The 57,671-nt window shown below is 52.7% G+C and carries 44 protein-coding genes and 1 tRNA gene (2 of these 45 cut by a window edge); 22 read left to right on the top strand and 23 right to left on the bottom strand.

Annotated features, from left to right (window positions below; translation table 11 throughout):
* Positions 1 to 886, bottom strand: partial view of a M3 family metallopeptidase gene (locus HQ37_RS02380; protein ID WP_152566769.1) — the 5' end (the start) only. It extends 1,235 nt beyond the left edge of the window; only the first 886 of its 2,121 coding nucleotides appear in the window; its start codon is at positions 884 to 886; its stop codon lies beyond the left edge, outside the window.
* Positions 887 to 1,458: 572 nt separating this feature from the next.
* On the opposite strand from HQ37_RS02380, the gene clpP reads away from it, so the two are divergent.
* From clpP to HQ37_RS02300, 16 genes are all read left to right on the top strand, one after another.
* The gene (gene clpP / locus HQ37_RS02375; RefSeq protein ID WP_036879841.1) at positions 1,459 to 2,130 is read left to right on the top strand and encodes an ATP-dependent Clp endopeptidase proteolytic subunit ClpP; all 672 of its coding nucleotides are present in this window, start codon (positions 1,459 to 1,461) and stop codon (positions 2,128 to 2,130) included.
* A gap of 2 nt (positions 2,131 to 2,132) precedes the next feature.
* On the top strand, positions 2,133 to 3,371 hold the full coding sequence (clpX, locus tag HQ37_RS02370) for an ATP-dependent Clp protease ATP-binding subunit ClpX (protein WP_036879837.1): 1,239 nt from the start codon (positions 2,133 to 2,135) through the stop codon (positions 3,369 to 3,371).
* A gap of 75 nt (positions 3,372 to 3,446) precedes the next feature.
* Positions 3,447 to 5,639, top strand: a complete 2,193-nt coding sequence (gene recQ / locus HQ37_RS02365) for a DNA helicase RecQ (RefSeq protein WP_036879834.1) — start codon at positions 3,447 to 3,449, stop codon at positions 5,637 to 5,639.
* A gap of 43 nt (positions 5,640 to 5,682) precedes the next feature.
* A complete protein-coding gene (locus tag HQ37_RS02360) occupies positions 5,683 to 7,065 on the top strand; it encodes a peptidylprolyl isomerase (protein ID WP_036880228.1) in 1,383 nt (460 codons plus the stop codon).
* Positions 7,065 to 9,194 (top strand): OstA-like protein, encoded by a 2,130-nt coding sequence (locus HQ37_RS02355; RefSeq protein ID WP_036879830.1) that lies wholly within the window; start codon positions 7,065 to 7,067, stop codon positions 9,192 to 9,194. The genes HQ37_RS02360 and HQ37_RS02355 overlap by 1 nt, the downstream gene beginning before the upstream one ends.
* Positions 9,107 to 9,478, top strand: coding sequence for a hypothetical protein (locus HQ37_RS02350; protein ID WP_152566768.1), 372 nt, complete (start codon positions 9,107 to 9,109; stop codon positions 9,476 to 9,478). The genes HQ37_RS02355 and HQ37_RS02350 overlap by 88 nt, the downstream gene beginning before the upstream one ends.
* Positions 9,475 to 11,349 (top strand): DNA mismatch repair endonuclease MutL, encoded by a 1,875-nt coding sequence (mutL, locus tag HQ37_RS02345; protein ID WP_036879824.1) that lies wholly within the window; start codon positions 9,475 to 9,477, stop codon positions 11,347 to 11,349. Before HQ37_RS02350 ends, mutL begins: the two co-directional genes overlap by 4 nt.
* Positions 11,350 to 11,629: 280 nt before the next feature.
* Entirely contained in the window at positions 11,630 to 14,296 is a 2,667-nt protein-coding gene (locus HQ37_RS02340) for a TonB-dependent receptor (protein ID WP_036879820.1), read from the top strand.
* 640 nt (positions 14,297 to 14,936) lie between these two features.
* Complete coding sequence (locus HQ37_RS02335) at positions 14,937 to 15,845, top strand: nucleotidyltransferase (protein ID WP_036879817.1); 909 nt, start codon at positions 14,937 to 14,939, stop codon at positions 15,843 to 15,845.
* An 89-nt stretch (positions 15,846 to 15,934) separates the two neighbouring features.
* A complete protein-coding gene (locus HQ37_RS02330) occupies positions 15,935 to 17,989 on the top strand; it encodes a M13 family metallopeptidase (protein WP_036880225.1) in 2,055 nt (684 codons plus the stop codon).
* 164 nt (positions 17,990 to 18,153) lie between these two features.
* On the top strand, positions 18,154 to 19,575 hold the full coding sequence (hydG, locus tag HQ37_RS02325) for a [FeFe] hydrogenase H-cluster radical SAM maturase HydG (protein WP_036879815.1): 1,422 nt from the start codon (positions 18,154 to 18,156) through the stop codon (positions 19,573 to 19,575).
* 33 nt (positions 19,576 to 19,608) lie between these two features.
* Positions 19,609 to 20,004, top strand: coding sequence for a C-GCAxxG-C-C family (seleno)protein (locus tag HQ37_RS02320; protein WP_036879812.1), 396 nt, complete (start codon positions 19,609 to 19,611; stop codon positions 20,002 to 20,004).
* 160 nt (positions 20,005 to 20,164) lie between these two features.
* Positions 20,165 to 21,247 carry a 3-phosphoserine/phosphohydroxythreonine transaminase gene (gene serC / locus HQ37_RS02315; RefSeq protein ID WP_036879809.1) on the top strand — a complete coding sequence of 361 codons (1,083 nt, stop codon included), beginning with the start codon at positions 20,165 to 20,167 and terminating at the stop codon, positions 21,245 to 21,247.
* 112 nt (positions 21,248 to 21,359) lie between these two features.
* Positions 21,360 to 22,283, top strand: a complete 924-nt coding sequence (locus HQ37_RS02310) for an NAD(P)-dependent oxidoreductase (protein WP_036880218.1) — start codon at positions 21,360 to 21,362, stop codon at positions 22,281 to 22,283.
* Between the two features lie 38 nt (positions 22,284 to 22,321).
* Positions 22,322 to 23,569, top strand: coding sequence for a DUF1015 domain-containing protein (locus HQ37_RS02305; RefSeq protein ID WP_036879806.1), 1,248 nt, complete (start codon positions 22,322 to 22,324; stop codon positions 23,567 to 23,569).
* Between the two features lie 225 nt (positions 23,570 to 23,794).
* Positions 23,795 to 25,222: an Mfa1 fimbrilin C-terminal domain-containing protein gene (locus tag HQ37_RS02300; protein WP_081951728.1), complete on the top strand. Its 1,428-nt coding sequence runs from the start codon at positions 23,795 to 23,797 to the stop codon at positions 25,220 to 25,222.
* 110 nt (positions 25,223 to 25,332) lie between these two features.
* On the opposite strand, the gene dnaJ is transcribed toward HQ37_RS02300, so the two are convergent.
* The 8 genes from dnaJ to HQ37_RS02260 form a co-directional block, all read right to left on the bottom strand.
* Complete coding sequence (gene dnaJ / locus HQ37_RS02295) at positions 25,333 to 26,463, bottom strand: molecular chaperone DnaJ (protein WP_036879800.1); 1,131 nt, start codon at positions 26,461 to 26,463, stop codon at positions 25,333 to 25,335.
* A gap of 19 nt (positions 26,464 to 26,482) precedes the next feature.
* Positions 26,483 to 27,049 (bottom strand): nucleotide exchange factor GrpE, encoded by a 567-nt coding sequence (locus tag HQ37_RS02290; protein WP_369794060.1) that lies wholly within the window; start codon positions 27,047 to 27,049, stop codon positions 26,483 to 26,485.
* 181 nt (positions 27,050 to 27,230) lie between these two features.
* Positions 27,231 to 28,145, bottom strand: a complete 915-nt coding sequence (locus HQ37_RS02285) for a dihydrodipicolinate synthase family protein (protein WP_036879794.1) — start codon at positions 28,143 to 28,145, stop codon at positions 27,231 to 27,233.
* Positions 28,146 to 28,193: 48 nt separating this feature from the next.
* The gene (locus HQ37_RS02280; RefSeq protein WP_036879791.1) at positions 28,194 to 29,432 is read right to left on the bottom strand and encodes an MFS transporter; all 1,239 of its coding nucleotides are present in this window, start codon (positions 29,430 to 29,432) and stop codon (positions 28,194 to 28,196) included.
* A 42-nt stretch (positions 29,433 to 29,474) separates the two neighbouring features.
* On the bottom strand, positions 29,475 to 30,263 hold the full coding sequence (locus HQ37_RS02275) for a UDP-2,3-diacylglucosamine diphosphatase (RefSeq protein ID WP_036879788.1): 789 nt from the start codon (positions 30,261 to 30,263) through the stop codon (positions 29,475 to 29,477).
* Between the two features lie 24 nt (positions 30,264 to 30,287).
* Positions 30,288 to 30,605, bottom strand: coding sequence for a metal-sulfur cluster assembly factor (locus HQ37_RS02270; RefSeq protein WP_036879784.1), 318 nt, complete (start codon positions 30,603 to 30,605; stop codon positions 30,288 to 30,290).
* Positions 30,606 to 30,750: 145 nt separating this feature from the next.
* Entirely contained in the window at positions 30,751 to 31,731 is a 981-nt protein-coding gene (locus tag HQ37_RS02265; RefSeq protein WP_036879780.1) for an SPFH domain-containing protein, read from the bottom strand.
* A 60-nt stretch (positions 31,732 to 31,791) separates the two neighbouring features.
* Complete coding sequence (locus tag HQ37_RS02260; RefSeq protein WP_036879777.1) at positions 31,792 to 32,250, bottom strand: NfeD family protein; 459 nt, start codon at positions 32,248 to 32,250, stop codon at positions 31,792 to 31,794.
* A 578-nt stretch (positions 32,251 to 32,828) separates the two neighbouring features.
* Between HQ37_RS02260 and HQ37_RS02255 the strand changes: the two genes are divergently transcribed.
* Together HQ37_RS02255 and HQ37_RS02250 are read left to right on the top strand one after the other, a co-directional pair.
* The gene (locus HQ37_RS02255) at positions 32,829 to 33,017 is read left to right on the top strand and encodes a hypothetical protein (protein ID WP_036879775.1); all 189 of its coding nucleotides are present in this window, start codon (positions 32,829 to 32,831) and stop codon (positions 33,015 to 33,017) included.
* Between the two features lie 41 nt (positions 33,018 to 33,058).
* Entirely contained in the window at positions 33,059 to 35,335 is a 2,277-nt protein-coding gene (locus HQ37_RS02250) for a hypothetical protein (RefSeq protein WP_036879772.1), read from the top strand.
* A 368-nt stretch (positions 35,336 to 35,703) separates the two neighbouring features.
* Here the strand turns inward: HQ37_RS02250 and HQ37_RS02245 are convergent, their stop codons facing one another.
* The 6 genes from HQ37_RS02245 to gltX are packed head-to-tail and all read right to left on the bottom strand — an operon-like array spanning position 35,704 to position 42,390.
* Entirely contained in the window at positions 35,704 to 36,567 is an 864-nt protein-coding gene (locus HQ37_RS02245) for a S1 RNA-binding domain-containing protein (RefSeq protein ID WP_036879769.1), read from the bottom strand.
* A 1-nt stretch (position 36,568) separates the two neighbouring features.
* A complete protein-coding gene (locus tag HQ37_RS02240) occupies positions 36,569 to 38,002 on the bottom strand; it encodes a PDZ domain-containing protein (protein ID WP_036879766.1) in 1,434 nt (477 codons plus the stop codon).
* Positions 38,003 to 38,036: 34 nt separating this feature from the next.
* Positions 38,037 to 38,516, bottom strand: coding sequence for a CinA family protein (locus HQ37_RS02235; RefSeq protein WP_036879764.1), 480 nt, complete (start codon positions 38,514 to 38,516; stop codon positions 38,037 to 38,039).
* A gap of 10 nt (positions 38,517 to 38,526) precedes the next feature.
* Positions 38,527 to 39,561, bottom strand: coding sequence for a tRNA (adenosine(37)-N6)-threonylcarbamoyltransferase complex transferase subunit TsaD (tsaD, locus tag HQ37_RS02230; protein WP_036879761.1), 1,035 nt, complete (start codon positions 39,559 to 39,561; stop codon positions 38,527 to 38,529).
* A 40-nt stretch (positions 39,562 to 39,601) separates the two neighbouring features.
* Entirely contained in the window at positions 39,602 to 40,867 is a 1,266-nt protein-coding gene (locus HQ37_RS02225; RefSeq protein WP_036879756.1) for a 3-deoxy-D-manno-octulosonic acid transferase, read from the bottom strand.
* The gene (gene gltX, locus HQ37_RS02220; RefSeq protein ID WP_036880211.1) at positions 40,867 to 42,390 is read right to left on the bottom strand and encodes a glutamate--tRNA ligase; all 1,524 of its coding nucleotides are present in this window, start codon (positions 42,388 to 42,390) and stop codon (positions 40,867 to 40,869) included. Before gltX ends, HQ37_RS02225 begins: the two co-directional genes overlap by 1 nt.
* 234 nt (positions 42,391 to 42,624) lie before the next feature.
* On the opposite strand from gltX, the gene HQ37_RS02215 reads away from it, so the two are divergent.
* Positions 42,625 to 43,164: a ClbS/DfsB family four-helix bundle protein gene (locus HQ37_RS02215; protein WP_036879753.1), complete on the top strand. Its 540-nt coding sequence runs from the start codon at positions 42,625 to 42,627 to the stop codon at positions 43,162 to 43,164.
* An 866-nt stretch (positions 43,165 to 44,030) separates the two neighbouring features.
* Here the strand turns inward: HQ37_RS02215 and HQ37_RS02210 are convergent.
* The 3 genes from HQ37_RS02210 to HQ37_RS02200 all read right to left on the bottom strand — a co-directional run bounded on the left by HQ37_RS02210 (position 44,031) and on the right by HQ37_RS02200 (position 47,651).
* Positions 44,031 to 46,373, bottom strand: coding sequence for a TonB-dependent receptor (locus HQ37_RS02210; protein ID WP_036879751.1), 2,343 nt, complete (start codon positions 46,371 to 46,373; stop codon positions 44,031 to 44,033).
* 66 nt (positions 46,374 to 46,439) lie between these two features.
* Positions 46,440 to 47,036 (bottom strand): TetR/AcrR family transcriptional regulator, encoded by a 597-nt coding sequence (locus HQ37_RS08440; RefSeq protein WP_052080698.1) that lies wholly within the window; start codon positions 47,034 to 47,036, stop codon positions 46,440 to 46,442.
* A 539-nt stretch (positions 47,037 to 47,575) separates the two neighbouring features.
* Positions 47,576 to 47,651 (bottom strand) — tRNA-Lys (locus HQ37_RS02200).
* A 533-nt stretch (positions 47,652 to 48,184) separates the two neighbouring features.
* Between HQ37_RS02200 and HQ37_RS02195 the strand changes: the two genes are divergently transcribed.
* On the top strand, positions 48,185 to 48,370 hold the full coding sequence (locus HQ37_RS02195; protein WP_036879749.1) for a hypothetical protein: 186 nt from the start codon (positions 48,185 to 48,187) through the stop codon (positions 48,368 to 48,370).
* A gap of 141 nt (positions 48,371 to 48,511) precedes the next feature.
* Positions 48,512 to 51,022, top strand: coding sequence for a BspA family leucine-rich repeat surface protein (locus HQ37_RS08040; protein WP_160215059.1), 2,511 nt, complete (start codon positions 48,512 to 48,514; stop codon positions 51,020 to 51,022).
* A gap of 384 nt (positions 51,023 to 51,406) precedes the next feature.
* On the opposite strand, the gene HQ37_RS02185 is transcribed toward HQ37_RS08040, so the two are convergent.
* Together HQ37_RS02185 and HQ37_RS02180 are read right to left on the bottom strand one after the other, a co-directional pair.
* Positions 51,407 to 52,030 carry an OmpH family outer membrane protein gene (locus HQ37_RS02185; protein ID WP_052080696.1) on the bottom strand — a complete coding sequence of 208 codons (624 nt, stop codon included), beginning with the start codon at positions 52,028 to 52,030 and terminating at the stop codon, positions 51,407 to 51,409.
* A gap of 68 nt (positions 52,031 to 52,098) precedes the next feature.
* Positions 52,099 to 52,311, bottom strand: coding sequence for a hypothetical protein (locus tag HQ37_RS02180; protein WP_036879747.1), 213 nt, complete (start codon positions 52,309 to 52,311; stop codon positions 52,099 to 52,101).
* A gap of 78 nt (positions 52,312 to 52,389) precedes the next feature.
* On the opposite strand from HQ37_RS02180, the gene HQ37_RS02175 reads away from it, so the two are divergent.
* The gene (locus HQ37_RS02175) at positions 52,390 to 53,850 is read left to right on the top strand and encodes an aminoacyl-histidine dipeptidase (RefSeq protein ID WP_036879744.1); all 1,461 of its coding nucleotides are present in this window, start codon (positions 52,390 to 52,392) and stop codon (positions 53,848 to 53,850) included.
* Positions 53,851 to 53,991: 141 nt separating this feature from the next.
* On the opposite strand, the gene HQ37_RS02170 is transcribed toward HQ37_RS02175, so the two are convergent.
* The 3 genes from HQ37_RS02170 to HQ37_RS02160 form a co-directional block, all read right to left on the bottom strand.
* The gene (locus HQ37_RS02170; protein WP_036879741.1) at positions 53,992 to 54,957 is read right to left on the bottom strand and encodes a hypothetical protein; all 966 of its coding nucleotides are present in this window, start codon (positions 54,955 to 54,957) and stop codon (positions 53,992 to 53,994) included.
* 121 nt (positions 54,958 to 55,078) lie between these two features.
* Positions 55,079 to 56,365, bottom strand: coding sequence for a phosphoribosylamine--glycine ligase (gene purD / locus HQ37_RS02165; protein WP_036879739.1), 1,287 nt, complete (start codon positions 56,363 to 56,365; stop codon positions 55,079 to 55,081).
* A protein-coding gene (locus tag HQ37_RS02160; protein WP_052080695.1) for a S9 family peptidase crosses the window boundary here: on the bottom strand, positions 56,362 to 57,671 show its 3' portion. Its footprint extends 868 nt past the window's final position; 1,310 of the gene's 2,178 nt are visible here — the last part of the coding sequence; its start codon lies off the right edge, out of view — the gene reads right to left on this strand; its stop codon occupies positions 56,362 to 56,364. Before HQ37_RS02160 ends, purD begins: the two co-directional genes overlap by 4 nt.

The following is a 57,671-nucleotide window of genomic DNA, read 5'->3' as shown; positions in this document are numbered from 1 at the left end:
TGTCCGCACGTAGGCGGGTAATCTGTAGGACAATGGCTCGGGTATCGTTGTCATCCCCCTGCTCTGCTCTAGTGAGCGAAGCCTCTAGCAGGCGGCGACGTAGCTCACGATTGTCCAGCTCACTGAGGTAGGCCGAGCGGGTTGTATTGCTGTTAGTCAGGAGGTACTTGCCTGAGTGGCCAGCCTGCTCAGCGTCATGTTTAGCCTGAGCGAGGGAGGCCTCGGAGAGACCCGAGAGCTCGTTAGTATGCTCGACGAGGATCGAGGCCTTAGCACTAGCCTCACGCACTTGGTTGCTGAACTTATTCGTTAGGACAGATAGCTCTTCGTTGATTTTTTTGAGTTGCTCCTTGGCCTCTGGCTCTAGGTCTGCACCGTTCTTGACGAAGCCGTCATAGACCATCTGCAGCAGTCGAGCATCCTCGCCCTGGAGCTGGCTCATGTGTTCGGTGTAGACCTGCTTGACACGGGCGAAGAGGGCTTCGTTGAGATTGACCGCATCGTAATGAGCCGAGAGCATAGGCCCGATTCGCTCCTCGATCTCACGGATGGGTTCGGTGCCGTGTGCGCTGGCCACGGGGAAGAAGCAACCCGAGGTGCGAGAGAGCAATTGTCCTGCACGTTGTAGGGCAACGATGGTGTTGTCGAAGGTAGGAGTTTCGGGGTTCTTGACAATGGCCTCGATCTCCTCCTTGTGCTGCTGCATCCCAGCCTCGAAGGCAGGCATGTAGTGTTCAGGACGGATCTTGTCGAACTGAGGAGCACCGAACTCCAGTGGGCTCTCTGACAGAAGCGGATTGGGCTCTGTAGTGCCAGCGGATTGCTGACACGAATAGGTTGCCGATAGCATAGTTGCTAAGCTAAGTGATACGATTAGTTTCTTCATTACGATGATTGTGAATAATGCGAGGCTAAGATACTGAATTTATTTGCTTAGAGCCCCCTCTGATGCTGGGCTCTCCAGTGGGGCTTAAGAGTCTCCTTGCGACTTCTCTTCTCCCACAGCCTTTGTGGGGCCTCGCTCGAAGCCATATAGACACTCTTCTTGCGCCCCTATTGATGCCTCAATGGAGCCCTTACTTGAGTCTCACTTGCGATCCTACTTAGACCTCGATGGAGATCCTACTTGGGTCTCTGCTACGATCCTACTTAGATCTCAATGGAGATCCTATTTAGATCTCAACTGAGCTCCTATCTAGACCTCCACGATGCTGCTACTTGTGCTCGTGCAGGATTGTTGCTTCTCTCTTTGTTTGTGCTCACTAATGTCTTCGAGTGAGAGCTTTACCTCCGATCTTGGCCTCGAATGGGAGGGGGGATCTCGAATAGTGGATCGCTTCGCCGCTCGAGGTCTTTGGCCTGTATAGATTTGTAGATTGAGACAAATTGTTATTACCTTTGTTTATGACCTCTTCTCCACGGAGAGGAGGCTCGTCTTGTGTATTACTATAAAACAATATGAACGAATTTCATAAGTACGCTACCAAGCACCTGGGTATGAACAGCCTTGCCCTGGAGGGCTATATGAACCTGCAGAGCAGCTATATTTCTCCTACGATCATCGAAGAGCGTCCGATGAATGTCGCCCAAATGGACGTCTTCTCTCGTCTGATGATGGATCGTATCATCTTCCTCGGGACTTCGGTTAATGACTATACGGCCAATGTCATCCAGGCCCAGCTCCTCTTCCTCGATAGCAACGACCCCGGAAAGGATATATCTATCTATATCAATTCTCCAGGAGGCTCAGTTTATGCTGGCTATGGGATCTATGACACGATGCAGTACATTGGTTCGGATGTCTCGACCATCTGCACTGGTATGGCAGCCTCGATGGCAGCCGTCCTGTTGGTCTCTGGGACGAAAGGCAAACGCTTCGCCTTGCCTCACTCCCGTGTGATGATTCACCAGCCCCTAGGTGGTGTACAGGGACAGGCCAGCGATATTGAGATTACAGCCCGTGAGATCTCCAAGGTTAAGCAGGAACTCTATCAAATCATCTCCGACCACTCGGGCCAATCTATTGAGCAGGTGGCCAAGGATAGCGATCGAGACTACTGGATGACTGCCCCCGAGGCTCTCGACTATGGGATGATCGACCGAGTGTTGGTACGAGAAAAGAATAAGTAACGATGGCTAAGAAGACTGATAGCTGCGACTTCTGCGGTCGCTCCAAGGCGCAGGTTGGTGAACTGATGCAGATCGAGGAGTACGACTCGAAGATCTGTAGTCAGTGCTCCATGAACTATGTCCTTATCGCACAGGCCATCGAGGGTGCTCAGCGCAAGCACCAGGGCAGTACGGCCGCTCAGGCTGGGTTGGATTTGGCTACACTGCCCAAGCCTGTGCAGATCAAGCAACACCTCGACCAGTACGTCGTCGGGCAGGATGAGGCCAAGCGTTATCTCTCGGTAGCTGTCTATAACCATTATAAGAGGTTACTACAGGCCAACGAGGGCGACGAGGTCGAGATCGAGAAGAGCAACATCCTCATGCTCGGCCCTACGGGGACGGGGAAGACGCTCTTGGCCAAAACTATTGCCCGTATGCTCAACGTCCCCTTTGCCATAGTCGATGCGACGGTGCTGACTCAAGCAGGTTATGTGGGGGAGGATATAGAGAGCATTCTCACTCGCCTCCTACAGGCCGCTGACTACGATGTCAAGGCTGCCGAGCGAGGTATCGTCTTCATCGATGAGATTGACAAGATCGCTCGCAAGGGCGACAACCCATCTATTACCCGAGATGTGAGTGGTGAGGGGGTACAGCAGGGTCTGCTCAAGCTCCTCGAGGGGACGATCGTCAATGTCCCCCCTCAGGGTGGCCGTAAACATCCTGAGCAGAAGTTGATCCCTGTCGATACACAGCAGATCCTCTTCGTCTGTGCAGGAGCTTTCGATGGCATTGAGCGCAAGATCGCCCAGCGTCTCAACACCCGAGTGGTCGGCTACAACAGCCCTAGGGCACAGATGGAGCACAAAGACGAGGAGCACCTGCTTCGGTACGTGGATGCTCGAGACCTTAAGTCTTTCGGCTTGATCCCGGAGATCATCGGTAGGTTGCCGATCATCACCTTCCTCCATCCCTTGACGGCCGATACGCTTCGGATGATTTTGACTGAGCCCAAGAATGCCATTACACGGCAGTATCGCAAGATCTTTGCTATGGATGGCATCGAGCTCACCTTCACAGACGAAGCTCTCGACTACATCGTACAGAAGACGATGGAGCAGAAACTCGGAGCTAGAGGCTTGCGCTCTATTGTCGAGGCTATTATGATCGATGCGATGTTTGAAGCACCCTCGCAAGAGATCAAGCAGCTGGTCATCGACAGAGCCTATGCCCAGGAGCGTTATGAGCACAGTATCTAAACAGCTCTCGAGGTCGGCGGACCGTAAGGCTCGTAGGCCCTTCCGCTTCTAGAGCCCAATTCATTATCAATCGTTATGGAGCAGCAGAGACAAAAAGAGCTACTTGAGGCCCTCAAGAAACACTTCGGCTTTGACCGGTTTAAGGGCAATCAGCAGGCGATCATCGAGAATGTGCTGTCTGGCAAGGATACCTTCGTCCTCATGCCTACAGGCGGAGGCAAGAGTCTCTGCTATCAGCTTCCAGCCATGCTGCTAGAGGGTACAGCCGTCGTGATCTCGCCCCTTATTGCTCTGATGAAGAACCAGGTCGATGCAGTCCGGGGCTTCGCAGGTGATGATGGGGTGGCACACTTCCTCAACTCTTCGCTCTCTCGAGCTCGCCTCGAGGAGGTCAAGCGAGATGTGCGCTCAGGGCGAACCAAACTCCTCTATGTTGCCCCCGAGTCGCTCAATAAGGCTGACAATATGGACTTCTTGCGAGAAGTCCCCATCTCCTTTTACGCTGTCGATGAGGCGCATTGTATCTCTGAGTGGGGGCATGACTTCCGCCCTGAGTACAGGCGCATCCGCTCCATCGTCTCCGACATCAACCTCAGACCAATCATTGCCCTAACGGCTACGGCTACACCCAAGGTCGGGCACGATATTCTCAAAAATCTCGGGATCGAGGATGCTACAGTATTCAAGAGCTCCTTTAACCGTCCCAACCTTTACTATCAGATCAAGCCTAAGACAGAGGATATTGACCGAGATATTGTCAAGTTCATCCTCTCCCATCCGAAAAAAAGTGGGATCGTCTATTGCATGAGTCGCAATAAGGTTACTACTTTTGCACAGGTTCTTCAGGCCAATGGCATTCGGGCTCGCGCCTATCATGCCGGGTTGGATGCTAAGGAGCGATCGGACAATCAGGATGCCTTCCTCAATGAGGAGATCGAGGTCATCGTCGCTACCATCGCTTTTGGCATGGGTATTGATAAGCCCGATGTGCGCTACGTCATCCACTACGATATGCCTAAGAGCCTCGAGGGTTACTATCAGGAGACTGGACGAGCTGGCAGAGACGGCGGCGAGGGTAACTGTATCGCCTACTATTGTCGAGAGGATCTAGACAAGCTCGAGAAGCTCATGAAGGGGAAGCCCGTATCAGATCAAGAGATCGCCAAGCAGCTACTCGAGGAGACGGCCGACTATGCCGAGTCGCATCTGTGCCGACGAGTACTCCTGCTCAATTACTTTGGAGAGAAGTATCAGAACGATAACTGTCATTGTTGCGACAATTGTTTGACCCCTAAGAATAAAGTGGAAGCTCAAGAATTACTTTTGAACCTATTAGAGGTAATAGGTACACTCAAGGAGAAGTTTAACACGGACTATGTCATCCGCATCCTCAGAGGCGAGGTGAACTCGGACGTAGAGTCCTTTCACCACGAAGATCTCGACGGCTTTGGCATCGGCCAGGAGCATGACGAGAGTATGTGGAATACCGTCATCCGTCAGGCCCTAGTCAGTGGCTATATTGAGAAGGATGTAGAGACCTATGGCCTGCTCAAGATAACGGCTGCTGGGAAGAAATATATGAAGAAGCCTGTTAGCTTCAAGGTCGTTGTCGATGTCGACTCTGAGGGGGATGAGGAGGACTTCGAGGGCAAGCAGGCTGGTGGAGCCGGTGGAGCAGTAGACCCAGTACTCTTCTCCATTATGAAGGATCTTCGCAAGAAGATGGGCCAGCTCAATAAGGTCCCCCCCTATGTGATCTTTCAGGATGCCTCGCTGGAGGCTATGGCGACCTTCTACCCCATTACGATGGATGAGCTACAGAACATCCCCGGCGTCGGTGCGGGTAAGGCCCAACGATATGGTCAGCAATTCCTAGACATCATTCGCAAGCACGTTGAGGATAACGACATTGACCGCCCAGAAGATCTGAGGGTACGCACCCTGCCCAACAAGAGCAAGATGAAGGTGCAGATCATTCAGCAGATTGACCGCAAGGTCGCCCTCGATGATATCGCCATCAGCCACGGGCTCGAGTTCGATCAGCTCCTCTCCGAGATCGAGGCTATTGTCTATTCAGGTACGAGGATCAATATCTCCTACTTCATCGATGAGATCATGGATGAGGATCATATGCTCGACATCTACGACTACTTCAAGGAGTCCACTACAGACAATCTCGAGGCCGCTATGGATGAGCTGGGGGGAGACTACACGGAGGAGGAGATCCGCCTCGTGCGCATTCGCTTCATCTCCGAGATGGCCAACTAACCACAACCCAAACCCTAAGACATTTAACCACTAGACGATCATGATGTGTAAAAGAATATGGAGCATAACCCTGGCTCTCCTGGCCTCTCTACTGCTGCCTCGGGAGCTATCGGCTCAGAAGAATGTGGCCGATCAGGTTGTGTGGATGGTGGGCGATGAGCCCATTCTACTCTCTGATATTGAGTTTCAGAAGCTACGCATGCGCAGCGAAGGGATACGCCTACAGGGCAAGCCTGACTGCTTCATCCCCGAGCAACTGGCAGTACAGAAGCTCTTCCTCAACCAGGCCAAGATCGACAGTATCGAGGCTAATGATTCTCAGATCATTCGCTCTGTGGATGCCTGGCTGGAGAACGTTATCGCTCAGATTGGCTCTAGAGAGAAGCTCGAGGAGTATTTCGGCAAGAAGATCTCTCAGATCAGAGAGGATGAGCGCAAGCAAGCCCGCAATAGCGACATCGTTAGGGCTATGCAAAACAAGATCGTCCAGGGAGTCCAGGTAACCCCCTCCGAGATTCGAGCCTTCTTCGCCTCCATGCCACAGGATAGCTTGCCCTTTATCCCCAAGACTGTAGAGGTGCAGCGCATCTCAGTTCTCCCGGAAGTGAACCTCGAGGAGATCGATCGTGTCAAGGAGCGTCTCAGAGGCTTTGCCGACGAGGTCAATAGTCAGAAGAAGAGCTTCTCCTCGCTCGCCCGCCTCTACTCAGAAGATCAGCGTACGGCCCTGCAGGGTGGGGAGTATGGCTTCGTGGGGCGAGGCTCTCTAGAGACAGAGTTTGCCAATGTCGTCTTTAACCTCAGCGACCCCAAGCGTTGCTCTCAGATCATCAAGACGGAGGAGGGCTACCACATCGTCCAGCTCATTGAGAAGCGAGGCGACCTCGTAAACTTCCGCCACATCCTCCTGCGCCCAGCTGTCGATGAGAAGGGCATCAATGCTGCCCAGACACGCATGGACTCGATCGTAACCCTTATCAATGACGAGAAGCTGACCTTCGAGGCCGCAGCAGAGCTCTTCTCTGAGGATAAAGATACTCGCAATAACGGAGGGCTCATGATCAATAAGACCCAGGGCAGCGACTTCGAGTCATCTCCCAACTTCCGCTATGAGGAGCTCCCCCAAGACATCGCTCGTGTGGCCTACGAACTCAAGCCCGGCGAACAGTCTAAACCCTTCTCCATGCGTCAGCCCAACGGTCAAACGGAGATCGTTATCATCAAGCTCAAGCAGATACATCCCGAGCATATAGCCAATATGAACTCTGACTACCGGGTCATCAAGGCTATGGCCCTGCAGAAGAAGCGAGAGCAGGTCCTCGATGATTGGATCAGACGTAGACAAAAAGAGACCCCGATCAAGATCTACAGCAGCTATACGGACTGCGACTTCAAGTACCCAGGATGGGTAAGATCAGATAGCTAATGTCTGCACGTCGAGCCTTACTATCACTAGCCACTGCCGTCTGTATTGTCGGCAGTGGTTATGTTGCTTTGAGCGCAGGTGCTTGGGGGGCGGAGTCCTTGTCTCGAGGTCTCTCCGCCCTCAAGGGGGATAGTGTCTCTAGCCCACAACAGAGGGAGGGCATTACCCGTATTCAGCTCGAGCACGCCGACGAGCTCAACTTCGACCAGTCGGTGCGTAGTGATGCCCAGCGGCTTATCGGCAACGTCCGTCTGCGCCACGGCAATGCGGTCATGACCTGCGATAGTGCCTACCTCTTCGAGCAAACACAGAGCTTTGAAGCCTTCGGACAGGTACAGATGGTGCAGGACGATACGATTCGTGTCTTCGCCCGACACCTCTATTACGATGGGCGTACGAGGCTGGCCCAGCTGCGAGAGCATGTAGTCCTAGAGAATCCCTCTACGCAGCTCTACACGGATCATCTAGACTACGATCGGGCCTCTGACATCGCTTATTACTTCGACGGAGGGAGCGTCGTCGATGCGCAGAATACGCTTACCTCTGACTATGGGGAGTTTCGCCCCTCCACAAACGATGCTGAGTTCCGCTCGAATGTCAAGCTCGTCAATGACAGTACGACGATCACCACAGAGCACCTCTTCTACAATACTAGCTCTCGAATTGCCCGCTATCTAGGCCCTACTCGTATAGAGGCCGACTCGGGCTATATCGTTTCTACTCGGGGAGTCTATGACCTGAACAATGATGTAGGCATCCTGCTCGAGCGAAGCCAGCTCTACTCAGGCTCTAAAACCCTCGTTGGCGACTCGATCTACTATGATGGCATTGCCCGTAGAGGGGAGGCTTTTGGTCGTATGGAGCTCTCAGATACTGTTCAGAGGGTGAGTCTCTTCGGGGATTATGGCTTCTTCGATGACGGGCGAAGCTATGCCTTCGCCTCGAGTAGGGCCTATGCTCTAGACTATTCGCAGAAGGATACCCTCTACATCGGGGCCGATACTCTCGAGATGATTAGCATCGACCGAGAGATCGCCCTTCGTCGCTTTCCCCTCGAGAGTAGGCGGGATAGTACGACCACACAGCCCTCCTCGGATAGTCTCTCGAGCAATAATCTCAGAGCTAGTGAGGAGCAGCTGCAAGAGCCATCAGCTGTAGATAGTCTCGTGCGTCTCATCCGAGCCTACCCTCGAGTCAAGGTTTATCGCCGAGATGCTCAGGCTGTAGCTGATTCGTTGAGCTATAGCTCCCTAGACTCTATCCTTACGCTTTATCGTTCGCCTATCATGTGGAGCCAGGAGCGTCAGGTCTCGGGCGATACGATTCGTTTCCACTTCCGCTCTCGCAAGCTCGACCATGTGGATATTCTCTCTCAGGCGATTACCCTAGAGCGATTGCCTCATGGCGCAGACTACTACAACCAGCTACAGGGGGACTGTATCTATGCCTATATGCAGGATACTACGATCCGAGAGATCGTAGTCGAGGGTGAGAGTGTTGAGTCTATCTTCTACCTGCAACAAGAGAATAGTACTCAGTACACTGGATTAGACCGTCGTACCAGTGGTAGGGTAAGGGCTTGGTTCTCAGAAGGAGCTATCGAGAAGGCTCTGTGGAAGGGCCCTGTGGCTGGCAAGGCTTATCCCATGGCTATGGCCGCGTCGGCAGAGATCAATCGGCTCTCTCGGTTCAATTGGAGCGAAGAGCGCAGGCCTAGATCTCGAGAGGATGTGATCCCTCCGCTAGATAGTCTCCTAGTCCCCGAATATACGCTAGCGAATCTTAAACGCTTTCGAGGAGCTCAGGCCGCACTTAAGGCCTACGAAGCTCTCGAGGTGAAGGAGAACTCCAAAGGCGTAGATGCAGATGGCATGTCGTCGGCAGAGAGCTCTGCTGCAGCCGAGGCGGATGAGCAGGCCTCCCTCGTGAAAGCCTCGACGAGACTCGCCAAGTCGTCCTTAGGCTCGCCCTCGATCTACTACGTCCTCGAGGATGTCCCACAGTGGCAGCCTCGGCGACAACCTGATATTATTGACTTGTCATGGCTATACAAGGATTTTATAGACAAAGAAGACCTCGACAGTTCGAGCACAAACCGATCTACTGGGACGCCCGCAAAGAGGAGCTAAACAGGCGTGTCGAGCGCATTCGTCAGGAGATGATCGCCTCGGGAGAGATCGACGGAGAGCTCTCGTCCGAGCAGGTGGAGCTGAGTGAGCAGGAGCGACAAGCTCGTCTCATAGGCTACGATGCCTCGAAGCGAGTAAGGGGGGCTTTTTATCATGGTACTGAGCATCTGCTGCGCCAGAGAGAGCGGGGCATCGATGCTGCAGACCGTACGAGGCTCATTATACGCCTACTGCTGGTGCTGATGGCCTTAGGATTTGTCATTTGGTTCTTTTTTCTCAGATGAGCGACTTGATACAGCTGCTACCCGAAGCTATTGCCAATCAGATCTCTGCGGGCGAGGTAACCCCAGCCCCCTCGTACATCGTTAAGGAGCTACTGGAGAACTCTGTTGATGCTGGAGCTTCCCAGATCAAGCTAGAGGTCTCCGAAGGAGGGATGGGCTACGTTTGGGTTACGGACAACGGTCGAGGGATGAGCCCTAACGACGCTCGTAATGCCTTTAAACGCTATGCCACCTCGAAGCTACGCTCGATAGATGACCTTAGTCGCTTGCAGACGATGGGCTTCAGGGGTGAGGCTCTAGCAGCCATATCTTCAGTCTCTCAGGTCGAGCTACAGACCCGAACAGCCGATGCAGAGCTTGGCTTCGAGCTGCGCATCGAGGGGGGAGAGGAGAAGGGCTCCCAGCCCTGTGTCTGTGCCCAAGGGACGAGCATTAAGGCGAAGAATATCTTCTTCAACGTCCCTGCCCGTAGACGCTTCGTCAAGTCCCCTGCCTCGGAGTATAAGGCTATCGAGAAAGAGTTTAAGCGAGTTGCCCTGGTCAATCCTGAGGTGAGCATGAGCCTCTACAAGGATGGTACACTCGTCAAGGATCTGCCTATCAGTGGGCTTAAGGAACGCATCCTTGCTGTCGAGGGCAAGAAACTCCTGGATGACCTCATCCCGATACAATACCAAGGGCCTATCTGCTCTATACATGGCTATGTGGGTAAGCCTTCACGGGCGACGAAGTCTCCGTGCCAATACTTCTTCGTCAATGAGCGTTATATGCGCCACCCTTACTTTCACAAGGCGATCTCGCTGGCTTATGAAGGGTTGTTACGCCCCGATACCCAGCCTAATTATTTCGTTTACTTTACACTTCCGCCTGAGAATGTCGATATTAATATCCATCCTCAGAAGTTGGAGGCTCGTCTGATCGACGAGCAGCTCATTTGGCAGATCCTCTCGGCCCTCGTGCGTGAGACACTTAGTGCCCATGCCACGATTCCAGTCATTGACTTCAATCGGGAGCAGGTGGTTGAGATCCCTCCCTATCATGGTAGGACTACCCCTATCGCTCTCGATTCAGAGGCCCATATCTCTACGGGTAGACGATCGTTCGGCACTGGGGGAAGTACCCCTCGTCCAGCAGAGCAAGGGGCTGGTACTCGTAGCTTTGGCAAGGCCTCGAGCCGTCCCTCAGCCTCGTCCTACGATATTGATTGGGCCTCTCTAGGGCAGATGTGGGAGCAGCAACCCTCGGCCTCGGAGCAGACGGGCCTCTTCGGTCCTGAGGCGGAGATCACTCAGGAGCAAGCCTCCGTCGAGGTTAGCGACCTCTTCTTTTATCGCAGCAGGTATATTATTACGGCCCTAAAGAGAGGGATTGCTCTAGTGGATGTGCGTCGAGCCCAGGAGCGTATCCTCTATGATCGTTTCGTGGTGGATATTGGTTCGTCTGCCTTATCCTCACAGAAACTCATGCACCCTGAGCCTGTTGAGTTTAGCCCTGTGGAGCTACCGATCGCTCGGGAGATCATCGAGGTACTGGAGAGGTTAGGCTTTGCCCTTGCTGAGGAGGCAGAGGGACACTACGAGATCTTGAGTGCACCTACTGCTCTAGAGGGGGAGGTCAGCGAGCTGCTGCGCCTCTTGATCGATGAAGCCCTCGATAGTGGCCTGGAGCGGTCTGTAGACTATATCCATGAGCTCCTGGCTCGCTCTATGGCAGAGGCCAATGCTGCTCGGAAACCTTTCCCCACAGGTAGGGCAGAGGCCGAAGCCCTGCTGGCCAATCTATTTGCTAGCTCCGACCCTAACCTTACCCCCTCGGGGCGGCTCATTGTCTCGACGCTGACCGACCTAGAGCTGTCCAAGAGGTTCGGATAGCGGGCCGTGCTCGTTATGCCTCTGCAAGGGCTGCCGCTGGAATACCCCCAGTGGCAGCCCTTGTCTTTGGGTCATGGATGTGGCCTGAGAGAGGGGCCCACCGAATCCCTCTCGCCCCTTTGTATATACCTACTAGTAGGTATATTTCATTCTTTGAATACCTAATCTGTGCCATTCTCACGGCTAAGCCTCTCATCTCTCGTCTCTCTTTGCAGCGAAGGATCTACTTTTGCAGCCGTGAATCTAAAAATAGGAAACATAAATCCTTAATCGTGTTTATATGAATTTTCGTTACCTACGAGGCCTGATGCTCGCCTTTGTGCTGGGCTCAGGTGTCATGCAACCGCTTAGCCTCTACGCTGAGGGTGAGCGCAAGTACACTGTCCCTACCGATGCCAATGTCGTGGGGCATGTCATTGATGCCAAGACTGGCGAGCATCTCCCAGGGATGACCATCGCTATCAAGGGATCTACCTTCTCAACCTTTACAGATGCTACTGGGCATTACTTTCTCAAGAACCTCAAGGCTGGCAAGGTCGTCCTTGTGATGCGAGGGATGGGCTACGTGAGCCAGGAGCGTGAGGTTGAGATCCTCTCTAGCAAGGTGCTGGAGGTGAACTTCGATGCCGTAGAGGACAACATCCGACTGGATGAGGTGGTCGTAACGGCCAACCGACAGGCGACCCTGCGCCGCCATGCCCCTGCCTTGGTGAATGTCGTTGATGGCAAGACCTTTGAGCGTGCAGGGGCAAACAACCTAGCCCAGGGGATCATCTTCCAGCCAGGTATCCGTGTGGAGAACAATTGTCAGAACTGTGGCTTCAATCAGGTGCGTATCAACGGCCTAGACGGACGCTACTCGCAGATCCTCATCGACAGCCGTCCGATCATGAGTGCACTGGCTGGGGTCTATGGGCTGGAGATGATCCCTGCGAATATGATCGAGCGTGTGGAGGTGATCCGTGGTGGAGGCTCTGCCCTCTATGGATCGTCGGCCATCGCAGGGGTAGTGAATGTGATCACGAAGGAGCCTAAGAGCAATAGTGTGAGCTTCACCGAGTCGCTCGGTATGATCGGCTTCAAGTCCCTGGACAACAACCTGGGCTTCAATGCCTCTATCGTTAGCGATGACAATCGTGCTGGGGCTATGATCTTCGGCCAGACCCGTTACCGCAAGGAGCACGATATGAACGGCGATAACTACTCTGAGATGGGTCGCATCGATGCTCGTGCCCTGGGCTTCAGAGGCTATGTGCGTCCTACCTATCTGACGATGCTTACGGCCGAGGTGCACTCGATCTCTGAGGATCGTCGCGGGGGGGATCACCTAGACTGGCCCGAGCATGTGGCTGGTGTGGCAGAGGCTACTCGCCACTCGATCTATGGGGCGAACCTCAAGTTTGACGCCTATTCGCATGGCTACAAGCATCATCTGCAGCTCTATACCTCTGGGCAGTATGTTCGTCGTAACAGCTACTACGGAGGGATCGGCGAGGTGGAGGTCGATGGCAAGGCTGCTGGCCAGGTCGGTGTACCCATCCCCCCCGATCAGTTCGGGATCAACTATGGTCTGAGCAAGGGGCATACCTTCGTCGGTGGTGGACAGTATAGCTATGACTTCGATCATCTATGGTTCTTGCCCGCTCAGCTGCTCGTGGGGGCAGAGTACTCCTACGACCGTCTGCACGACACGATGCCTCAGCGTCGCTGGATGGTAGACCCCACGACGAAGGAGAGCCTCTTCCCCGATGTAGAGCAGACGATCCGCAACTACAGCCAGTTCGCACAGATGGAGTGGAAGAATGACCGCTGGACGGTGCTCCTGGGTGCTCGCCTCGATGAGAACTCGGCCGTGCGCAACAAGCAGGGTGGCCTCAGCCCCATCCTCAGCCCACGAGCTACGCTGCGCTATAACCCCACCCGCCAGATCAATCTGCGTGCTACCTATGCCAAGGGTTTCCGTGCCCCACAGGTATTCGACGAAGACCTGCACGTTGGGGTGGTCAATGGAGAGGCTCAGCGTGTAGAGAACGCCCCTGACCTCAGCCCCGAGGTCTCTCACTCGTTTAGTCTGAGCAGCGATATGTACTTCCGCCTCGGAAGCCGTGCCCAGCTGAATCTGCTCGTCGAGGGCTTCTACACCCGTCTCCTGGATGTCTTCACGAATAACAAGATCGACGAGCGTGCAGGTATCGTTTATTACCAGCGCAATAACTATGGTGTCGATGACAATGGCCAGCGTGTGAGCTCTGCGGCCAAGATCTACGGTCTGAACCTCGAGGCCAAGCTCTCCTACGACTGGGTACAGCTGCAGGCGGGTCTCACCCTCACGTCCAATAAGTATGATGCGAACCAGGAGTGGGGGGTACGCAACAAGATCACTGGCCTCGACGAGGGCAAGTACCTTGACTATACGCCTCGCAATGACGCCTCGGACTTTGAGAATGGCGAGGAGACAGTCTCCATGACTAGCAAGGAGATCCTGCGTACGCCCTCTATGTATGGCTACTTCACCCTATCGCTCAACCCCATCAAGCCCCTCAATATCTCTCTGACGGGGACTTATACTGGGTCGATGTGGGCCCCTCATGCCGTAGTCTTCGGCCAGGGCAGTGCTCAGAGCGATAGGGATGCGATCGCCTCTGGTCGCCTCTCGATGGATGATGCTCGCTTCCCCAAGTTCACCAACGATGCCGGTGAGCAGGAGAGCCGCTCCTATCAGTGGGATGAGCTCGTGCGTACGAAGTCGTTCTTCGACCTCGGGGCTAAGGTGTCCTATGACTTTAAGCTCTTCGCACAGACTAAGCTACAGATCTTCGCAGGGATGCACAATATCTTCGGTGCATTTCAGAAGGACTTCGACTTCGGTCCAGACCGAGACAGTGCCTATATCTATGGCCCTACGATGCCTCGCTCTGGCTACATGGGGATGAAGTTTACCTTCTAACCCCAGGGCGGGGCTTCGTCCCGCCCCCTCTGCCCCCTTCGCAGCCCCTCGGCTAGGGTGGGGTGAGATGACTTAGGTGCGCTACCTCTCGACAAGGGTCGGGGGGTAGCGCACCCTCTTTGTAGACCCTTAGATCATGGTAGCCGATGCCCCCTCGCTCGGGGTGAGGGATGGGAGGGGATAGCACGCTCGGTAGTTTCTCGGCTGCAAAGCCCTGTAGCCGCTCGACTGCGCTCTCGGTAGAGCCTCGAGTGTAGTCCTATCTAGAGCCTCGCTGGAGATCCAAATAGGAGCTCGATTGAACTCCTACTTATGCCTCGATTGAGATCCTACCTAGATCTCCACAACGATCCTATCTAGGTCTCTCTCAGGAGGCCGATCGGGGCGAAGCACTACTCTCGATAGAGGCTAAGGCGATAGGCAGCCTCGGGCCCACCCTCCGTGTCTCGCTCGTTGGCCCTGGCAGGTAGCCTCCCCCCTCGGCTCTATCTCGATGGCTTATTGCCTAGAGAGCATGACTTTGCCTGTGGAGCGTGCCTGCGATACGCCGAATGTTTGCTACCTTTGCGAGGTGGCCCATAGGGTCGTAGCAACGCAAGCTCAAGATCATTGTAATTACAAACTCTAATAAAAACTTCAGATGAAACAACCAACACTTCTCGTACTGGCGGCTGGCATGGGTAGTCGCTACGGAGGTCTCAAGCAGCTAGATGGGCTAGGCCCCTCGGGCGAGACCATTATGGACTACTCGATCTTTGACGCTATCCGTGCAGGCTTCGGCAAGGTCGTATTCGTTATTCGCCATACCTTCGAGGCAGACTTCCGTGAGAAGATCCTCTCCAAATACGAGGGTAAGATCCCTGTGGAGGTGGTGTTTCAGGAGCTTGACTACCTGCCCGAGGGATTTAGTGTGCCCGAGGGACGAGAGAAACCTTGGGGTACAAACCATGCCCTGATGATGGCCTCGAGGGCGATCCAAGAGCCTTTCGCAGTGATCAATGCCGATGACTTCTACGGACGCGCTAGCTATCAGGTACTGGCCGACAAGCTCAAGAGCCTCAGCGAGGCCACTAATACCTATTGCATGGTCGGCTATCGAGTGGGCAATACCCTCAGCGAGAGCGGTAGCGTGGCCCGTGGTGTGTGTCAGGTGGACGAGCGCAATTTCCTCACAGGAGTAGTAGAGCGCACGGCTATTATCCGCAATGCAGCAGGTCAGATCGTTTTCAACGACGAGCACGGGCAGGAGGTTACCCTCGACGAGCGTACCCCAGTATCGATGAATATGTGGGGCTTCACCCCCGACTATTTCAAGCACTCTGATGCTCAGTTCGTGGACTTCCTCAAGGCTCACGAGGGCGAGCTCAAGAGCGAGTTCTTCATCCCCTTGGTGGTCAATCAGCTCGTAGAGAGTGGCCAAGCTACGGTTGAGGTGCTCGATACCCCCGCCTCTTGGTTCGGGGTAACCTATGCAGCAGACCGAGACGGCGTTGTGGCCAAGATCAAGGCCCTCGTCGAGGCTGGCGAATACCCCAGCAAACTGTTTTAAATCTAACCCTCAATATTCACTGGATGGATAGCCTCGTAGACTACACCGATGTGGTTGAGGCTATCCATCCCTTGTTATTTCCTATTCCTATGAAAACAGTCAAGCAATTTGCCCCAGCTGTATGCCTGGGCATCCTCCTGCTGAGCAGCTGCTCCGACACGGGCTCCAAGGCTCAGCTCACCCAGATGCCAGCCATCGATTTCGAGGCTATGGACACCACTGTGAGAGCACAAGATGACTTCTACCATTATGTCAACGGCGGATGGATCAAGAGCAATCCGCTCAAGCCTGCCTACAGCCGCTATGGGACGTTCGACATCCTCCGAGATACAGCCTCGGAGCGAGTACATCAGATCATCGAGTCTTTGGCCCATGAGCCTCAGACCAAGGGGAGCAATGAGTACCGCATCGCAACCCTCTACAATCAGGCAATGGACAGTGCTACCCGCAACGGCCTGGGGGCAAAGCCTATCGAGCCTCATCTGCGCCAGGTCGAGGCTCTCAAAACCAAGGCTGATCTCTTGGCCTATGCCGCAGAGAACGACCAGGTCTATGGCGAGGGGGTATTCTTCAATACCTATGTCGCTGCTGATGACAAGAATAGTACGATGAACATCCTACACTTCCACCAGACGAGCCTCGCCCTCGGTGCGAAGGACTACTACACCGACGAGAGCCCCGAGACTAAGGCAATCCTCGAGGGTTATGTCGCTTATCTCGAGCGCATCCTGGCCCTCGCCGGCTATACTGAGGCGGATGCCAAGCGTATCGCCGCCAATACGCTGCGTGTAGAGCGCGAGATCGCCCAGATCTCCTACTCACAGACCGAGCTGCGTGATAGCGAGCGTAACTACAACATCTGCTCCATCGATGAGATCACCCGCCTGAGCCCTGGCTTCGACTGGAGGGGTTACTTCACTGCCCGAGGTCTCTCTGTCAAGCAGGCAAACTTTGGTCAGCTGGACTTCTTCAAGGCTTTTGGCCGTTGGTTCGCTGCCACTCCTGTCGAGCTTATTCGAGACTACCTCCTAGCCTCAACGGTCAGCGGAGCAGCCACAGCCCTGAGCGATGACTTTACGCAGGCTAACTTCGACTTCTTCGGTAAGCAGCTCAGTGGCCGCAAGGAGATGCACCCTCGCTGGAAGCGCAGTGTCGGCCTTGTAAGTAGCCTCATGGGTGAGGCCATCGGGCAAGTATATGTACAGCACTACTTCTCCCCAGCTGCTAAGGAGCGCATGCTGACCCTGGTCAAGAACCTGCAGATCGCCCTCGGCCAGCGTGTCGAGAGCCTCGAGTGGATGAGCCCAGAGACTAAGGCTAAGGCCTTGGAGAAGTTACAGAACTTCACCGTCAAGATTGGCTACCCTGACGAATGGAAGGACTACAGCGGCCTGGACATCGACGCCGAACGCTCCTACTACGACAACCTCCTCTCGGCCACGCGCTTCGTGCAGGCAGACAACCTCAAGGATCTTGGTCAGCCCGTAGACCGCAAGCGTTGGCTCATGAATCCCCAGGATGTGAATGCCTACTATATGCCTACGACCAACGAGATCTGCTTCCCTGCGGGTATCCTACAGCCTCCCTTCTTCAATGTCGATGCTGACGATGCTGTCAATTATGGTGCTATCGGGGTGGTTATTGGCCATGAGATGACCCATGGATTTGACGACCAGGGCTCTAACTTCGACAAGGATGGTAATATGCACAACTGGTGGTCTCCTGAGGACAAGACCAAGTTCCAGGCCTCTACCCGTCGCCTCGTGGAGCAGTTCGCCCGCAATGAGGTAGCCCCTGGCACCTTCGCCAATGGAGAGTTGACCCTTGGGGAGAACATCGCCGACCAGGGTGGCTTGACTGTAGCCCATCTGGCCCTCCAGCTCGCTCTCAAGGGTGCGAATGCCCCCGAGCAGATCGACGGCCTTACCCAGGATCAGCGTTTCTTCATTGCTTACGCTCGCCTCTGGGGGCAGAATATCAGTCAGCAGGAGATCCTGCGCTTGACCAAGATTGACCCCCACAGCCTAGGTTTGCTTCGTGTCAATCAGGCCCTCAAGAATATCTCTGCCTTCGTCAAGGCCTTTGATCTCAAGGAGGGTGATGGGATGTACATTGCCCCCGAGGAGCGTATCGAGGTTTGGTAGTGTTTCTCTGTCGAGGTACTTTTAACTCTAATTGGATATTTGCCGAGGGCAGCACCATAATCTTATGGTGCTGCCCTCGGTCTATAGACGAGGGTGAGGGTAGGGGTGAGCAAAATCTGCCCTTGAGTTGTTACATAGACAAAACGGTTTCCTCTCAATAGTCAATGAAATATCAAGTCGATTCTCCTAAGGCAGATGAATTTATCTGTCATAGCGAAATAGTGGATACCTTGGCCTATGCCTCTGAGCAGGTCAAGGATCTCTCCCTCGTCCAAGCGATTATAGACAAAGCAGCCCTCGGCAAGGGCCTCTCCCATCGAGAGGCAGCCGTCCTGCTCGAGTGTCGAGACCCAGAGATCACGGTTCGTATCTATGCTATTGCCCGGGAGATCAAGCAGCGCATCTATGGCAATCGTATTGTGATGTTTGCCCCACTTTACCTCTCGAACTATTGCATCAATGGCTGTGTCTATTGCCCCTATCATGCCAAGAACAAGACCATCCCTCGCAAGAGGCTCTCCCAAGAGGAGATCGCTCGAGAGGTCATCGCACTGCAGGATATGGGCCACAAACGTCTAGCCCTCGAGGCAGGTGAGCATCCTACTCAGAGCCCTATCGACTACATCCTCGAGTCCATTCGTACCATCTACTCGATCAAGCATAAGAATGGGGCGATCCGCCGTGTCAATGTCAATATCGCTGCCACGACGGTGGAGAACTATCGCAAGCTCCACGAGGCGGGCATCGGGACGTATATCCTCTTCCAGGAGACCTATCATAGGGCCAACTATGAGGCCCTCCATCCGACAGGCCCCAAGAGCGACTATGCTTACCACACAGAGGCGATGGATCGGGCTATGGAGGGGGGGATCGACGATGTCGGCCTAGGCGTACTCTTTGGCCTCAATACCTACAAATATGACTTCGTTGGGATGCTCATGCATGCCGAGCATCTAGAGGCGAGGTTCGGGGTAGGGCCTCATACGGTGAGTGTGCCTCGCATCTGTCCTGCCGATGGGGTAGATACCTCACAGTTCTCCAATGCTATAGACGATGATACCTTTGCCCATATCGTTGCTGTACTGCGTATTGCTCTGCCCTATGCTGGCATGATCGTCTCGACCCGAGAGAGCCAACGCTCCCGAGAGCGAGTGCTCGAGCTTGGGGTCTCTCAGATTAGTGGAGGCTCTCGTACCAGCGTTGGCGGATATACCCAGCAGGAGGATCCCGAACACAGCTCAGCCCAATTTGAGCTCAGCGATACCCGTACGCTCGACGAGATTGTCGCTTGGCTGATGAAGCTCGGTTATATCCCGAGCTTCTGCACCGCCTGCTACCGAGAGGGACGCACGGGCGACCGCTTCATGGCTCTAGCCAAGAGTGGACAGATCGCCAATATCTGTGCAGCCAATGCCCTGATGACTCTGCATGAATATCTAGAGGATTATGCTAGCGACGAGACACGTAGCTATGCCCCCGAGCTGATCAAGCAGGAGCTACGCTACATCCCTAGCGAGCGCATCCGACAGCGGACTCTGGACAATATTAAGGCAATCAAGGGCGGCAAGCGAGACTTTCGATTTTAGTCCCTATTATATACTTAAGCACAAGACAAACTTATGAGCAAGCAAGATGAAACCCTCCATTCAGGGGCAGCGCAGTACTTCCACAATGCTAGTAACAACTGGAACTGTGCCCAGTCTATCATCAAACATAAGCAGGGATTGCTAGGCCTCTCCGACGAGGCTATAGAGCTCCATTATCGAAGCAAGGGTGGCGGACGAGCTGAGGGAGGGCTCTGTGGTGCTCTCTATGCCTCACTTGAAGTTCTTGGACCTGGGCAACCCGAGAGGCGAGAGCGTCTCCTTAGAGATTTCGAGCGTGAGGTCGGCGGGACTACCTGTGCTCGGATCAAGGGACGCTGTGGTCGTGGCTGCCTGGAGTTGGTTACTCTCTCTGAGCGGCTTCTCGAGCGGGAGCTAGAGGATCTCAAGGAAAATGGTGAGGGGATCTAGGGTACAACTTTAGAGTTGCAACAAAAAAGTAAGGTTTCGTTGGCTAATCTAATTAGCTTTAATATCTTTGCCTTCGTATTACCCCGATCTGTTTGTCGGGGATGCTGCAATATTAATAAAGTATATCGGCTAACGTATCACATTTTCAAAACATATTCGTATGAAGAAGCACAATTTCAACGCTGGACCCTGCGTCCTCCCTCGCGAAGCTGTCGAGTCGGCAATCGAAGCGATTAGAGACTTCGATGGCACTGGTATCGGTATCCTAGAGATCTCTCACCGTACTCCAGGGTGGGAGCGTGTCATGAAAGAGACAGCTGATCTATGGCGTGAGCTCCTCAACATCCCCGACAACTATAAGGTACTCTTCCTTGGAGGTGGTGCAAGCACTCAGTTCTTTGCCGTGCCTGCCAACTTCTTGAGCAAGAAGGCTGCTTACCTGCAGACAGGGGTATGGGCCAAGAAGGCTGCCAAGGAGGCTAAGTTCTACGGCGAAGTAGAGATCGTAGCTTCTTCTGAGGATAAGACCTACTCTTACATCCCCAAGGGCTATACCATCCCTAAGGATGCAGACTACTTCCACATCACTACCAACAACACCATCTATGGTACCGAGATCCATGAGGATATTGACAGCCCTGTAACGTTGATCGCAGACATGTCCTCAGACATCCTCAGCCGTCCAGTAGATGTGTCCAAGTATGGTATGATCTATGGTGGTGCTCAGAAAAACGTTGGCCCTGCTGGCGTTACCTTCGTGATCGTGCGTGAAGACCTGCTCGGCAAGGTAGATCGCAAGCTCCAGACCATGGTGGATTACCGCACTCATATCGGGGAAGAGGAGCGCAACCGCTCTATGTTCAACACTCCCCCTGTATTCCCCATCTATGTGATGCACGAGACCCTCAAGTGGGTGAAGAAGCTCGGTGGCGTGGAGGCTATGTACAAAATCAACAAGGAGAAGGCAGAGCTGCTCTACAACGAGATCGACCGCAACAAGATGTTCGTCGGTACTGCTGCCAAGGAAGACCGTTCGCTCATGAACGTTTGCTTCGTAATGGCCGAGGAGTACAAGGACAAGGAAGCTGCCTTCATGGAGTTTGCCAAGGCCGCAGGTATGGTCGGCATCAAGGGACACCGCTCTGTAGGGGGCTTCCGCGCCTCTATCTACAATGCTTGCCCACGTGAATCCGTAGAGGCTCTAGTGAAGTGCATGCAGGAGTTCGAAGCTCAAAACGCTTAATACCCAAGCTCAACATACAAGGAACAATTAGGCAGAGACGATATAAGGAGATCCCACACATGGTAGACCTATGATCGTCTCTGCCTTAAATCATTATATCACATTGACCATCATGACAAAGGTACTTATCGCTACAGAGAAGCCATTTGCTGCTGTAGCAGTGAAGGGAATTACTGAGATTTGTAAGGAAGCAGGCTTCGAGGTTGTCCTGCTCGAGAAGTATGCAAGCAAGGCAGAGCTGCTCAAGGCTGTAGCTGATGTGCACGCAATTATCATCCGCAGCGATATTATTGATGCTGAGGTCTTCGATGCTGCCAAGGAGCTCAAGATCGTCGTGCGTGCTGGGGCTGGCTATGACAACGTAGACCTCGCCGCAGCTACGGCACACAATGTCGTTGTGATGAATACTCCTGGCCAAAATGCCAATGCTGTGGCAGAGCTGGTGATTGGGATGCTACTCTTCGGCATTCGCAACCGATTCAACGGTACTTCTGGCTCCGAGCTCATGGGCAAGAAGCTCGGTCTGCTCGCCTTCGGAGCAACGGGGCGCAACGTGGCTCGCATCGCCCAGGGCTTGGGTATGGAGGTGTATGCCTTTGACCCTTTCACTCCTGCAGAGGCTATGACTGCAGCCGGTGTGAAGCACGTAGCTACCCAGGCAGAGCTCTTCGCTGGCTGCGACATTGTTTCTATGCACATTCCTGCTACTCCTGAGACCAAGGGCTCTATCGGTCGTGCCCTCGTAGGCTCTATGCCCAAGAAGGCTATCCTGGTGAATACTGCCCGCAAGGAGATCATCAACGAAGCCGAGCTCCTAGCCGTCCTCAAGGAGCGTGAAGACCTTCGCTACTTCACTGACATTATGCCTGCTAACCACGAAGAGATGGTGGCTGCCCTAGGCGATCGCTACTTCTCTACTCCTAAGAAGATGGGAGCTCAGACTTCGGAGGCTAACATCAACGCCGGTCTAGCCGCTGCTCGTCAGATCGTTGGCTATATCAAGGAGGGTAACGAGCGTTTCCGCCTCAACAAGTAGATCAATATCATTTTGCTTAGCATACAAGATTATTTACTATGGCTGTTATCAAACCTTTTAAGGGCATTCGCCCCCCACAGGATCTCGTAGAGCAGGTAGCCTCTCGCCCATACGACGTACTTAACTCGGATGAAGCCCGGGCCGAGGCCGAGGGCAATGAGAAGTCCCTCTATCATATCATTCGCCCTGAGATTGACTTCCCAGTAGGTACGGACGAACACGAAGAGAAGGTCTACAACAAGGCTGCTGAGAACTTCGCCATGTTCAGAGAGAAAGGCTGGCTCGTGCAGGATCAGAAGGAGAACTACTACGTCTATGCCCAAACGATGAATGGCAAGACACAGTATGGTCTCGTGGTCTGCGCCTATGTCGAGGACTATATGAATGGGGTAATCAAGAAGCATGAGCTCACACGCCGAGACAAGGAGGAGGATCGTATGAAGCACGTTCGTGTTAATAATGCGAACATCGAGCCTGTCTTCTTTGCCTATCCTGCTAAGGACGAGATTAATAAGATTGTCAAGAAGTATACCGATACTAAGCCTATCTATAGCTTCGTGGCCGAACTAGATGGCTTCGGGCATGAGTTTTGGATCATCGACCAGGAGGCTGATATTCAGCGCATCACAGATCTCTTTGCAGAGATGCCTGCGCTCTATATCGCCGATGGCCACCACCGCTCGGCTGCTGCTGCACTCGTTGGGGCAGAGAAAGCCAGGCAGAACCCTCATCACCGTGGTGATGAGGAGTATAACTACTTCATGGCTGTCTGCTTCCCTGACGATCAGCTCACGATCATCGACTACAATCGTGTCGTGAAGGATCTGAACAACCTCTCGGATGAGGAGTTCCTTGCCAAGCTCGCCAAGCACTTCGTAGTCGAAGACAAGGGTACTGAGATCTATAAGCCTAATTGCTTGCACAACTTCTCGCTCTATCTGAGCGGTCGTTGGTATTCGCTCACGGCCAGAGAGGGGACTTATGATGACCACGATCCCATCGGAGTACTTGACGTTACGATCTCCTCGAACCTTATCCTGGACGAGATCCTCGGTATCAAGGATCTTCGCTCGGACAAGCGTATCGACTTCGTAGGAGGTATCCGTGGCCTTGGTGAGCTCAAGAAGCGTGTAGACAGCGGAGAGATGAGAGTGGCCCTCGCCCTCTATCCTGTATCCATGCAGCAGCTGATCGACATTGCGGACACGGGTAACATCATGCCTCCTAAGACCACCTGGTTCGAACCTAAGCTCCGCTCTGGTCTCGTGATCCACGAGCTGGTGTAGGGAATAAGCCTGGGACATTCGATTACAGCAGCGGGTTCGGCGAAGCAAGGGCTTTGCCGAGCCCGTTGGCTCTTTTCCCTCTCCCACAATATAGGCCTTAAGTCTCAAAACAATCTATCTCTCTGATCTGAGAATGTGCGGAATAATGGTTACATTTGCTCTATACTATCAATCAGACACATAGTTAGACAAATTGTTTGTTTCATCTAAATAAATTATGCCCCTATGAAGACCTTAACATGGATGTTTTTGGCAGCATGCTCCTCCCTCCTGCTCCTGCCTGCTTGCAATTCTGAGCAAGCCATTCGCCTCGATCCGACGCCTATGCCTCGCCAAGCTCGCCAGTTTGTCCGCCTTAAGATCGAGATGCCTAACGCCCTGGAGGTGCGTTCGCAGACAACTGACCCGATGAAAGTGGTTCAGTCGCTTCGTCTACTCTTCTATAATGCGCAGAGCTCGAAGCTGGAGCATGTCCGAGAGGTCGCCCCGACGGCTCTCTCGGATCTTGTCCTATCTCTGCCGAAGGATGACTATAAACTTGTTGTTATGGGTAATCCGACCCCGGAGCTTAAAGCACTGACGATGCCCGGTGCCTCCCTCGATCAGTTAAGCAAGCCTCAGAATATCAAGGGATCAGCCTTCTATATCGAGGATCTCTCCACTCAGACAGTCAAGAGCATTGCCTTGCTCAATGAGCAGGGAGCAGTCCATGTCCCCTCCTCGGCCTTCTCCCTTCAGGCCAAGGATGCTCAGCCTCAGCCTGCGATTAGGCTCGAAGCGGCCTTGGCTCGGGTATTGGTATATGGAACACCCAAGCTTGTCGGAGGACGAGCAGGGCAAGCCTCGGCCAAGTTCCTCATCAATAGCCTAGCTCGTAGGGTTGCTCCGCTGCGCCCTCTTGGCTTGTTATCCTCTGGAGAGCCCGAGCAGGTGGGCGATGGCAGTGCTACGAAGGATCGCTATGCCTCGGGCGAACTCTTCTCTGCTTGGTCTCCCTCGGTTAGTCTCTCGACCCTAATCGCCCATCATACCAAGAGCACAGCCTCCCATGCGGGTAATTGGGCTGAGGTGAAGCCTAGCCTCGATCAAGCTCAAGGGACAATAGCCCTTGCCAACTACGCTAAGGAGAGCGTCCTCCCCCCTGCAGCCTTTGTAGAGGGAGCAGTGCCCTGTGTAGTGCTCTCCTATCCCTTCATTCCTGAGACACTTACCCTAGAGCAGGGTGAGGGCTGGGTCAGCTATCAAGGGCATTATTATGGAGAGCGAGCACTCAAGGCGATGATCAGCAGTGGTAACTATTCTGGGGACGAGGCTCTGCGTACAGCCGTCCAGCAGGCCGGTTTATCTGAGACGAGCTTTTCTGAGGCTTTTGAGAGAGAGGGGATTAGGTTCTATAAGAATGCCTTGAGCTATTACCTCGTCTATATCCGCCACTTCTCCGACGAGCAAGCCCCTCTGATGCATTCGGCTGGTCGCTATGGGGTGGTACGCAACAATGAATATCGTCTTCGTTTGTCCTCCATCAGTGCCCCCGGTAGCCCCGTCTTCCCTGACCTATCAGAGCGTCGGACGTCGCTCGCAGACCTCCACAAGCTGAAGCCTGTGGTAGAGGTCCTAGACCCAACCATTCGGGAGCAAGAGATAGATCTTTAGTGAAGAGAAGGACTAACCCTCCCCTCGTGCGAGGGGAGGGTTAGTCCTTCCTTTGTAGGGGTTACTCTCGAGATTTTGCTTGAGAGCTATGAGGCTCTATCGAGCTCCAACTAGCGGAGCATCTCTCGGTACTTGCGGTCTACCTCTCTGCGAGCCTCTTCTGTAGGGGCGAAGGCCTTGCTCTGACGCATGTGCCCCATAAGCTCCTCCTCAGACTTGTGCTCCATCTTGGGGACAAAGACATTCACATTGACCAGCAGGTCTCCTCGGCCATAACCATTGACCTCGGGCAGCCCCTTGCCTCTGAGGCGAAGGATCTTGCCAGGCTGCGTCCCTGGTTCGATGCGCAGACGGGCCTTGCCATCGATCGTAGGGATCTCGACCGTAGTGCCCTCGATGGCATCTGGGATCGAAACCAGTAGGTTATAGATGAGGTCATTGCCGTTGCGGATGAGGTTGGGGTCTTCCTCCTCTGTGATCACGACCAGGAGGTCGCCAGGCATCCCCCCGTGTGGGGCTGCATTCCCCTTACCTGGTACAGTGAGCTGCATCCCCTCGGCCACACCTGCGGGGATGCGAAAGCTGACAATCTCCTCGCCAACCTCCGTCCCTCGACCATGACACTTGGAGCAGGGCTTGGTGATCACCTCTCCCTGGCCATGACAGCTGGGGCAGGTCGTTTGGCTCTGCATGGGCCCGAAGAAGGTGTTTTGCATTTGGGTAATGACCCCTCTGCCCTGGCACTTGGTACAGGTTGAGCGGCCATCCCGCTCCGTCGTCCCCTCTCCGTGGCAGGAAGAGCAGTTGATGTGCTTCTTGACCTTGAGCTTCTTCTCAACCCCCTTCTCGATCTCCTCGAGGTTTAGGCGTACACGAGCCCGAAGATCTGAGCCTCGTGCCATGGGGCGTCCACCACCCTCGAAGCCACCAAAGCCCCCGAAGAGATCGCCGAAGCGGCTGAAAATGTCCTCCATCGACATACCACCACCATAACCACCACTGGCAGCACTGCTCCCTACACCAGCATGGCCGAAGCGATCATAGCGGGCACGCTTGTCTGGGTCGCTGAGCACATCGTAGGCCTCAGCAATCTCCTTGAAGTGCTCCTCGGCCTCCTTATCCCCGGGGTTCTTGTCGGGGTGATACTTGATGGCTAGCTTGCGATATGCCTTCTTGAGGGCATCGTCGTTGGCATTACGATCGACGCCTAGGATCTCATAATAGTCTCTTTTGGTTGCCATATTAGTCCTCCTCTCCCTATTATTGTCCGACGACTACGTTGGCGTGTCTGATGACCTTGTCGTTGAGGGTGTACCCCTTCTTGACGCAGTCCACGACCTTACCCTTGAACTCCTCTGAGGGAGCAGGGATAACAGCAATGGCCTCATGACGCTCTTCGTCGAAGGTCGCCTCTATAGTCTCAATCTCCTTAACCCCTTGGCGTTGCAGGTAATCGACGAATTTGCTATGGATGAGCTTAATCCCCTCACGAAGGGCCACCAGATCATCCGTACGCTCGATATTTTGCAGAGCAATGTCTAGGTCGTCGATCACAGGCAAGAGCTCGAGCAGAACCTTCTCGCCACCATTGCGGATGAGCTCGCTCTTCTCTCTGAGGGTGCGCTTGCGGAAGTTGTCGTACTCTGCCATCAGACGCAGGTGCGCATCCTGTAGCTTGGTCAGCTCCTCCTCAGCAGTAGGTGTTTGGGGGGCTTCGCTGGCCTCTGCCTCATTGGCCTCTGTGCTCTGACAGTCTGTCAGCTGAGTAGGCTCTTGTTGCTGTGCTGGATCTGTCAGTTGCTCCTTGTTTTCTTTAGTCATAGTTATATTTATATCTTTTATTTTCAGTTTATTATTTCTTATTTCTCGAGTAGAGTTTCGGTCGATCTCTTTTCTATAGAGCAAATATGATACCAACCCGCTCAGCTGACAAAAAGAGATAGGGTACAGAAGAGCCACCTAGGCCCTCTGCACCCTACCTCTTGGGGGGGCGGACTAGCTGCTCAGGCTATTTGTTACAGTGGTTGAAGAAGTCAATAGCTTCGAGCTCCGCCTTGATCTGTGCCTCCTCCTCGTCGGTGATGTTCATGAAGGGCTTGCGGTTAGGCCCTAGGTCTAGCCCAATGAGCTTCATGATACGCTTGCCCGCACAGATATTGCCTCGGTACTTGGCGATGACGTCGATGACATCCTGGGCGTAGTTTTGCAGTCTGCGAGCCTTGTCAATATCCCCAGCCTTCCAAGCCTCGAGGATGCCATTGAGGCAGATCGCATTGTAGTTGGTTGTCCCACCGATACCGCCCTGAGCTCCGCCCATCACTAGAGCCGAGAGGATGGTCTCATCCTGACCGTGGAGCATATCATACTTGCCTCCCTTGTAGCGCATACAGCGGTTGTATTCGTAGAGGTGCTCGTAGGTGTACTTGATCCCTGCGAAGTTGGGGATGCGCCCATCTACGGCCTTGAGCAGGTCTAGCATCGAGAGGTAAGCTCCGTTGAAGACAGGGATGTGGTAGTAGTAGAAGGGTAGCGAGGGGGCTGCGGCGGCCATAGGCTCGATGTACTGGACGAGCTGCTCGATGCTTCCCATCTTGGGGAAGGGGGTTGCCATAGCCCCGATGCCCCAGGCCCCGATCTTCTCGGCATGGGCTGCCAGGCGCACACTAGAGGTCAGAGAGGTGCTGCCGACGTGTACGATGACCTTGAAGCCCTTGGGGGCAACCCGTACCCACTCTTCGGCCAGCTGCATACGCTCCTCTTCGCTGAGCATATAGCCCTCGCCCGATGAGCCGTTGATGAATACCCCCTTGAGGCCTGAGCGAACGAGGAGGTCGCAGTAGGCGGGGATCGGAGCTAAGTTCACATTGCCCTCGGCATCGAAGGGCGTAAAGGGGGCGTCGATGAGCCCAATAATCTTTTCCATTATCTTAATTAGTGATTAGTGTTTGTTTTTGGATGCTTGTGCAGAGGCCTAGTCGGTCATATTGTCTGTCTGAGGGCGTAGTAGCAGGAGTTGAATGATGACGACGATGGCGATGGCAACAGCCATGGTGGCGAAGTCAGAGCCGAGATTGTTTGTATCCTGGCTCTTGCCCAGTGCTTGCGTGATATAGCCCCCGGCGATAACGCCGCTCATATTCATCAGCCCATAGGCCGTAGAGCGGTAGCGAGAGGGGAAGAATTGGCAGAGGATGGGCATATTGTTTGTATCGAAGAAGCCTAGTCCAAAGCCAAAGAGGAAGCCTCCGCCCACTACGGTTACATACGAATGGCCGAAGCCCAAAAGGAGCAGGGCGGGGATCATCATCCCGAGCCCGATGGCAGAGGTATAAACACGCCCCTTGACATTGACCTGCGCCCAGCGGTCGCTGATCGATCCTCCGACGAAAACCCCAATGAAGCAGGAGAGGGCGATCGTAGCCGTCGAGATAGGGCCTGCGAGGGTCATTTCGATGCCAAGGTTCTGCTCGAAGAGGGTCGGCAGCCAGTTCTTCGTAGCCCAGCCTGGCAGGCTAGTGGCGGTGAAGAAGAGCAGCATTCCCCAAAAGGGCAGCGAGCTGAAGATGCGCCCGAAGCTAGCGAACATTCCCCCGAGAGAGCTTTGCGCTCGAGCCGAGGAGCCCTGTCGCCCTTCTCGGCCTGGCACCTCGTGCAGGAGGAAGATGAGTACGAAGGCATACAGCGTACCGAAGAGCCCGAAGTAGAAGAAGGTATTCTGCCAGCTCAGTTGTTCCGAGAGTAGAGCTCCGAAGCCGCCCAAAGCCTGACCGACGTAGAGCCCCGTCATGTGTACCCCAATGGCTAGAGAACGGCTACGCCCCGAGTGGAAGTCGGCGATCAGTGCCAGTGCTGCAGGGATATACATCGCCTCGCTGAAACCCATGACCATACGCAGGGCATAGAGGGTCGAGAAGTCGTGTGTGTAACCCATGAGCAGAGTTACCGTAGACCAAACGAAGAGGCTTGCAACGATGAGCCACTTGCGGTTAATGCGGTCTGCAATGAGGCCTGCGAAGGGGCTGGCCAAACCATAGATCCACATGAAGGCGGCCATCAGCACGCCAAACATCTCTCCAGACTCTAACTCCTTGATATCTACACTCATGGCGGACTTCATCGTCGAGAGCATTTGTCTGTCCATGTAATTGAGCAGGGCTACGACCCAGAGTAGGCCAACGACGACCCAGGGGTAATACTTATTATTTCTCATCGCTATTAAAGGGTTGATAGATAAACTGCTTTGATTAGTTCTCTACTGCTCAATCTCCCACTGCTCGAGCAGGAGCTGCTGTCCGTCCCACGAGGCATAGGAGTTATAGTGCAGCCAATCGCCTAGGATCATCACCCGACGATCGCCTCTGAGAGAGAGGTCGAGCATGAGGTGTCTGTGGCCGAAGAGGAAGTAGTCGATCTCGGGCCTCTCCTGGGCATAACGCTTGGCTTCGAGGACGAGGTGCTCCTGCTCGAGATCGAAGTACTCGTTGTGGTAGGCATGGGGAATGCGCCCGAGAGTTTGCTTGCGCAGGCCCTCTCGGCGGCTCTTGAGAGACCAAGCCATAGCCAGCCCCACAGTCCATCGAGGGTGTATTGCCGAGTAGAGGAGGCGGCAGGCAGGGCTGCGGAAGATGCGATAGATAAGCCGATCCTTCCACGCTAGCGAGCAATACTCCTCATCCCCGTGTGCTAGGCGGAAGGTTTTGCCCAGGATTTGGACAACCTCTGAGCGGTGGTGAATCACCGCTCCGATCTCCTGAGTTAGGTAGTCCGAGAACCAAACGTCGTGATTGCCCGCAAAGAAGTGGATCTCTATCCCCTCGTCGCTCATCTGGGCAATTTGTCCGAGGAAGCGAACATAGCCCCTCGGCACTACAGTCCGATACTCAAACCAGTAGTCAAACATATCCCCTAGAAAGTACACCGCTTGGGCACTGGGGCGAATATGTTCGAGCCAGCGAACGAGCCGACGCTCCACCCCTAGGGGGTAGGCATGATAGCCCGAGCCCAAGTGGGCATCGCTGGTGAAGTAGACTTTGCTGCGCATAGTGGCTCGTTGTGTCTCGGAGGGCTAGAGGAAGCCGAGCTCTAGGAGGGCCTCCTCGCTCATCATATCTTTATTCCACTCTGGTTCGAAGGTCAGGTTGATCGCCACACCCGTTACCCCGTCTACGCTCTCGACCTTCATCCTCGTGTCTTCGACGATGAAGTCGGCAGCTGGACAGTTGGGGGCTGTCAGAGTCATCGTAATAGTTACGAACTTGTTGTCGTCTATATCTACGCTGTATATGAGTCCCAGGTCATAGATATTCACTGGGATCTCGGGGTCGTACACTGTACGGATCATCGAGAGGATATCCTCCTCCATCTTGAGATATTCTTGCTCCATCTTGTTCTTGCTCTCTTGGGGCAGGCCTACGAAGCCCCCCTTCGCAGGGCGAAGATACTAAAACAAAACAAATTCCCCCTCTGTCCGTCGGCTGATAGCCTGGGGCAGAGGGGGAATTGTGCTTTGCACTCTAAATGATGAGGGCCTATTTGGAGAGAAGCTCCTTGATGCCCCCGAGGGAGCTCAGCACGCCGCTGGCTTCGTAGGGTAGGTAGATGGTCTTGTTGTCCTCGCCACTGGTCATCTCCTTAAGAGTCTCGAGGTAGCGAACGGCGATGAGGTACTGGCTGGGGTTAGAGCCCGAGCCTGCGACGGCACTGGCGATCTTGCGGATGGCCTCGGCCTCGGCCTCGGCGGTCAGGAGTTTGGCCTCAGCCTCAGCCTTGGCTGCTAGGACTTGTGCCTGACGAGCACCCTCAGCCTGGTTGATTGCCTCCTGCATGCGTCCCTCCGACTCACGGATCATAGCCTCCTTAGCCCCCTCGGCGTTGAGGATTTGGGCGCGCTTGTCTCGCTCTGCACGCATTTGCTTCTCCATAGCGTCTCTGATGTCTCGAGGGGGATTGATGTCCTGTAGCTCTACTCGGTTCACTTTGACACCCCACTTGTTCGTGGCATCGTCGAGGATGGTGCGCAGCTTGCTGTTGATCGTGTCTCGGCTGGTGAGTGTCTCGTCGAGATCCATCTCTCCGATGACGTTACGCAGCGAGGTTTGGGTGAGCTTCTCGATCGCATCGGGGAGGTTTTGGATCTCATACATGGCACGCATCGGGTCTACGATTTGGAAGTAGAGGATGGCATTGATCTCCGTAACGACGTTGTCCCTGGTGATTACACTCTGACGGGCAAAGTCGTACACTGTCTCACGCAGGTCAATGCGATCTACGTCTGAGAAGCGAACGAAGACCTCCCCCTTGGGCCCTGGATAGGTGAAACGCCAGCGCATGGGGCGAGGTTTGTCGATGAAGGGGATGATGATATTGACCCCAGAACCGAGTGTAGATGAATAGCGACCTAGACGCTCGATGATCATGGTCTGAGATTGCTGCACTATCTTGAGCGACTTGCTGATGACCACGATGGCCAGTAGGACGATGGCCAGTAGGATGATAAGAGTTGGGTTCATTGGTGTGTGAAGTTAAAATTGATGCTGAATGTTTCGGTAATCTCCTGTTCTGAGAAGGCCTCAGACCCTGCGGACGAAGAGGATAAGGCTCTCCTGGCGAACGATCTCTACCGTGCTGCCAGCCTCTATAGCCTCGCCACTCTCGGAGCGTGCCTGCCACACATCGCCATCGATGGCGACGAGGCCCGCCTGTAGCCCCCCAGCGATGCGCTCACGGACGATCACCGACCGTCCAAGGAGGGCATCGACGCCAGTCTTGGGTTTCTCTCGGCCTCTATTGAGCTTGCGCAGGAAGGGGCGCAGCAGTAGGAGCGCAGCAAGGCTCGCAAGGCAGAAGGTTAATACCTGCCACAGCAGATCCAACCCTAGCCATGCAGGGATAACGGCAACGAATGCCCCCACGCCGAAGCAGGCGAGGATGAAGCCTGGGGTGAGCACCTCTAGGGCACAGAGTACAACCCCAAGGAGTAGCCACATCTCTACGGGGGAGAGTGTGGCGATCAAACTGTCTAGTAACATAAGCCGAACATGAATGGTAATACGACAATATAGTCCCACGATGAGGAGCATAGATCTATACCCCAAAGATAAATAATTATCGTATATCCTCGCGCCCCAAGCTACCTCTTTTACTGTACCTCTCCGCCGAGAGCCATTTTACGGCTGCCCCGAGCTCCCTTGACGGGACTGCCCGACAGCATCTCGACTAGCTCTAAGTAAAAGAGTCGAGGAGCTCTCGGTTGGCTCTCTACCGATCCTTTCCCTGCTCTTCTGTTGCGATCCTATCATCCTCTCGTTAGAGGCTTAAGTAGGAGCTCACTCGAGCTCCTACTTAAGCCTCCATGTCGATCCTATCTAAGCCTCTCTTGCAATCTTACTACCCTCTCATTACAAGCTCTTATCTTTATAATATTTAATGTTTGTTGATGGGAATGTTAGCGAATATTTTTATTGTGTTTGTTTTTATGGCTTATCCTTAACGCTGCTTAATGCTTCGAATGGAATGTTGGATAAATATTCCTTTGTGAGAAATAAAATTGTATCTTTGGAGGTCAGTTCACACTGAATTTGCATAAAGTTATGAAATATCATCAGCTATGGAAACGAACAAAGAGCGTAGCAAAGTAATAGACTATACTGCTCCTAAGATTGATATCATCGAGCTCAAGGTCTTACCCCTCCTACAGGCTTACTCCACACACCAAATTTCAGACCAGTGTGTTGGGTTTGAGAATATGGTAGAGGGAGAGGAGTGGATCAGTGATCCCGAGGCAGATACGTTCTAAGCTCGCTACGCTTGCAGTAAAAAACTCAGTTACTTAAGACTATGAAAAAGTATGTGATCATGCTGGCGGCGATGCTTAGCCTCGTCGCTGCGTGTAAGAAGAAGGGCGATGAGCCCCAACCTACCCCTAACCCAACCCGCAAGATCTCGGGGACGGTAGAGCTCGAGGAGCACCAAGTAGAGTTCTTTGCCTCTGCGGATAATTCTCGCCTTGATCAGTATGTGAATGAGGACGGGACGATTGCCTCGCCTTTCTTTTCTGGCCGTAACATCGCAGCTTGGTTCTTCGTCCGTGGGGATGTCGAGGAGGATCTGCCCTCGGGAGGGGGAAAACAAATCCGAACAGTGCGTCTCGGCCCACAGGGCAATGGGATGCTGCCCGTCCCTGGCGGACGCGCCCGCTTTTCAGGAACCTTGAAGACCCCTAAAGGAGCTAAAAATCTGAAAATCTCCGCTATTATCACTCATGAAGTGCCTCGAAATGACCAGGACAAGGATGCTAGGAAGTTTGTCAACATGATCTTTAAACCAAACCCTGCCACTAATGACCCGATAATGCCTAGCGTTTGTTATTTCAGCACAATGCCAAACAAATTTATACCCAGTACAAATTCATTCTACGGAACTATTGCTGCTCCAGAAACTTTGCCTAATGGGCAGAAGATCGTGCGTACGAACATTCCTTACATCGTCTTTCAGAGGCCCTTTAGCTTTAAGATCGTTGGAACGCATGCTAGTGGCCAGCCCTTAAAGAAGATGATCATCGACAATGGCCCTGGAAGTTCTTCCAACAATTGCCTTATATTTAGGCCTAGCGGCATGCTCTTGAGATTGCGGGTAGAGGAGAACCCGTATGCTGAAGATTTGCTATTGAAGGATATACAGATATATTCTAATACTATGTCGGATGATTGGCACTATAACTTTTACAAGGTTGATGAGATCAATGCTGGGGTGAATGAAGTAGGGCATCGGAACGCTGTGTCAGGGCAATTGAAAGAGGGGTATTATACCCACATTTCTATGTACAATCAATCTCCGAACGTGAAGAAATATTTCAGAATTGTCGAGAAAGATCCTTCGGGAGGGGGCTACAAGGAGCAGCCCTATAAGATCCCTCCTGGTGGTAAGAGCCCTTGGTACTATCTTTGGGTGATGCCAGCTATTGATGGTTATGCACCTCCCTCTGCTGAAGGAGGTGCTGTCGAAGCTTCGGTAAGCATCAATACTGATAGGGGGCGTTTTAAGGCTTTTCTGAGTCGGTCAAGAGGCCAAGATAAGATTGGCTCGGTCGTTCCGATGAAGCTAAAATTCCTTAGATGTAAGAATTTTAATAATAATCTTCTGCCTCTCGACTATGTGGCTGATAAGAATTTGGCTAGATCGGAGAGTGGTCAGTGGATGATCGATGGAGATAATGACAATCCTCGCAGTGGAGGTACAGACAATCCGAGAAACCAGCTCTTCCACGCTTCCCAAGTCCACAGTTTCTATTCTACCGCTCCTGTGGAGGGGCGCACTATCGATGGTCAGAAGTACTATCTTCCTACCCTAGCAGATTGGAGTTGCATCTTTCCCTCAAAACTGCAGAAGCTTCCAACAGACTCTGAGGTCGTCTCCGTCAAGGATGATATTATAAGAGTCGGAGGCCCTTGGGGGATTGAGTTTGAGAAGCCCCTAGATAAGGGTAAGCAGAATGTATTCATACCTAAATATAGAAGTCTATTTATAAGGTCAGATAACGGTAATGTCTATGCACTGCGCTTGATTGGTGGGGAGAACTGTCACATGCTGGCCTATCGTTACGTCTTCAAAGAGTTTACTCCCCAGTCCCCTACGACTGCCTATCTTAAAGTTAAGTCTCGGTTGGTTGGCCGAATTATTGGCCATTTCTCTGATGAGAATGAGGCTAATATTCATCTCATAAAGTATCTGAAGAATACGGTCGCCAAAGATGCATTTTGGAATGCAACAGACCCCAATATCAAATACTCTCGTGAGATCCAGCTCCCAGCTAGGGGGCTACTCGAAAGAAGGGCCTTATCCAGCAGTGTGTATGACCCATTCGAGGATACCTATCACCCCCAAGATCCACGTTATTATCATGACGGCAAGGTTGGCTCGTATATTGTTGCTGACTCTGATACTGGAAGTAAACCGTCGAGGTTCTGTGGATGGGCTCACTCTTCATCTTTCGCACCAGAGGCTAACGTAGCCCCCAATGTCGTTTGGTTAGGCTTCCAAAGCAAAGTTATAGATTCAAGGATCAAAGGATCTGTGCGCCTCTTCATGCAGGATCCGCCTGTACCAACTCCTTAATCTGTTGGGAGGCGGATGTCCATAGGAATGAGGGGCATCCCTCTGCCCTCAGCATCTGAAAGCGATCTGCTCCCTGGCTTGTGCGTGCAGCACAGCCAGGGAGCAGATCGCTTTATGGGGTAGCCTTCGTGAGCGAGGGGGCCAAGCGATAGACCTCTAGAGGTGTCTAGATGCGGCTAAGTGCATCTAAGTCGAAGCCCCTCGCCTCCCCTTCGCTACCTTTGTCCCAGTCTTCTGATCGCCCCCTCTCTAGCGAGCTAGACACCTTGGTCCGATAGATGGAGGGGGGCTAGAGGACAGCCCCCTCGAAGCCACCCATTCGTAGGTGCTCCGAGGGGTTTTGGCTTGCTCCTCTTTTGTCGCTCGGCTTAGAGATCGCTGAGCTCGATGCTGTGGGGTTGAGGTCGCTTGAGCTTCGCCTCCTTGTAGAGAGCTCCGACGGCCATTTTGAATACCTTCTTGCTCATGCCCGTCAGACGGTAGATGTCCTCGGCAGGGCTTTTGTCTCCGATCGGGAGGCTTCCACCGTGCTGGCGGAGTAGTCGGAGTAGCTTTGTCGTCTCGCTGTTCATCTTCTGATAGCCCACGGGGCGTAGCGAGAGGTCCAGCTTGCCGTCCTCTCTGAGGCGTACGACATAGGCCGAGAGCTTCGCCCCTCGATGTGGTGGTAGGGGGCATTCGTCCTCATAGAGGATGCCCCAGTGCTGATCCTCGACGACGACACGATAACCGACATCGTTGCGCTCGACCACTAGGGCCTCGACCTCTTGTCCAGGCTTGTGTCGAGGCATGGTCGTGCCGATATGTTTGGAGAGCTTTGCCGAGCCAACGATCTTGCCGCTCACCTGGTCGATGTAGGCATAGATCGGATAGCTGTAGCCCTCTCGCATACGTGCTGCACCCTCGGCATAGGGGATGAATAAGTCTCGGTGTATGCCCCACTCGACGAAAGCCCCCGCCTGGCCTACTGAGACGCACTCAAGGCAGGCCACTTGCCCCACTTCGATGAGGGGGCTCAGGGTTGTGGCGATGAGGCGACCTTCGTTGTCATGGTAGACGAAGGCCTCGATCGTGTCGCCAACGGCTGCGCCCTCGGGTAGGTAACGCTTGGGCAATAGGATGCCCGCCTCATCGCTCCACTCGAGGTAGGCCCCGATGGAGACCAGGCGGAGGAGCTCCAGTCTGTTAGTTCGCCCGAGGAGGTATGGGCCCTTGTTTGGATCTGTAGACATGTTATTGGGTAACAGGGGTGATGTAGGAGGCATCCCTGATCTCGGGCATGACCTCGATGCGGTAGCGCCCCCCAGGACGTTCGATCTCGATCAGGAGTGGGGCGTCCGTATGCTCCTGGATCCAGGGGCGGAAGGAGAAGAGGTAGGCGAAGAAGGCATTGTCATCCTGTCGCTCGATCTGTCGTGCGATCTCTGTGTAGGCCTCCTTGGCCCATGGAGCTAGCCCCTGATCTCCATGAGGGGTATTGTAGAGAGGGGCAGATTGCTCTCTAAGCGGCTTCGTCTCCTCAATGAAGCTCTCGTAGGCAGCGAAGAGGGCCTCGAGGCTCTTGCCCTCCAGGCGACGCCCGTTGATCGAGCGGATCACATCCCCAGGGCGGATGCCTGCTCGTGCGGCAGGTGAGTCTAGATCCATGTCGATGATTTGACTGAGATTTTTACGGTTGAAGATGAGGCCAGTGTACTGATAACGCAGCGTTTGCATGAGGTAAGTCGTCTGTCCTTGTGGCTCACTCTTGGGCGAGAAGCGCAGCATTGTAGGGAGGCTATGGCGAGCGTATTCGACGAGGTTGAGAGGAGCAGAGAGCCGTTCCCTAGCCTCTACCCTCCAAATCGTTTGCTGGGTCGTATCGGGGCGGACAAAGGTGATCCCGAGGGAGAGCTGGTAACGGGCTAGAGCATCCGGGCTATTAGCCTCGAGGAGTGGTAGAGGGTCGATCTCCCTCGTTCGGGTATTGAACCTCCAGCTGTAGGGCTTGCCTGCTGAGCTATAGGTGCTATCGCTCTCCATGGGGTTAAGGCTATAGTCTGTATAGATGAGCATATCGGGGCTGTCGATGGTCTCTCTGAGTCCCATCTTCGAGAGGATCTCTCCGATGAGCCCATTGAGCTCTCGGTCTATGGCTTCGCTTTCTGCGGACGAAGGGGCGAAGGCATAGGTTCTAAGGCTGCCAGGCTCGATCATGGAACTACTGCTGTAGGTGTAGGGATAGCCCCCAAGTAGCATGCGGGTGTCCTCGACGCTGTAGTGGGCGAATAGCTGTGCTAGATCCTGCTCCGACAGTGAGCCCAGAGGACGGCATGAGCGTTGGAGCAGGTAGCTCTGCGCCCCTTGAGATAGGCTGGTCGCTTCGAGGACGTGCTCTCGTGAGGGGCTCTCTAGCATGGCATATACCTGCTCGAGGGTCAGCCCCTCGGTGGCGATGCCGTCGATCTGCTTGACGATCGATCCAATGGCTAGCCCTGAGTGTTCGGCTGGGCTATAGCGATCGATCGAGGTGATTATGGGCAGGCCATAGCCCCAGTGCTTGTCCTGGCTAATCTCGAGTCTGAGGCCATGGTAACAGAGTTGTAGGCGTTCGGCCGAGGCCGACCAAGTGGGTAGGCCGACCAGTAGGATGCAGATGATGCGAAGAAATAATTGTTTAATAGTCATTTCGTATAGTCGGATAGTTGTTGGGGTGTATGGGTTACTCGAGTTCGCTAAGCTGCTCGAGGGTGAGGCGGATGGCCTCTCGAGTAGCCTCCTGGCAGATGTGGCTGCGTGCCCCATTTAGGCGCAGGGCGTGGGCAGTTAATCCTCGGGGGGTATAGAGCCCGATCCATACGAGTCCGAGCTCTCCCTCGGGGGCGGTTGGCCCAGCGTAACCCGTCGTGGCGATAGCTAGGTCGCTCCCGAACAGTCTCTGAGCTCCGAGTGCCATAGCCTCTGCGACCTCCTGGCTAACTGCACTGTATAGCTTTAGATCGTGGGCCGAAACCGAGAGTAGATGACATTTGACCTCGTCCTGGTAAGCGACTACCCCCCCACGCATATAGCTCGAGGCATTGGGTAGGCTGGTGAGGGCTGCCGAGAGTTGCCCGCCGGTACAGCTCTCAGCGGTGGCGATGCTGAGCCTTTGTCTCAGCAGTAGTTCATGCAGTCGGTGCAGCTGATCGGCTTGTCTCATCTCTCTCAAGCTACATGGTTACTCGGGCAAAGGGCACGGCATCTAGTGGGCATCGCTCGCCAGCGATGTAGCTGAAGTAGCCATTCATCGCTACCATGGCGGCATTGTCTGTTGTGTAAGCGAACTTGGGGATGAAGATCTTCCAGCCGTAGCGACGGGCATGATCTTCGAAGGCAGCCCTCAAACCTGTATTGGCCGATACTCCGCCAGCCAAAGCGATTTGCTTAATGCCGAGATCCTTGGCAGCCTTACGGAGCTTCTTCATCAAGATCTCGATGACGGTGGCTTGCAGGGAGGCGCAGAGGTCAGCCTTACGTTCCTCGATGAAGTTGGGGTTCTGAGCTAGTTCGTCTCTTAGGGTGTAGAGGAAGGAGGTCTTCAGTCCGCTGAAGCTGTAGTCGTAGCCTGGGATATTCGGCTTGCTCAAGGCGAAGGCTTTAGGGTTGCCCTCATGGGCGAGACGATTGACTACAGGCCCTCCTGGGTAGCCTAGGCCCATGACCTTAGCGCATTTGTCGAAGGCCTCGCCAGCAGCATCGTCGATCGTCTGCCCTATGATCTCCATGTCATTGGCTGCCCGCACGAGGATGATTTGCGAATTCCCACCTGAGACGAGCAGACAGAGGAAGGGGAACTTGGGAGCATCATGCTCCTCACCTTCCTCAGTGATGAAGTGGGCTAGCACATGGGCATGTAGGTGATTGACCTCGACCATGGGTTTGCCGAGCGAGAGGGAGAGTCCTTTGGCGAAGTTTGTCCCTACGAGCAGCGAGCCTAAGAGGCCTGGCCCTCGGGTGAAGGCAATTGCATCTATATCCCCTAGGGTGAGACCTGCACGGCGAACGGCCTCGCTAACTACGGGGACAATGTTCTGCTCGTGAGCCCGTGAGGCCAGTTCGGGGACTACCCCCCCGTAGGCTGTATGCACAGCCTGCGAGGCAATGACGTTGCTTAGGAGCTTATTGCCTCGCAGCACTGCGGCCGAGGTGTCATCGCACGAGCTCTCTATGCCGAGGATCACTATATCTTGATATTCTGAGGTCATGAAGGTTTTGTGGTGAATGGTGTTTGACGAGGCTTATTCCTTAAGCCTTAGCCGAGTTACCCCTAAGCTCCTCCGAGAGTAGGGCTACGATACGTTCGGTAGCCCCAGCCTCTCGCTGGACGTAAGCCTTCGCCGCCCTCGAAGCCCTTGACCTATAAGCCTCGTCGCTGATGAGGCGATCCAGTCGATGCCCTAGGCTCTTAAGATCGGTGATAACGAAGGCTGCCTTCTGCTTGATCAGGTCGCTTGCCTCTCGAAACTTATGCATATGAGGCCCCATGATGACCGGGAGGCCGTAGGCTGCCGCCTCGAGGGTATTGTGTATCCCTCGGCCGAAGCCTCCGCCGATGTAGGCGATCTGACCATAACTATAGAGCTTGGACAGATGCCCGATCGTATCGACGATGAGGCAGCTTGAGCCTTGGCTTACCTCACCTGAGAGCCACTGGCTGAGCAGGGTGTAGGGTCGATCAAGACGGGCCGTAAGGGCCTCTAGATGATGAGAGCTGGGCTCGTGTGGGGCGATGATGGCCGAGAGCTCAGGGTGTGTATTGAGGTATGCGACGAGCAATTCCTCATCCTTGGGCCATGTACTGCCCGCTACGAGTAGATGCTTCTGTGCCGAGGCCCAGTCGGTCAGCTCGTTGGTTAGCCCCGTCTCTGAGCTCTTGCTGAGTGCGAGCACTCGGTCGAAGCGAGTGTCGCCCGCCACACACATCCTGTCGATCCCTCGCTCGCGCAGCAGGCTCGCCGAGGTGCTGTCCTGGACGAAGATGTAGTCGAAGAGCTTGAGCAAGGTCAGATACCACCTGCCCCAGGGCTGGAAGAAGAGCTGATCCGAACGGAAGATCGCCGAGACAAGGTAGATGGGTACATCCCTCTTGTGCAGCTCATGCAGCATCGTAGGCCAAAGGTCGTACTTGACGAAGATCGCCATCTGAGGGCGAGCCTCATTGAGGAACTCCCGAACTCTTCGCTTAGTGTCCAAGGGGTAATAGACTACCGCATCGGCCCCTGCATAGTCATGCCGCTTGTTGTAGCCCGAGGGACTGAAGAAAGAGAGCAGGATCTGATGTCCTGGATGCTCGGCCCTTAGAGTCTCGAGTATGGGGCGACCCTGCTCGAACTCCCCGAGCGAGGCGACGTGCATCCAAATGACTGGACGATCGGGGTCTAGCCTGGAGTGCATCCGAGCTAGTGTCTCTCGTCTACCACGTACGATCTGACGGGCCTTGGGGTGCAGCGGTGCAATGCCCCTGAGTATGCCTCCGTAGAGGTATGCTGCCCAATCGAAGAGGATGCGCATTAGCCCAAGACTTGGATGGCATGCTGGAGGCGAGCGATGGTCTCATCCCTGCCCAGCAGTGCTGTGATGTCGAATATATGTGGCCCTCTTGATGCCCCGACGAGGGCCAGGCGGAAGCAGTTCATGACAGCCCCGAGGGACAGCTCCGAGGTCTCGATCCATTGCTTGACAAGAGTCTCAGTCTCGAGGCTAGGAAGCTGCTCGCCCTGCTGGCTTAGCAGAGCGATGAGGGCCTCGAACCATTGCTTGCTCTCGGGCCTCCACCGCTTGGCAACCGTCTTCTCATCGTAGGAGGTAGGGGCTAGGAAGAAGAACGATCCCTGCTCCCAAAGCTCTGGAATGGTTTGGCTGCGCTCACGCACCAGCTCGATCACTCGGGCAGCATAGCTCTCTGTGGTCTCGATGCCCTGCTCTCGGATTAGAGGCATGAGCAATCTAGCTAGACGTTCAGGGTCGGCCTGCTGTAGGTAGTGATGGTTGAACCATCGCCCCTTCTGATAGTCGAAGCGAGCCCCGGCCTTGCTGCATTTGTCGAGCTTGAAGTGGTGGATGAGCTCTTGCATGCTCATGACCTCATCATGCTCGTTGCCGGGATTCCATCCCAGGAGCGCAACGAAATTGACCAGTGCCTCAGGCAGGTAACCGGACTCCCTGTAGCCCGAGGACACCTCGCCTGTCTTGGGGTCTACCCAGCGGAGAGGGAAGACTGGGAAGCCAAGGCGATCTCCGTCTCTCTTGCTGAGCTTGCCATTGCCATCGGGCTTGAGCAGTAGGGGTAGGTGAGCGAATTGGGGCATCGTATCCTCCCAGCCAAAGGCCCTGTAGAGCAGCACATGCAGAGGTGAGCTGGGAAGCCACTCCTCGCCTCGGATCACGTGGCTGATCTGCATGAGGTGGTCGTCTACGATGTTGGCTAGGTGATAGGTAGGCAGATCGTCTGCACTTTTGTAGAGTACCTTGTCGTCGAGGATGGAGCTGTTGAAGCTTACCTCGGAGCGAATGATATCCTGGACGATGATCTCTTCGTTGGGCTCGACCTTGAAGCGAACAACGTATTGCTCTCCCTCCTGGATGAGCCTCTCGACCTCCTCAGCTGCTAGGACGAGAGAGTTGCGCATGGATAGGCGAGTAGAGGCATCATACTGGAAGTTGGGGATGCTCTGACGCTTCGCCTCCAGCTCCTCGGGGGTGTCGAAGGCAATGTATGCTCGTCCAGCCTGGAGCAACTGATCTACATGTGCTCGGTAGATCTCTCTGCGCTCGCTTTGGCGGTAAGGGCCATGAGGACCGCCGTAGCTCACCCCCTCGTCGAACTTGATCCCGAGCCACTCGAGCGATTCGATGATGTACTCCTCTGCTCCTGGGACGAAGCGTTGGCTGTCTGTATCCTCGATACGGAGGATCATATCGCCTCCGTGGGCTTGGGCAAATAGGTAGTTGTATAGGGCAGTGCGTACCCCACCGATGTGGAGGGCACCTGTAGGACTAGGGGCAAAGCGCACCCTAACTCTTCTTTGGCTCATATTGCTCTTGAGTGGGTTGATATTATCCGTGAAGCGGTCTCTTCGTAGGGCCGAGGGGTGTATCTCACCCATGGGCAAGCCCGATCGGGAAACCATCTACAAAGATAGTCGATTTCCCCCCGCTTGTCAAGCCTCCCGACCTTCCGTGTCTTTGGGCGGATGAAAGGCTTGAGGTTTCCTATTTTCCTCCATAAAAGCTATATTTGTCCTTCGGAAACAATAGAGAATATCATCATGCCAAGGCCCTCGACAAAGGCGGATCTAGTCGCCTCTAGTAGTCAGCAATTTGAGAAACTCCTTACCCTCATCAAGAATATGGGGATAGAGCGTCAGAATGCGAACTTCCCCGAGGCGATAGCCCTAGCAGGCAAGGAGGCTCACTGGGGGAGAGATAAGAATTTGCGTGATGTGCTTATTCATCTGTACGAGTGGCATCAGTTGCTATCCCGTTGGATCAAGGCTAATAGGGGAGGCGAGCATAGGCCCTTCCTCCCCGAGCCATACAATTGGAAAACCTACTCGGCGATGAATGTGGAGCTTTGGAAGAAGCACCAAGGCACTTCTCTCGGAGAAGCGAAGAGACTCTTCTCCTCCAGCCATCAAGAGATTATGTCCCTGATCAATAGCTTCTCGGACGATGAACTCTTTAGCAAGGGGGTATTCGATTGGACAGGGACGACAACACTTGGAAGCTACTGCGCTTCGGCCACATCCAGCCACTATGATTGGGCCTTGAAGAAGCTCAAGAAGTACATCAAGCTGCTAGAGGGCTAGCCTTGACCTTGCAGCTTCATGCGAGTGCGGTACAATCATCTTATCGAACCCTAGATTCAATCCCTGCGGTTGGATTGACGACTACTCTCCTTGTTCTAGGATTGAAATATGTCTCTGTACCAACAAAAAGGGAGGTGCTACGGGATAGTTTATACTTGATGAGGGATGTGTTCGAAAAATGAGTTGAACCCTCTAGATGTGAATAAGAAATATGCATGCACGAATAGATGGAAAATCTATCATTTATAGCATACTCCAAACTCGGATGAAAAGATAATCCTCGATATGTTCCTCCCCCCAAGCCTTTTGTTTGATCAAATCTAATCTTACCACCTAAAGACCATCCATCATTAGTTTCGTAGCGGATACTCCCCATAAGAGCGTATCTGTATCTGTCATTTGAAAAAGATTGATAGAGGCCCTCAATTTGCGTAAGTAGATGAGGGGATGCTGCATAAGAAAGACTCCCCCAGCTGTGAAGTCGAGGTGCGGTAGTCCTGTCAAAAAACGACTGTTCGGTCATTATATAACCGTTTAGGCTGAGTTTTTTTTCTAGATCTATTGGGGATAGAGAACCTTTATATCCCCAAAAATCAAGTCCTCGAGGTTGAACTGGAGAGATGTCGATATGCTTATGAATGAGATTATTGAATCCATGGTTAAGAGGTCGGATGGAGAATGAGGAATAATCTGTTTTAAGTCCCATATTGAAGTCGTGCATCTCTTGTCCTACCATCAATTGATGCGTGAGGAGCAGGGCAATTATAAATGCAATCCCCTTAAATCTTATGCCTGAAATCTTGAAACAATTCATTTTAGGATAGGTATTAAAGAAATGTTTTTCCAGTTCTTTCGCTCCAAATGTTTTAGTTATGTCCCCATCGAGATCTATCTATCTCCTTTCTTTGCTTTGATGTATAGCCTCCGAAATTGTACTTTAGTCCAATAAATACCCCTCGTGTATCGGCATTGTTTTGCATATTAAAATGTTGCCCTCCATAACGGACATTCACTTTGGGAGTCATCATATTGGCAATATCAGTACAGCGCATAGTTAGAGTTGCACGACCTTTGGCAAAGGTGTACCTCATCCCAATCGCCAGCCCCAATGGGCTACTCAAATTGTAAATCCCCTGTATCGGATTGACAATGTAATATCCTTCTAAGTCCATCATAATATTGGGTTTCTTAGATATAGCGAGTGTGGCACTAAGTCCGTTGTAGGCTGTTAGGGCCATTCGATCAAAAGACATATCATGAAAGTGATCATGCTTGACGTGAGATACAAATAGGTTAAGCGTGTAGTTAAACTTCAAGTTTGGGGCAAGGGAGAAGGGGATTACAGACAATAGTCCAGTAGTTCGATTGAAGTCCCAATTTTGTGTTTGGGCAATCATCTTCGGTTCGATTGGGGACTGATAGAGTTGTTGGACGGCATACCTTGGTTGATAGGTGTGATATAGAGAAAATACATACCTCTGCTGGAGTATATAATTTAGGCGAGCTGTATATTCATTATAAGGCATCAAATAGGGATTGCCTCTACCCTCTAGGTAACCATCTATTGAGGTTAGATAAGGCCTCTTCTCCCAATAAGATGGATATACTTTGCCGGAGGTAAGTGAAAACTGGAAAATATTCTTCGAATTGAGAATGTATGAGATGTCCGCTTTAGGTATTATTATAAAACTATTTTCCTTGGAAAAGTTGCTGTATTCCCCCGTTAAAGATGCAGAGAGACTAAAACTATCGGAAAACTTCTTCCCAACCTTGATATAACCAGATGATATCCACTCTCTTAGTGTTTCTTTGATATCCTTTGTTTCAAGAGTTTTAGCTGATTGAAAGGCTTGGAAGTCTCGCTCGTTCGTGTAACTTGTATTGAGACCATAGCTTATTTGCCAACCGTAATGGAGCGCATGAGTGTTGTCAATGTAAGCCCTATAAGTTTCTAGATTCTGACCATAATGGGATATAAATGAATGATTTCTGTTTCGAGATATTATAGAGAAGTCTTGCTTACCACCGTAGACATAAGTCAAAAGAGATGCCCCAATTTGGAAGCCATTTGCATTCGTATAACTCAATGATAGGCTGTGCATAGTATCATCCTCTCTTTTCTGATTATTTCCTATTGCATTTGTTCCCTTTATCTCTAGATGTTTTTCGATAGAGGGGGTGTATTGGCCTGAGTAGCTTGCGCTAAGTTTCCCTGAACCAATCTTATAGTCAAGGTTGATGAAGCTGATATGAGCATGTCGTAGTACCTTCTGTTTGGAGGACTGTTCGAAGTCAAATACAGACGAACCAACGGAGTGGTGAGATAATAGTCTATTGTCCAGCAGTTGTTTACGATCGTCGTATGCATACATAAGAGATAGGGATAGTTTGTCTCTCGAGTAGTTTAGATTTATGCCTGATTTAAGGTTGAGGTACTTGTTGTGCTGTAGGGTTGTATATACCTCACCCTGCAAAAGGTTGCTTCGTTCCTCTTTCTTTTTTAGGATGATATTGATTACTGCTCCATGAACATGATATTGTGGGGGCGCATTATAGAAAACTTCCACAGACGCAATTTGAGATGCAGGCATGCTCTGAAGGAGCTGCTTCAATTGCCCTTGAGGCATTGGCGGTATCTGCCCGTTGATTGCTATCGTATAGCGTGGGCTGCCTACAAGAACTAGATCTTGGCCCTGTTGCGTTATGCCTGGTGTCCTCGATAGTATCGCATAGGCATCTAGAGCAGAGCTGCGCTCTAGTAGGGTTCTTGCATCGTACAATAGGGCTCCATCTCGTCCCCTGACCATAGGACGATGTGCCTTAATGACTAGCTCGGCGAGCTCTCGTGTGATCGCCTTCATGTAGATGTCTCCGATCTCCGAACGCTTAACTTTGGAGAAATAATCCTCGTAGTTGAGATGATGAGCTTGTAAGAGCAAAGAGTCCTCGCCAGGGGGCAATGTGATCTGAAACTCTCCTCTCTCGTCAGAGAGGGTAACAGCGATAGCGACAGAATCTAATGTCCGAATGACGATGGAGGCAGCAGCAATAGGAGCTTTGTCTGCTTTAGAAAAAACTCTACCCTTAATAGCCCGATTTTGAGCATCTAGACTATTTGTAAGAGTTAAAAGGGCAATGATGAATAAGAGTCTCCTAGAGACAAACATGCGGTTTGATGATAATGAATAGGACTGCATAATTCTAATCATTGAGTATTTCCTGTCTATTATTCTGTTTCTTCGATTTCTATTGATCCTGTGTGTGGCTCTATTTCGCTATTTTAGGACTCCCTTCAATAGCTGTGTGAGGGCTGTTTGGATCTCTTGTTCGGAGATATTTGTAAAATCTATGCCACAGAAAGTAGATACACCTCTATGCAGAGCTAGGTACTGTATCCCTGCTGTAAGGATGGATAATTGTACCCTCAGCATATTCGGAGATTCAGATCCTTTAGAATAGAAAGCGACCAAATTTTCTGTTTGATTTTCTCTCGCTTTTGCTACTTCGACAGCGGCCTCTAAGGGGGTGTCTTGGAGCTCGAGGCGAAGTAGAGAGTCTAGTAATCTGTCTTCTGAAATTTGTCTCCACAAAGAGAGCAAAATCTGCGTCAAATCTTCTGGTGTCTTGTTTAGCTTCTGGATAGGGAATTTTTTGTAGTACGACAACCAAAAGTCATGATCTCGGATGAACTTCTCGACATAAAACGCAAATCCCTCGGGATAACGTCTGTAGAATAGTGCTGGTTCTATCTCTGCTCGTTCACAAACCTCCTGAATAGAAAGTCTGCTAAATCCCTTTTCTCTTACAATCTCTTCCGTTGCCTTATCAATGAGCAGAGCAATTTCGGCAGAGGAGCGTCTCTTCCTAGGCATATTATATCTGTAGTCTTTTTAGGATACTATGAATAGTTTGGAAATGAGAAGATCTATATCGCTGTATGAATGTAAACTAGACAGAGCTAAGCGTAACCGAGGATCACATTTCGAGGTGTCTGGATAGCCGATAGGGACGATATAAATATCGTGCTGAAGCAAGCGTTTTGCCCACAAATCTGCCTCATCATAACTTGGGGTGAGTATCCCTATAATTGAGGAGGAAGATTCGGTAGTAGATAACCCGGTTTCTCGTAATTTCTTCTTCGCATACTGAGCTTTCTCTAATATTCACTGTTGTTCGTCCAACGATATGCTGGACGTTATGCCGCAAAGATAGACAATCCTGATTGTCTTACGGCACTGCGTCTGCATTTTTATTTACTCACCTCTTGGATCTAGTCCTTACTGTGTCTTAGGTGCTTCATCAGTGGGGTAGGGGATTACCTCTCTCTTTGGCTTAGGAGGGTGCCTCTGTTGGTCTTAGAGGGCAAAAAAGTACAAAGGGGGATGCCTTAAGGCATCCCCCTTTGTACTACTGGTGAGTCGCTTGGGGCTCGAACCCAAGACCCCATCATTAAAAGTGATGTGCTCTACCGACTGAGCTAGCGACTCTCCCTAAATGCCAAGACAAGCTTGGCCCACCTCGAAAGGCGGTGCAAAGATAGGTAGATAATACGACAAATCCAAATGGACATCCCTGCACTCTCTTGAACAGATGATTTTAATCTTCCTCAGATATCTTCTATCTAAAATCATATAATCTGTTCTGTAATTATTTATTTAATGAAAAGGTTACAAGATTTGTTTGCCTGGAGAAAATAATCTAAATTTGCGGCGAGGAATTAAATTCTCAACTAAATTGGATAACGGGTGTAAGCCTTGCAACACAATTCTGCGAATACCAGCTGCCCTCAAACTCTGTTTAGAGGAAATGGAGATAGAGCTGTAATTGGCTCTATCACAGAATTTTTTGTTTCCCAATTTACCCCCCCCCCCCTTGCCCCCCCCCCCCCCCCCCATGTAAAATAGTATTAAATCGTAGACCTTGCATAAGGATTCTTATTCGGCGATGCCTTAATCGGTGTCGCCCAGTGTTGCATATCCCTATGGAATACATGAGTATAACAACATAAAATCGTACAAAAATGGATAGAAAAGCATTTGAAATGAGAAGAAACGACTATGAAGCACCCAAAGTTGAGGTGATAGAACTAGGATCTCCTATGAACGTCTTGACAAACTTTTCCTTTGGGGGAGACTTGATCATAGATGATGGGGGAACTGAGTTTGGAGATTTTGAGGCTGGTGGTTCACTGGATGATGATCTATAGCTCTCTGTAGAATTGTATAATAACTTAGAAAAGAAAGACATGAATATATCGTTGATACGATGTCGAGTACGTTATGTCCTGTATTTGTTCGTTGGTTTGCTTGCTCTCTCTGCTTGCAAAGACAAAACAGAGCCTCTCAATGTGGATATAGAGGAGCTAATCAAGAGCAAAACCCCCCTCAAGAGGGATGCTAGGCTCCCTCTAAGCCTTTCCTTACCCCTGGAGGATGAGCAAGAAACGAGGGTTGGTGTAGGTCTTGAGGGGCACTCCCCCAATAATCCCTCGTACCTGCCTGAGCGAGATTGGTCTAGATGCGACTGGCATGAACAGAACAAAAGACCCCATATCCTCGTAGCCATCTCTAACGCCAATCATAAGCCTAGCCCTACAGGTGGTGTTTGGGAGAAGTTTAAGCATCTGCGCCCAGAGGAGTACGATATAACCCCAAGGTCAGGAAAAGCTCCGAAGGTATTTATTAAGAGTAATATAAATATTCCCCAGGGAAGGGTGTTGAGTGAGTTTAAGGTCTCAGTGATGGTAATAGACAGTGCCCATACGATTCCCGCAAGCTTTGAGCAGGATGGAACATTTGATCTTAACTTGACGAAAGAGTTTTCCGTACTCAAGAATGATGAGAAAAGAACTGATAACTTCTCGAACCTAGTATTCGTTTTGCCTCCGATCGATCTTAAGGATCATGTAGGGCCTAGGACTTCCGCGAACCCACCCAAAACCAATCTGCGCTTCGAGCTTCTGAGCACTGTTTTGGTTATCGAATTTGCTGACCCCGAAAACATGGGAGGCAGTGCTCCTTACAAGCATGTTCAGCTCGAAACAGGTGGGTTCACTCATTCAGCGAAGATTTCGATGAAGGGGATAGATAATACCACCCCTAGATCGGTTTGCAGGGTACTTCCTAGTTCTAAGGCTTTGAAGAAAGACTTTCAGAACGTCTTCCAGGGGGCATCCTCACGATATGTCCGTGCGATAACGATGGCTCTTCCCATCGAGACCACGCAGCCCACTTACAACTTTAAAGCTACTTATAGGAAAGATGGAGGGGCTTCTCCCAAGGTCCGCTCCTATGACCTGAAAAAGAAGCCCATGGTGAGTAAGGGTAAGATGGTATTCATAGACTTCGAGATCGAGGAAGCTCCCCTAGACAAGGCTAAGTATTTCCAAACGAAATGGAATACAGGATCGGATGGTAAAATCATTTTTTACGCAGCTGGTATCCACAACCGTAATAACGAAAAGATTGCCAGCACGCACAAGGCAAAGTTCTACTACCGAAAGTCCAACTCCCCCTCTAGTGCCTGGACTCCTTTTAGGATTAACGAGCCTAAATTGAGTGAGTGGGACGAACGAATTCAACCTCAGAAGGTGGAGCTTACGGGGCTTGATGCCAATACTGATTATGATATTTGGATGAAGAATCTGAGCTATTTTTCTTTGGTTGACTGGACGGATTATAGTTCTTATGGATCCTTAAATCCTGATATTAAGAAGGTTACTCTTTGGGGTACTTCCAATGAGTGGGGAACAGGAGGGCATATTTATAGTGATTCAGAGAAGGTTTGTCCCCTTTGTTTCGTCCGTGCAACCGAGCTTGAAGTAACAGCGAAAGACAAACCTAATTTCAAACATCTTAAGTGTGCAGATGCGATGTTTGCTGGGGCTGAGCGTTTCACTGGTACTCCGAATATCAACGAATGGGATATGTCTTCGGTTGTCTCGATGAAAAATATGTTTCAGGGAGCAACATCTTTCAATACTAATATATCTAGTTGGAATGTCTCTAATGTAAAAAATATGTCTTCTATGTTTGAGGGAGCAACATCTTTCAATGCTGATATATTTGGTTGGAATGTCTCTAATGTAACAGATATGTCTTCTATGTTTAAGGGAGCAACATCTTTCAATACTAATATATCTGGTTGGAATGTCTCTAATGTAACAACTATGGCTTCTATGTTTTCGGGAGCAACATCTTTCAATGCTGATATATCTGGTTGGAATGTCTCTAATGTAACATATATGTCTTATATGTTTGAGGAAGCAACAAATTTCAATCAGAATTTAACTGCTTGGAATATTTCCAATGTAATCGAAATGAGCAGCATGTTTAAGTCGGCCACTCGCTTCAATCAAGATCTTCTATGGGGGGAGAAGTTTAAAAATGTTAGGTTTGCGGGTTCCATGTTTAACTCTGCAAGAGCATTTAATGGAGATATATCTGCATGGGACACATCTAGCCTACAAAATGCTGATTCGATGTTTGAGAGTGCTGTAGCTTTCAATCGAGATATAAGCGGTTGGAATGTTTCTAAACTTAAAAGAATGGTCGGAATGTTTCGTTTTGCTAGTGCTTTCAATAGGAATTTGGGACGCTGGGTCTTCCCTAACAATGCCCAAATCGAGATGTTATTCGGAGGGAGTGGCATGAGTGAAGCAAATATTCAGGCAACCCTCCAGGGATGGGAGCGTACTGCTCTAGAAAATCCTAATGTTATGACAGATGCACTAATGACTATTTCTTCTAATGTTAGCAACGATTCATGGAATGGAAAAACAAATGCCGAGATCCGAAGGATACTGTCATGGTTTAGGGCTAATAGAGATTGGATCCTTTCTCCTTATTATTCTTATTAAGCTACAGGCAAGTACCCTGCTCCTCCTCAGGAGGGACAAGGGTCATCTCTAGGATGAAAAAGTAGAACGGGCAGACCTGCTGAGCGGGTCTGCCCGTTCGTTACTTCGGGTGGCAGATTGAGGTCTCGGTAGGGGTGCAGGTGAGGGATGATGGGGCATTCGGTTGAGCCCCCACCGAGAGCTCATCGGAGGCTTAGATAGGACTTCGATCGAGTTTCTATTTAGATCTCGATCGAGCTCCTATTTGACTCTCCATTGCACTCCTACTTAACCCTCATCGCCCCAGTGGCTAGGCCCTGAGCAGAGGGGGCGAATAAAAAGATCGAGCGAACCCCAATAGCGGGTTCGCTCGATCTGTATTGTGGCTGAGTCTCGAGGGGCGGATTACTTGCTCACAGCCTTGTCCGCAGGCTGATCGGCCGAGGGCTTGTAGTTGTCATTGAGATGCTTGATGAACTCCTCTGTGATGTCTGTAGCGTCCTCTGCGTAGAGCACTCCGACCTGGGTGAGCACCATCTTGTACTTACGATCCTTGATGAAGACCTTGAGCTCCTCCTGGATCTTATTCATCATATCCTCTAGCATCATCTGCTGCTTGGCAGCAAGCATCTGTGAGAGCTCAGCCTCGAGGGCCTGTGCCTCCTGTTGCATGCGTAGGATCTTGTTCTGCTCCTTCTGAGCAGCCTCCTGTGAGATGAAGGCGTTGATGCGAGCACGACGCTCGAAGTCCTGTGCAGCCTTCTGTAGGGCATTGCTCTTGCTCAAGAGGCGAGTACGTCCCTCCTCAGCGTCCTTGGACAGTTTGGTTTGGATCTCCTGCGAGAGCTTGTACTGAGAGGAGATGGAGTCCATGCGTACGTAAGCGATGGGGAAGTCGGCCTGAGCTGCGGAGGTGGTTGCCGATCCGGTAGCGTTGGACGAGCCAGAACCCTGGCAGCTGGTGAGTGAGAGCGATACGAAGGCAGCCACAGCGAGGGCAGCCGAAGCAATGAGATGTTTCTTTGCCATTGAGAGTGAATGTATTACTTTTTGTTTTTAGTGATCTATCGAGAGAGAAGTCTACTGCTGACAGGTGCTTAGAGCTCGTGTACCCGATCGGAGAGCTTGCGCCGCTCCAGCTCCTCTCGGTGCTGAGAGGTATGACAGGAGATGCCCTTGTCTCGCAAGGCCTTCTGCCCCCCTACATGGGTGTTGGGGAAGCCCCCCTTACGACGGAGCAAGATGCCCGTAGAGAGGAGCAAAATCGAGATTGATAGCAGAATCAGTGCAGCGATGAGCAGTAACTTCATTCTTTATTGTTATATTTGTTGCTGACAAAGGTAAGACTTTTCTTACTCATTAATAACACTCACTTTAAAGTAATCGAGATGGACATTACATCATTGAAGCCCCAGATCGTGTGGAAGTACTTCCATGAGATCACACAGGTACCTCGCCCTTCGAAGAAGGAAGGCAAGATCTTGGAGTACCTAGTCAATTTCGCTAAGCAGCATCAGCTGACCTACAAGCAGGATGAGGTGGGTAACATGGTTATCAGCAAGCCCGCAACCCCTGGCTACGAAGATAGAGAGACCGTTGTGCTACAGAGCCATGTGGACATGGTCTGCGAGAAGAACTCTGACAAGCAGCACAACTTCGACACTGACCCCATTCGCACCATCATCGATGGCGAGTGGATGCGTGCCGATGGTACAACCCTCGGTGCAGACAACGGTATCGGTTGCGCCGCCGAGCTGGCCATCCTGGCCTCTAACGACCTCGAACATGGTCCCCTTGAGTGCCTCTTCACTGTGGACGAAGAGACGGGTATGACGGGGGCAATGAACCTCAAGCCTGGCTTCTTCGAGGGGAAGATCCTGCTGAACCTCGACAGCGAAGACGAGGGCGAGCTCTTCATCGGCTGTGCTGGGGGGATGGGTGTGATCGCTATGTTCGAGCCCAAATACTCGGCCGACACGACGGACTACATCTTCTTCCAAGTTAAGGTGTTTGGTCTCAAGGGCGGACACTCAGGGGGCGATATCCATGTAGGCCTGGGCAATGCCAATAAGATTCTTACCCGCTTCCTCTATAGCCTCGAGAGCAATGGCCTCGATTGGGTACTAGCAGAGATCGGCGGAGGCAACCTGCACAATGCTATCCCTCGTGAGGCCCATGCGACCTTCGGCGTACGTGCCGAGGGCAAGGCCAAGGTCGAGGAGCTGCTCGCCAAGCTCCGCAGCGAGGTGCAGGACGAGCTCAAGCGTGTAGACCCCAACGTGAACCTCTCTCTCGAGAGTGTACAAGCCCCACAGTTCGTTATGGACTGCGACACCAAGCTGCGCCTTGTGCGTGCCCTCTACGCTTGTCCTCATGGTGTGCTCGGCATGAGCCACGAGATTGAGGATCTGGTCGAGACCTCTAACAATCTGGCCTCGATCAAGACCGTTGATGGCGGTAAGATCCGAGTAGAGACTAGCCAGAGAAGCTCCACTGAGTCTTTGCGCAATAGCACTGCCGAGATGGTGAAGTCCATCTTCGAGCTTGCTGGTGCACAGGCCGATATTCGTGATCCATACCCTGGTTGGAAGCCCAATGCCGACTCGCCCATCCTCAAGGCAGCAGCGGAGTCTTATCGTCGCCTCTTCGGCAAGGATGCCAAGGTCAAGGCCATCCATGCAGGCCTCGAGTGCGGTCTGATCCTGGATGTCTTCCCAGGTCTCGACATGGTTTCGTTCGGCCCTACGCTACGTGATGTGCATTCACCTGCAGAGCGCATTGAGATCAAGACTGTCGATCTGTGGTGGAGACACCTGCTGGAGGTACTCAAGGACATCCCTAAGAAGTAGTTGCTACTAGCCCCCGATGGGGCTCAAGCGAAGCCTCCCCCACCTGCCTCTTGACAAGGCGGGTGGGGGAGGCTTATCTTTGTTACCTCCAGGCAGAGGTCTTGATCCGAAGGTTAGCGGTCAGAGTCGTCCTCGACTGCTCTAGTAGAGCAGCACAAGGCAGAGCAGCACGAGGCTATATATGCCTAGGATGATGAGCTTGGTGCGCCTCGTGTAGAAGGAGAGTAGGGACATATGCCGTATGGATAGCGGCAGGAGGGCTAGTTGGAGCAGCAACACCGCCTGCTCCGATTGCCATACGAGACTCGAGAGGATGAGCAGTAGCGATAGCCGATTGAGCGCAGTGCCATAGTCCCTACGGCGCACATTGTCCCGAGCATGGAGGCCCGAGAGGCCAATGACGCTCAGCACCCACAGCAGGATGATGAGGTAGAAGGGGAGGTAACTCATCCATTCCCCACCATCACGGAGCGGGAAGTCCCATATTGAGGATCGAACATCGATCCAGAGCTCCCGTAGATACTCCTGCATACCCAACTGGGGGAAGATCCAGCTTGCCGGGATGACGATCCAGGCCACGACGAAGAACCCTATGAGCATCCCTAGCGCATTGCGTAGTGAAAGAGCTCGCAGAGGATAGAGCAGGTAGAGCAAGATCGGGAGCAGCATGAGGTAGTGTAGCTGATAGGTGGCTAGCACCCCGAGCAGTAGGCCCGTGGGGAAAGTGTATCTAGAGGCACTCTGTATCTGATATGCCCCGAAGAGCAGATAGAGCATGAGCCCTAGGGTCAAGAGTGGCACTAGCGAGCTCAGATGATACCAGCCTAGCGATAGGGCTGTACAGCCTAGTAACATCAGCCCGAGGCCTGGTTGCCGCTCTTGCTGGAGCATGTATTGCTCCGAGAGCTGCCGCATCAGCAGGCTGAGAAGGATGAGGCCACCGAGTCCCATGACTAGAGCCCCAGGCTGTGCTCCTGTGTGCCAGAGTATCTCAATAGGCCAGGGGCGTATCTGAAGCCCGAGATAGTGGCAGAGGCTTAGGACGAGAGCGAGCCCGAGGACTGTGGGGTAGAGGGTCGAGGCAGGGAGATTCTGTTTGCCGTTCATTTGTCTAGGGATGTTGTCTAGATTTTTTGTTTGCTTCAAACTCAATACGGCAGGCCGTCCAGAGCTAGACTTTATCGAGCTCTTGGGCAACCTGCCGTAGGTAGAGGGTATCCGCTGGGCTCTATTGTCCCAGCTCGAGGAGGTCTCGACCGATGTCTCGGCGGAAGTTCTTCCCCTGAAAGCGAATACTCTTGGCCAGGTGATTGCTCCGCTCCATGGCTTCCTCTAGGGTGTCGCCATAGCAGGTTGCCGTGAGTACTCGTCCGCCATTGGTCAGCAGCATGCCACCCTCGCTCTTCGTCCCGGCATGGAAGATCATTGCTCCCTCGGGGAGGTCGGGCAGGGTAATAGCTTGCCCAGTGGTATAGCTCCTGGGGTAACCCTCGCTGGCTAGTACGACGGTCGTTACCGTTCGAGGGTCGATCTTGAGCTCGTAGTCCCCTAGAGCTCCATTGCCTATGCGCAGTAGCAGCTCGACAAAGTCCGACTGTATGCGCAGCATGACGCTTTGGGTCTCTGGGTCTCCCATGCGGCAGTTATACTCGATGACGTAGGGAGCTCCGTCTACATTCATCAGCCCGGCGAAGATGAAGCCTCGGTAGTCTATCCCCTCGACCATCAGGCCTGCGATCGTAGGGCGTACGACCTCCTCCTCGACACGAGCCATGAAGGCTTCGTCGGCGAAGAGGACGGGAGAGACGGAGCCCATCCCACCGGTGTTGAGGCCAGTCTCTCCCTCACCGATGCGCTTGTAGTCCTTGGCTACGGGGAGGATGCGCCAGTCTTGACCGTCTGTGGCGATGAAGACCGAGCACTCGATCCCATGCAGGTACTCCTCGATGACGACGCAGCTGCTGGCCTTACCGAAGCGACCAGAGAGCATCTCACCGAGCTCCTGCTCAGCCTCTTCTAGCGTTTGGGCGATGATCACCCCCTTGCCCGCTGCTAGACCGTCGGCCTTGAGGACGTAGGGGGCATTCAACTCTCGTAAGAAGGCTCGGGCAGCCTCTATCTCATCAGCCCTGAAGCTGCGATAGGCTGCTGTCGGGATGCCATGACGTTGCATGAAGGCCTTGCTATAGTCCTTGCTCCCCTCGAGCCGTGCCCCAGCAGCATCAGGGCCAACGATAGGTAGCTCGGCGAGGTCTTCCTGCTCGAGGACGTAGTCCACCAGGCCGAGCACGAGGGGTTCTTCTGGCCCTACAACCAGCAGCTCGATCCGTTCCTTGCGGATGAACTCCACGATCGCAGGGAAGTCCTTCGGGTTTAGCCCTGGCAGGCAAGTACCGAGCGAGACCATCCCCGGATTGCCTGGGGCGATAAATAGTTGGGTGCAGTTAGGGCTCTGGGCGATGCGCCATGCTAGGGCATGCTCTCTTCCTCCAGAGCCGAGTAGGAGGATGTTCATAGGTGATCTTGGAAGTAGCGAGTAATGACTTTGTTCAGGTGTACACGGTCTGGGCCTATGACATTGTGCGGATGCTCAGGGTAGAGCATGTAGTCGGGCAGAGAGCCAGCCTTTACTGCGGCCTTGACGAAGAGTAGCGTATGCTGCCAAATAACCACTGGGTCGATAGTCCCGTGGATCATCAGCAGGCGGCCACGCAGGTCTGCGGCACGGTGCAGTAGATTATTGGCTCGATAGCCCTCGGGGTTCTCCTGTGGGGTGTCCATGTAGCGTTCGCCATACATAGCCTCATATCGGCTCCAGTCCATCACTCCACCGCCAGCGACACCTACCTTGAAGGTCTCTGGATGGGTGAGCATGAGGTTCGTTGTCATGAAGCCGCCATAGCTCCAGCCGTAGACTCCGATCCGCTGCCCATCGACATAAGGAAGCGAACGGAGGAAGTCTACACCCCGCATCTGGTCTGCCATCTCGTGCGTACCGATGCAGCGGTGGATTACTTGCTCAAACTTAGCCCCTCGATAGGCTGATCCTCGCCCATCGACTGTGAAGATGACATAGCCTAGTGTGGCCATGTGTAGCTCCCATCCTCGTGCTGCAGCTCGATAACGGTTCTGAACGAGCTGGGCATGAGGACCATTATAGACGTATATGATCGTGGGGTAACGCTTATTGGGATCGAAGTTTGTCGGCTTGATCAGACGATAATACAGGTCGGTCTCTTGGTCTGCCGCCTTGATCGTTCCGAGCTCGATTATAGGTCTAGCATAGTCGAGCTCAGGGTGGCGAGCCGTCAGCATCGTACGCAGTTGCTTGCCCTGAGTTGTATAGAGCTTGATCTGGCGAGCTACCTCGGTCGATTCATAGTGGTCGATGAAGTGCTTGCCATCGGCCGATAGGCGAGGGCTGTGCCAGCCCGCCTCAGGGGTTAGGGGGCGTTTCTTGCCCGTTGCGATGCTGAGGCTATAGAGGTTGCGCCCGAGCGGACTCTCCTCGGTTGAGAGGTAATAGAGCTGCTTGCCATCGGGGGAGAAGTCGAGCACGCTCACGACCTCCCATTCTCCCCGAGTAAGCTGACGAATCAGTCTGCCCTCAGTGTTGTAGAGGTAGAGGTGATCCCAACCATCTCTGCGTGATTGCCAAATGAAAAGGTTATTCTTCCCAGGAACGAAGCGGGCAGGGTAACGAGGCTCTATATAGCGGTCATCTTCCTCGACGAAGAGAGTGCGTAGGGCTTTGCCCGTAGTCGGGTCAAAGGCCTTCAGTTCACTCCTATTCTGCGCCCTATTCACCTCGGCAACGAAGA

The organism is Porphyromonas sp. COT-239 OH1446 (genome assembly GCF_000768875.1).
In the GTDB taxonomy this organism is placed as follows: Bacteria; Bacteroidota; Bacteroidia; order Bacteroidales; family Porphyromonadaceae; genus Porphyromonas.
This window is presented reverse-complemented; position numbering and strand designations above follow the sequence as displayed.

Excerpts from the sequence above, each read along its gene's own strand:
- HQ37_RS02225 (WP_036879756.1), bottom strand. The coding sequence starts at position 40,867 with ATGCGCATCCTCTTCGATTGGGCAGCATACCTCTACGGAGGCATACTC.
- HQ37_RS02320 (WP_036879812.1), top strand. The coding sequence starts at position 19,609 with ATGAGCAAGCAAGATGAAACCCTCCATTCAGGGGCAGCGCAGTACTTC.
- purD (WP_036879739.1), bottom strand. The coding sequence starts at position 56,365 with ATGAACATCCTCCTACTCGGCTCTGGAGGAAGAGAGCATGCCCTAGCA.
- HQ37_RS02185 (WP_052080696.1), bottom strand. The coding sequence starts at position 52,030 with ATGGCAAAGAAACATCTCATTGCTTCGGCTGCCCTCGCTGTGGCTGCC.
- HQ37_RS02260 (WP_036879777.1), bottom strand. The coding sequence starts at position 32,250 with ATGTTACTAGACAGTTTGATCGCCACACTCTCCCCCGTAGAGATGTGG.
- HQ37_RS02180 (WP_036879747.1), bottom strand. The coding sequence starts at position 52,311 with ATGAAGTTACTGCTCATCGCTGCACTGATTCTGCTATCAATCTCGATT.
- HQ37_RS02285 (WP_036879794.1), bottom strand. The coding sequence starts at position 28,145 with ATGGAAAAGATTATTGGGCTCATCGACGCCCCCTTTACGCCCTTCGAT.
- HQ37_RS02330 (WP_036880225.1), top strand. The coding sequence starts at position 15,935 with ATGAAAACAGTCAAGCAATTTGCCCCAGCTGTATGCCTGGGCATCCTC.
- mutL (WP_036879824.1), top strand. The coding sequence starts at position 9,475 with ATGAGCGACTTGATACAGCTGCTACCCGAAGCTATTGCCAATCAGATC.
- HQ37_RS02240 (WP_036879766.1), bottom strand. The coding sequence starts at position 38,002 with ATGACTATTAAACAATTATTTCTTCGCATCATCTGCATCCTACTGGTC.
- HQ37_RS02255 (WP_036879775.1), top strand. The coding sequence starts at position 32,829 with ATGGAAACGAACAAAGAGCGTAGCAAAGTAATAGACTATACTGCTCCT.
- HQ37_RS02280 (WP_036879791.1), bottom strand. The coding sequence starts at position 29,432 with ATGAGAAATAATAAGTATTACCCCTGGGTCGTCGTTGGCCTACTCTGG.
- HQ37_RS02275 (WP_036879788.1), bottom strand. The coding sequence starts at position 30,263 with ATGCGCAGCAAAGTCTACTTCACCAGCGATGCCCACTTGGGCTCGGGC.
- tsaD (WP_036879761.1), bottom strand. The coding sequence starts at position 39,561 with ATGACCTCAGAATATCAAGATATAGTGATCCTCGGCATAGAGAGCTCG.
- HQ37_RS08440 (WP_052080698.1), bottom strand. The coding sequence starts at position 47,036 with ATGCCTAGGAAGAGACGCTCCTCTGCCGAAATTGCTCTGCTCATTGAT.
- HQ37_RS02170 (WP_036879741.1), bottom strand. The coding sequence starts at position 54,957 with ATGAACGGCAAACAGAATCTCCCTGCCTCGACCCTCTACCCCACAGTC.
- dnaJ (WP_036879800.1), bottom strand. The coding sequence starts at position 26,463 with ATGGCAACCAAAAGAGACTATTATGAGATCCTAGGCGTCGATCGTAAT.
- HQ37_RS02195 (WP_036879749.1), top strand. The coding sequence starts at position 48,185 with ATGGATAGAAAAGCATTTGAAATGAGAAGAAACGACTATGAAGCACCC.
- HQ37_RS02355 (WP_036879830.1), top strand. The coding sequence starts at position 7,065 with ATGTCTGCACGTCGAGCCTTACTATCACTAGCCACTGCCGTCTGTATT.
- HQ37_RS02305 (WP_036879806.1), top strand. The coding sequence starts at position 22,322 with ATGGCTGTTATCAAACCTTTTAAGGGCATTCGCCCCCCACAGGATCTC.
- HQ37_RS02265 (WP_036879780.1), bottom strand. The coding sequence starts at position 31,731 with ATGAACCCAACTCTTATCATCCTACTGGCCATCGTCCTACTGGCCATC.
- HQ37_RS02300 (WP_081951728.1), top strand. The coding sequence starts at position 23,795 with ATGAAGACCTTAACATGGATGTTTTTGGCAGCATGCTCCTCCCTCCTG.
- recQ (WP_036879834.1), top strand. The coding sequence starts at position 3,447 with ATGGAGCAGCAGAGACAAAAAGAGCTACTTGAGGCCCTCAAGAAACAC.
- HQ37_RS02340 (WP_036879820.1), top strand. The coding sequence starts at position 11,630 with ATGAATTTTCGTTACCTACGAGGCCTGATGCTCGCCTTTGTGCTGGGC.
- HQ37_RS02270 (WP_036879784.1), bottom strand. The coding sequence starts at position 30,605 with ATGGAGCAAGAATATCTCAAGATGGAGGAGGATATCCTCTCGATGATC.
- HQ37_RS02245 (WP_036879769.1), bottom strand. The coding sequence starts at position 36,567 with ATGTCTACAGATCCAAACAAGGGCCCATACCTCCTCGGGCGAACTAAC.
- HQ37_RS02250 (WP_036879772.1), top strand. The coding sequence starts at position 33,059 with ATGAAAAAGTATGTGATCATGCTGGCGGCGATGCTTAGCCTCGTCGCT.
- HQ37_RS02235 (WP_036879764.1), bottom strand. The coding sequence starts at position 38,516 with ATGAGACAAGCCGATCAGCTGCACCGACTGCATGAACTACTGCTGAGA.
- HQ37_RS02350 (WP_152566768.1), top strand. The coding sequence starts at position 9,107 with ATGGCTATACAAGGATTTTATAGACAAAGAAGACCTCGACAGTTCGAG.
- HQ37_RS02215 (WP_036879753.1), top strand. The coding sequence starts at position 42,625 with ATGCCAAGGCCCTCGACAAAGGCGGATCTAGTCGCCTCTAGTAGTCAG.
- hydG (WP_036879815.1), top strand. The coding sequence starts at position 18,154 with ATGAAATATCAAGTCGATTCTCCTAAGGCAGATGAATTTATCTGTCAT.
- clpX (WP_036879837.1), top strand. The coding sequence starts at position 2,133 with ATGGCTAAGAAGACTGATAGCTGCGACTTCTGCGGTCGCTCCAAGGCG.
- HQ37_RS02210 (WP_036879751.1), bottom strand. The coding sequence starts at position 46,373 with ATGATTAGAATTATGCAGTCCTATTCATTATCATCAAACCGCATGTTT.
- gltX (WP_036880211.1), bottom strand. The coding sequence starts at position 42,390 with ATGAGCCAAAGAAGAGTTAGGGTGCGCTTTGCCCCTAGTCCTACAGGT.
- HQ37_RS02335 (WP_036879817.1), top strand. The coding sequence starts at position 14,937 with ATGAAACAACCAACACTTCTCGTACTGGCGGCTGGCATGGGTAGTCGC.
- HQ37_RS02360 (WP_036880228.1), top strand. The coding sequence starts at position 5,683 with ATGTGTAAAAGAATATGGAGCATAACCCTGGCTCTCCTGGCCTCTCTA.
- HQ37_RS02310 (WP_036880218.1), top strand. The coding sequence starts at position 21,360 with ATGACAAAGGTACTTATCGCTACAGAGAAGCCATTTGCTGCTGTAGCA.
- serC (WP_036879809.1), top strand. The coding sequence starts at position 20,165 with ATGAAGAAGCACAATTTCAACGCTGGACCCTGCGTCCTCCCTCGCGAA.
- clpP (WP_036879841.1), top strand. The coding sequence starts at position 1,459 with ATGAACGAATTTCATAAGTACGCTACCAAGCACCTGGGTATGAACAGC.
- HQ37_RS02175 (WP_036879744.1), top strand. The coding sequence starts at position 52,390 with ATGGACATTACATCATTGAAGCCCCAGATCGTGTGGAAGTACTTCCAT.